This window comes from Listeria valentina (genome assembly GCF_011800755.1).
GTDB classification, from domain to species: Bacteria; Bacillota; Bacilli; order Lactobacillales; family Listeriaceae; genus Listeria; species Listeria valentina.
In genome coordinates this window covers 1-57671 of record NZ_JAATJW010000005.1, presented here as the reverse complement: position 1 = coordinate 57671, position 57671 = coordinate 1, and the positions used below count along the sequence as shown (strand labels likewise).

The 57671-nt window shown below is 40.0% G+C and carries 62 protein-coding genes, 1 pseudogene and 1 riboswitch (1 of these 64 running past the window's edge); of the genes and pseudogenes, 19 read left to right on the top strand and 44 right to left on the bottom strand.

Annotated elements, in window-relative coordinates:
* From yfmF to HCK02_RS02435, 8 genes are all read right to left on the bottom strand, one after another.
* Positions 1–819 carry the 5' portion of an EF-P 5-aminopentanol modification-associated protein YfmF gene (gene yfmF, locus HCK02_RS02470; RefSeq protein WP_167628564.1) on the bottom strand. 453 nt of this gene lie to the left of the window's left edge, so only the first 819 of its 1272 coding nucleotides appear in the window; the start codon lies at positions 817–819; the stop codon falls past the left edge of the window.
* Between the two features lie 128 nt (positions 820–947).
* Positions 948–1898 carry an ABC transporter permease gene (locus HCK02_RS02465; protein WP_115752729.1) on the bottom strand — a complete coding sequence of 317 codons (951 nt, stop codon included), beginning with the start codon at positions 1896–1898 and terminating at the stop codon, positions 948–950.
* Between the two features lie 2 nt (positions 1899–1900).
* Positions 1901–2962 carry an ABC transporter permease gene (locus HCK02_RS02460; protein WP_167628563.1) on the bottom strand — a complete coding sequence of 354 codons (1062 nt, stop codon included), beginning with the start codon at positions 2960–2962 and terminating at the stop codon, positions 1901–1903.
* Positions 2955–4496, bottom strand: a complete 1542-nt coding sequence (locus HCK02_RS02455; protein ID WP_167628562.1) for an ABC transporter ATP-binding protein — start codon at positions 4494–4496, stop codon at positions 2955–2957. Before HCK02_RS02455 ends, HCK02_RS02460 begins: the two co-directional genes overlap by 8 nt.
* Before the next feature lie 356 nt (positions 4497–4852).
* Positions 4853–5914, bottom strand: coding sequence for a BMP family lipoprotein (locus HCK02_RS02450; protein ID WP_167628561.1), 1062 nt, complete (start codon positions 5912–5914; stop codon positions 4853–4855).
* Positions 5915–6169: 255 nt separating this feature from the next.
* Positions 6170–8491 carry an FtsK/SpoIIIE family DNA translocase gene (locus tag HCK02_RS02445; protein ID WP_246215510.1) on the bottom strand — a complete coding sequence of 774 codons (2322 nt, stop codon included), beginning with the start codon at positions 8489–8491 and terminating at the stop codon, positions 6170–6172.
* 142 nt (positions 8492–8633) lie between these two features.
* Complete coding sequence (locus HCK02_RS02440; RefSeq protein WP_167628559.1) at positions 8634–9206, bottom strand: ATP-dependent Clp protease proteolytic subunit; 573 nt, start codon at positions 9204–9206, stop codon at positions 8634–8636.
* 76 nt (positions 9207–9282) lie between these two features.
* The gene (locus tag HCK02_RS02435; RefSeq protein ID WP_167628558.1) at positions 9283–10200 is read right to left on the bottom strand and encodes a YitT family protein; all 918 of its coding nucleotides are present in this window, start codon (positions 10198–10200) and stop codon (positions 9283–9285) included.
* A 253-nt stretch (positions 10201–10453) separates the two neighbouring features.
* On the opposite strand from HCK02_RS02435, the gene trhO reads away from it, so the two are divergent.
* Complete coding sequence (trhO, locus tag HCK02_RS02430; protein ID WP_167628557.1) at positions 10454–11422, top strand: oxygen-dependent tRNA uridine(34) hydroxylase TrhO; 969 nt, start codon at positions 10454–10456, stop codon at positions 11420–11422.
* Between the two features lie 17 nt (positions 11423–11439).
* Here the strand turns inward: trhO and fni are convergent, their stop codons facing one another.
* Both fni and HCK02_RS02420 read right to left on the bottom strand, forming a co-directional pair.
* Positions 11440–12531: a type 2 isopentenyl-diphosphate Delta-isomerase gene (gene fni / locus HCK02_RS02425; RefSeq protein WP_167628556.1), complete on the bottom strand. Its 1092-nt coding sequence runs from the start codon at positions 12529–12531 to the stop codon at positions 11440–11442.
* Between the two features lie 13 nt (positions 12532–12544).
* A complete protein-coding gene (locus tag HCK02_RS02420; RefSeq protein ID WP_167628555.1) occupies positions 12545–12907 on the bottom strand; it encodes a DUF1033 family protein in 363 nt (120 codons plus the stop codon).
* A 127-nt stretch (positions 12908–13034) separates the two neighbouring features.
* On the opposite strand from HCK02_RS02420, the gene HCK02_RS02415 reads away from it, so the two are divergent.
* The 3 genes from HCK02_RS02415 to yidC all read left to right on the top strand — a co-directional run bounded on the left by HCK02_RS02415 (position 13035) and on the right by yidC (position 14529).
* Positions 13035–13316, top strand: coding sequence for an acylphosphatase (locus tag HCK02_RS02415; RefSeq protein WP_167628554.1), 282 nt, complete (start codon positions 13035–13037; stop codon positions 13314–13316).
* An 86-nt stretch (positions 13317–13402) separates the two neighbouring features.
* The gene (locus HCK02_RS02410) at positions 13403–13684 is read left to right on the top strand and encodes a hypothetical protein (protein WP_246215513.1); all 282 of its coding nucleotides are present in this window, start codon (positions 13403–13405) and stop codon (positions 13682–13684) included.
* Between the two features lie 23 nt (positions 13685–13707).
* Entirely contained in the window at positions 13708–14529 is an 822-nt protein-coding gene (yidC, locus tag HCK02_RS02405) for a membrane protein insertase YidC (RefSeq protein ID WP_167628552.1), read from the top strand.
* A gap of 45 nt (positions 14530–14574) precedes the next feature.
* Here yidC and HCK02_RS02400 read toward each other — a convergent pair whose 3' ends face one another.
* From HCK02_RS02400 to HCK02_RS02385, 4 genes are all read right to left on the bottom strand, one after another.
* Positions 14575–16065, bottom strand: a complete 1491-nt coding sequence (locus tag HCK02_RS02400) for a HAMP domain-containing sensor histidine kinase (RefSeq protein WP_167628551.1) — start codon at positions 16063–16065, stop codon at positions 14575–14577.
* The gene (locus HCK02_RS02395) at positions 16062–16742 is read right to left on the bottom strand and encodes a response regulator transcription factor (RefSeq protein WP_167628550.1); all 681 of its coding nucleotides are present in this window, start codon (positions 16740–16742) and stop codon (positions 16062–16064) included. Before HCK02_RS02395 ends, HCK02_RS02400 begins: the two co-directional genes overlap by 4 nt.
* 209 nt (positions 16743–16951) lie before the next feature.
* Complete coding sequence (gene gndA / locus HCK02_RS02390) at positions 16952–18370, bottom strand: NADP-dependent phosphogluconate dehydrogenase (RefSeq protein WP_167628549.1); 1419 nt, start codon at positions 18368–18370, stop codon at positions 16952–16954.
* Positions 18371–18479: 109 nt separating this feature from the next.
* Positions 18480–19586 carry a M20/M25/M40 family metallo-hydrolase gene (locus tag HCK02_RS02385; protein WP_167628548.1) on the bottom strand — a complete coding sequence of 369 codons (1107 nt, stop codon included), beginning with the start codon at positions 19584–19586 and terminating at the stop codon, positions 18480–18482.
* Positions 19587–19710: 124 nt separating this feature from the next.
* Here HCK02_RS02385 and prli42 point away from each other — a divergent pair, with 124 nt between their 5' ends.
* Positions 19711–19806, top strand: a complete 96-nt coding sequence (gene prli42 / locus HCK02_RS02380; RefSeq protein WP_115752573.1) for a stressosome-associated protein Prli42 — start codon at positions 19711–19713, stop codon at positions 19804–19806.
* A 139-nt stretch (positions 19807–19945) separates the two neighbouring features.
* On the opposite strand, the gene HCK02_RS02375 is transcribed toward prli42, so the two are convergent.
* The 21 genes from HCK02_RS02375 to HCK02_RS02275 all read right to left on the bottom strand — a co-directional run bounded on the left by HCK02_RS02375 (position 19946) and on the right by HCK02_RS02275 (position 40613).
* On the bottom strand, positions 19946–21247 hold the full coding sequence (locus HCK02_RS02375; RefSeq protein ID WP_167628547.1) for a dihydrolipoamide acetyltransferase family protein: 1302 nt from the start codon (positions 21245–21247) through the stop codon (positions 19946–19948).
* Between the two features lie 17 nt (positions 21248–21264).
* A complete protein-coding gene (locus HCK02_RS02370) occupies positions 21265–22248 on the bottom strand; it encodes an alpha-ketoacid dehydrogenase subunit beta (RefSeq protein ID WP_167628546.1) in 984 nt (327 codons plus the stop codon).
* A gap of 3 nt (positions 22249–22251) precedes the next feature.
* Positions 22252–23250: a thiamine pyrophosphate-dependent dehydrogenase E1 component subunit alpha gene (locus tag HCK02_RS02365; protein WP_167628545.1), complete on the bottom strand. Its 999-nt coding sequence runs from the start codon at positions 23248–23250 to the stop codon at positions 22252–22254.
* A 33-nt stretch (positions 23251–23283) separates the two neighbouring features.
* Complete coding sequence (gene lpdA / locus HCK02_RS02360) at positions 23284–24711, bottom strand: dihydrolipoyl dehydrogenase (protein ID WP_167628544.1); 1428 nt, start codon at positions 24709–24711, stop codon at positions 23284–23286.
* Positions 24712–24725: 14 nt separating this feature from the next.
* A complete protein-coding gene (gene buk / locus HCK02_RS02355) occupies positions 24726–25793 on the bottom strand; it encodes a butyrate kinase (RefSeq protein ID WP_167628543.1) in 1068 nt (355 codons plus the stop codon).
* 168 nt (positions 25794–25961) lie between these two features.
* Positions 25962–26825, bottom strand: a complete 864-nt coding sequence (locus tag HCK02_RS02350; RefSeq protein WP_425482844.1) for a phosphate acyltransferase — start codon at positions 26823–26825, stop codon at positions 25962–25964.
* Between the two features lie 124 nt (positions 26826–26949).
* On the bottom strand, positions 26950–28641 hold the full coding sequence (gene recN, locus HCK02_RS02345; protein ID WP_167628541.1) for a DNA repair protein RecN: 1692 nt from the start codon (positions 28639–28641) through the stop codon (positions 26950–26952).
* A gap of 17 nt (positions 28642–28658) precedes the next feature.
* Complete coding sequence (gene ahrC / locus HCK02_RS02340; protein ID WP_167628540.1) at positions 28659–29108, bottom strand: transcriptional regulator AhrC/ArgR; 450 nt, start codon at positions 29106–29108, stop codon at positions 28659–28661.
* 217 nt (positions 29109–29325) lie between these two features.
* Positions 29326–30162 (bottom strand): TlyA family RNA methyltransferase, encoded by an 837-nt coding sequence (locus HCK02_RS02335; protein WP_167628539.1) that lies wholly within the window; start codon positions 30160–30162, stop codon positions 29326–29328.
* A gap of 4 nt (positions 30163–30166) precedes the next feature.
* Positions 30167–32062, bottom strand: a complete 1896-nt coding sequence (gene dxs / locus HCK02_RS02330; RefSeq protein WP_167628538.1) for a 1-deoxy-D-xylulose-5-phosphate synthase — start codon at positions 32060–32062, stop codon at positions 30167–30169.
* Positions 32063–32263: 201 nt separating this feature from the next.
* The gene (locus tag HCK02_RS02325) at positions 32264–32464 is read right to left on the bottom strand and encodes a cold-shock protein (RefSeq protein WP_122865574.1); all 201 of its coding nucleotides are present in this window, start codon (positions 32462–32464) and stop codon (positions 32264–32266) included.
* Between the two features lie 167 nt (positions 32465–32631).
* Positions 32632–33516, bottom strand: coding sequence for a polyprenyl synthetase family protein (locus HCK02_RS02320; RefSeq protein WP_208970430.1), 885 nt, complete (start codon positions 33514–33516; stop codon positions 32632–32634).
* On the bottom strand, positions 33513–33743 hold the full coding sequence (gene xseB / locus HCK02_RS02315) for an exodeoxyribonuclease VII small subunit (RefSeq protein ID WP_167628537.1): 231 nt from the start codon (positions 33741–33743) through the stop codon (positions 33513–33515). The genes HCK02_RS02320 and xseB overlap by 4 nt, the downstream gene beginning before the upstream one ends.
* Positions 33715–35085: an exodeoxyribonuclease VII large subunit gene (xseA, locus tag HCK02_RS02310; protein WP_246215511.1), complete on the bottom strand. Its 1371-nt coding sequence runs from the start codon at positions 35083–35085 to the stop codon at positions 33715–33717. The genes xseB and xseA overlap by 29 nt, the downstream gene beginning before the upstream one ends.
* A 15-nt stretch (positions 35086–35100) precedes the next feature.
* Positions 35101–35958 carry a bifunctional methylenetetrahydrofolate dehydrogenase/methenyltetrahydrofolate cyclohydrolase FolD gene (gene folD, locus HCK02_RS02305; protein ID WP_167628536.1) on the bottom strand — a complete coding sequence of 286 codons (858 nt, stop codon included), beginning with the start codon at positions 35956–35958 and terminating at the stop codon, positions 35101–35103.
* Positions 35959–36065: 107 nt separating this feature from the next.
* Positions 36066–36449 carry a transcription antitermination factor NusB gene (nusB, locus tag HCK02_RS02300; protein ID WP_122865576.1) on the bottom strand — a complete coding sequence of 128 codons (384 nt, stop codon included), beginning with the start codon at positions 36447–36449 and terminating at the stop codon, positions 36066–36068.
* Positions 36450–36480: 31 nt separating this feature from the next.
* Positions 36481–36888: an Asp23/Gls24 family envelope stress response protein gene (locus tag HCK02_RS02295; protein WP_167628535.1), complete on the bottom strand. Its 408-nt coding sequence runs from the start codon at positions 36886–36888 to the stop codon at positions 36481–36483.
* Between the two features lie 2 nt (positions 36889–36890).
* Positions 36891–38255, bottom strand: coding sequence for an acetyl-CoA carboxylase biotin carboxylase subunit (accC, locus tag HCK02_RS02290; protein WP_167628534.1), 1365 nt, complete (start codon positions 38253–38255; stop codon positions 36891–36893).
* Between the two features lie 13 nt (positions 38256–38268).
* A complete protein-coding gene (accB, locus tag HCK02_RS02285; RefSeq protein ID WP_167628533.1) occupies positions 38269–38754 on the bottom strand; it encodes an acetyl-CoA carboxylase biotin carboxyl carrier protein in 486 nt (161 codons plus the stop codon).
* A 137-nt stretch (positions 38755–38891) separates the two neighbouring features.
* Complete coding sequence (gene efp, locus HCK02_RS02280) at positions 38892–39449, bottom strand: elongation factor P (protein WP_167628532.1); 558 nt, start codon at positions 39447–39449, stop codon at positions 38892–38894.
* A 102-nt stretch (positions 39450–39551) separates the two neighbouring features.
* A complete protein-coding gene (locus HCK02_RS02275; RefSeq protein ID WP_167628531.1) occupies positions 39552–40613 on the bottom strand; it encodes a M24 family metallopeptidase in 1062 nt (353 codons plus the stop codon).
* A gap of 154 nt (positions 40614–40767) precedes the next feature.
* On the opposite strand from HCK02_RS02275, the gene HCK02_RS02270 reads away from it, so the two are divergent.
* From HCK02_RS02270 to HCK02_RS02255, 4 genes are all read left to right on the top strand, one after another.
* The gene (locus HCK02_RS02270) at positions 40768–41730 is read left to right on the top strand and encodes a DUF1385 domain-containing protein (RefSeq protein ID WP_167628530.1); all 963 of its coding nucleotides are present in this window, start codon (positions 40768–40770) and stop codon (positions 41728–41730) included.
* A gap of 7 nt (positions 41731–41737) precedes the next feature.
* Positions 41738–42016 (top strand): hypothetical protein, encoded by a 279-nt coding sequence (locus tag HCK02_RS02265; RefSeq protein ID WP_167628529.1) that lies wholly within the window; start codon positions 41738–41740, stop codon positions 42014–42016.
* 44 nt (positions 42017–42060) lie between these two features.
* Positions 42061–42441, top strand: coding sequence for a rhodanese-like domain-containing protein (locus HCK02_RS02260; RefSeq protein ID WP_167628528.1), 381 nt, complete (start codon positions 42061–42063; stop codon positions 42439–42441).
* A gap of 64 nt (positions 42442–42505) precedes the next feature.
* Positions 42506–43129 (top strand): pentapeptide repeat-containing protein, encoded by a 624-nt coding sequence (locus HCK02_RS02255; protein WP_167628527.1) that lies wholly within the window; start codon positions 42506–42508, stop codon positions 43127–43129.
* Between the two features lie 39 nt (positions 43130–43168).
* Here HCK02_RS02255 and gcvPB read toward each other — a convergent pair whose 3' ends face one another.
* Genes gcvPB through gcvT form a run of 3 tightly spaced genes read right to left on the bottom strand, consistent with a single transcriptional unit; the run spans position 43169 to position 47106 of the window.
* Positions 43169–44629, bottom strand: coding sequence for an aminomethyl-transferring glycine dehydrogenase subunit GcvPB (gcvPB, locus tag HCK02_RS02250; protein WP_167628526.1), 1461 nt, complete (start codon positions 44627–44629; stop codon positions 43169–43171).
* Positions 44626–45984, bottom strand: coding sequence for an aminomethyl-transferring glycine dehydrogenase subunit GcvPA (gene gcvPA, locus HCK02_RS02245; RefSeq protein ID WP_167628525.1), 1359 nt, complete (start codon positions 45982–45984; stop codon positions 44626–44628). Before gcvPA ends, gcvPB begins: the two co-directional genes overlap by 4 nt.
* A gap of 33 nt (positions 45985–46017) precedes the next feature.
* On the bottom strand, positions 46018–47106 hold the full coding sequence (gcvT, locus tag HCK02_RS02240) for a glycine cleavage system aminomethyltransferase GcvT (RefSeq protein WP_167628586.1): 1089 nt from the start codon (positions 47104–47106) through the stop codon (positions 46018–46020).
* Between the two features lie 82 nt (positions 47107–47188).
* Positions 47189–47279, bottom strand: a riboswitch (glycine riboswitch).
* 350 nt (positions 47280–47629) lie between these two features.
* Here gcvT and comGA point away from each other — a divergent pair.
* The 7 genes and pseudogenes from comGA (at position 47630) to HCK02_RS02205 (ending at position 51264) form a co-directional block, all read left to right on the top strand.
* A complete protein-coding gene (comGA, locus tag HCK02_RS02235) occupies positions 47630–48640 on the top strand; it encodes a competence type IV pilus ATPase ComGA (protein ID WP_167628524.1) in 1011 nt (336 codons plus the stop codon).
* Positions 48627–49659 (top strand): annotated as a pseudogene (gene comGB / locus HCK02_RS02230) (competence type IV pilus assembly protein ComGB). Before comGA ends, comGB begins: the two are co-directional and overlap by 14 nt.
* An 11-nt stretch (positions 49660–49670) precedes the next feature.
* On the top strand, positions 49671–49988 hold the full coding sequence (gene comGC / locus HCK02_RS02225) for a competence type IV pilus major pilin ComGC (protein WP_167628523.1): 318 nt from the start codon (positions 49671–49673) through the stop codon (positions 49986–49988).
* Complete coding sequence (gene comGD, locus HCK02_RS02220; RefSeq protein WP_208970429.1) at positions 49978–50403, top strand: competence type IV pilus minor pilin ComGD; 426 nt, start codon at positions 49978–49980, stop codon at positions 50401–50403. Before comGC ends, comGD begins: the two co-directional genes overlap by 11 nt.
* Positions 50390–50674, top strand: coding sequence for a type II secretion system protein (locus tag HCK02_RS02215; protein ID WP_167628521.1), 285 nt, complete (start codon positions 50390–50392; stop codon positions 50672–50674). The genes comGD and HCK02_RS02215 overlap by 14 nt, the downstream gene beginning before the upstream one ends.
* A complete protein-coding gene (comGF, locus tag HCK02_RS02210; protein WP_167628520.1) occupies positions 50637–51107 on the top strand; it encodes a competence type IV pilus minor pilin ComGF in 471 nt (156 codons plus the stop codon). The genes HCK02_RS02215 and comGF overlap by 38 nt, the downstream gene beginning before the upstream one ends.
* Entirely contained in the window at positions 51100–51264 is a 165-nt protein-coding gene (locus HCK02_RS02205) for a hypothetical protein (RefSeq protein ID WP_167628519.1), read from the top strand. The genes comGF and HCK02_RS02205 overlap by 8 nt, the downstream gene beginning before the upstream one ends.
* A gap of 36 nt (positions 51265–51300) precedes the next feature.
* On the opposite strand, the gene HCK02_RS02200 is transcribed toward HCK02_RS02205, so the two are convergent.
* The 6 genes from HCK02_RS02200 to rpmG form a co-directional block, all read right to left on the bottom strand.
* Entirely contained in the window at positions 51301–52413 is a 1113-nt protein-coding gene (locus HCK02_RS02200; protein ID WP_167628518.1) for a YqgU-like beta propeller domain-containing protein, read from the bottom strand.
* Between the two features lie 89 nt (positions 52414–52502).
* Entirely contained in the window at positions 52503–53483 is a 981-nt protein-coding gene (locus HCK02_RS02195; protein WP_167628517.1) for an ROK family glucokinase, read from the bottom strand.
* A gap of 24 nt (positions 53484–53507) precedes the next feature.
* A complete protein-coding gene (locus HCK02_RS02190) occupies positions 53508–53717 on the bottom strand; it encodes a YqgQ family protein (protein ID WP_167628516.1) in 210 nt (69 codons plus the stop codon).
* Complete coding sequence (locus tag HCK02_RS02185; protein WP_167628515.1) at positions 53714–55270, bottom strand: rhomboid family protein; 1557 nt, start codon at positions 55268–55270, stop codon at positions 53714–53716. The genes HCK02_RS02190 and HCK02_RS02185 overlap by 4 nt, the downstream gene beginning before the upstream one ends.
* 115 nt (positions 55271–55385) lie before the next feature.
* Complete coding sequence (locus HCK02_RS02180; protein ID WP_167628514.1) at positions 55386–55925, bottom strand: 5-formyltetrahydrofolate cyclo-ligase; 540 nt, start codon at positions 55923–55925, stop codon at positions 55386–55388.
* A 49-nt stretch (positions 55926–55974) separates the two neighbouring features.
* Complete coding sequence (rpmG, locus tag HCK02_RS02175; RefSeq protein ID WP_003719608.1) at positions 55975–56124, bottom strand: 50S ribosomal protein L33; 150 nt, start codon at positions 56122–56124, stop codon at positions 55975–55977.
* A 194-nt stretch (positions 56125–56318) separates the two neighbouring features.
* On the opposite strand from rpmG, the gene HCK02_RS02170 reads away from it, so the two are divergent.
* The 3 genes from HCK02_RS02170 to HCK02_RS02160 all read left to right on the top strand — a co-directional run.
* The gene (locus HCK02_RS02170) at positions 56319–56696 is read left to right on the top strand and encodes a hypothetical protein (RefSeq protein ID WP_167628513.1); all 378 of its coding nucleotides are present in this window, start codon (positions 56319–56321) and stop codon (positions 56694–56696) included.
* A gap of 46 nt (positions 56697–56742) precedes the next feature.
* Entirely contained in the window at positions 56743–57225 is a 483-nt protein-coding gene (locus tag HCK02_RS02165) for an endolytic transglycosylase MltG (protein ID WP_167628512.1), read from the top strand.
* Between the two features lie 120 nt (positions 57226–57345).
* Positions 57346–57671 (top strand): transposase (locus HCK02_RS02160; protein WP_167628511.1); only part of this gene is annotated, 326 nt, incomplete at its 3' end.

The window sequence follows — 57671 nt, the reverse complement described above, 5'->3', positions numbered from 1 at the left end:
CAAAGAAATAAAATTGGAATCTCCAAAATAAACGCCCGTATGGTAGCCAAGCGCCAATTTTCCTTGGTTAATCGGCTGAGTTTCAAAAACTTCATGCATTTTAGTTTGAGCAGTCCCACGTTCGTTCTTGCTTGCTGCTTCTTCTCTTTTCGAAAATGGCAAAGCTTCCACTTGCGGAATAAGCTCATCACGTGTGATATCTCCACAAACGAGCAAATCGATTTGGTCTTCCTTTAAGAAGCGTTGATAGTAGTGATAGAGTTCACCCGCACTGATCGCATCAATGTCTTCAAGCACACCAGAAGCAGGATATTTAAAAACATCATCTGCAAACATTTCTTCAATCAAGCGTTTATTTGCGTAACGAATTTTATCATCAAAGACGGATTCAAGGCGGCTTTTCAAATTGATTTTCTCACGCTCAAGTGTTGCTTCATCAAACGACGCATCTGTCGCATTAGGAAAGAAAAACACCTGTTGTATAAATTGAAAAGCTTCCTTCAAAAGCTTTTCTCCGTCTTTCACAAGTTTACCATTTACAAGGTCAAAAACTGCAGTAAGAATGTGCTCATTTCCTTTTTTCTCAACCGTTGTATAAAAATTGGCGCCATATAAATAAGCAAGACGTCGTCTAAATTCTGTTTGCGTTTTATACATTTCATTATTAGTTTCAAACAGCATCGAAAGAAGTGTGCGTTTCGTTATCGTTTCTCGCTCAAGCGGCGCACGAAATTTAAATACAATTTTGCTCGACTTAAACTTCTTGGTTTCAAGAAGCGTCAAGCGAACAGCTCCGACTTTTTCTTCATAAGTTTGCATCAATCAAGCTCCTCTCGTTTCCTTCATTCTATTGTAGCTTAATGCTGCTACAAGTACAATTATAACGCGCATGAGCTTGCTCAATAAAAAAGCCTTCCACCGAGTTTTCTCGGTGGAAGACCAAAATTTTATTTGCCTTTAATGTAATTGACACCGTCAGCTTTCGGCGCCTCAGATTTTCCGATGAAACCAACGAGTGCTAAGATCGTCAGCACATAAGGGGCAATCTGCAAGTAAATATCTGGAATTTCTTTAAAGAACGGAAGTGAACCGCCTGTAATAGCAAGACACTGTGCAAAGCCGAAGAAAATCGCAGCTCCCATTGCACCAAGTGGATTCCACTTCCCAAAGATCATCGCGGCAAGTGCCATATAACCTTGTCCAGAAATAGTTGCATGACCAAAATCTAGCGTAAAGGATTGTGCGTAAACGGCACCACCAAGCGCACCAAGAATTCCTGAAATGATCACACCTTGATAGCGCATGAATTTCACTTTGATCCCCATTGTGTCAGCTGCAAGTGGGTGCTCACCCACTGAACGAAGGCGCAATCCGAAGCGTGTTTTGTAAATAATAAACCAAGAAAGAATCGCAAAAGCAATGGCTACGTAGCTCATCACCGGAATGTTTCGGAAGAATATGTCACCAATGACTGGGATATCTTTCAAAACAGGAATATCTGGCTTACCGAAGTAATGAGAAATTTGATCGGTTTGTCCTTTATCATAAATAACTTTGACAAGGAAAAGTGCCAGTCCAGTGGCGAGAAAGTTAATCGCTACCCCAGAAATAACATGATCTGCCCGAAAATTAATAGTTGCAACGGCATGTACAAGCGAAAATAATCCGCCGACGATCATCGCAGCAATTAAAGAAATCCATGGCGTTAAAGCACCAAAAACATGATCGAAAGTTAAGTTGAAGACGATCGCAGAAAAGGCCCCCATCACCATCATACCTTCGAGACCAATGTTAACAATCCCACCTCGTTCGGAATAAACACCGCCGAGCGCAGTAAAGATAAGCGGACCGGCCATTAATAATGTACTAGAAACAAGTGTCGCAATGATTGCTGTCACTGTCATTCTGCCTTCGCTCCCTTCTTAAATTTCGACATCGCCCAGCGAATAATATAGCTCGAAGCTACGAAGAAAATAATCAAAGCGATAATCACATTTACAAGCTCATTTGGTACTCCAGCAACTGCTGGCATATTGAGTGCACCAATTTTCAAAGCGCCAAATAAAAGCGCAGAGAAGATGATTCCAATTGGCGAGCTTCCTCCGAGAAGCGCAACCGCAATCCCATCAAAACCGATTCCAGGTGAAGCACTTAATACGTAAGCATTACCGTATGTACCTAGCCCTTCCATTACCCCACCTAGACCAGATAATGCACCTGCAAGAACCATAGAAAGAACAATCGTTTTCTTAACACTCATTCCGGCATATTTTGAAGCATTTTCATTAAATCCAACCGCTTCAATTTCATAGCCAAATGTGGTTTTATTGAGTACAAGCCAGATGATAATGGCAAAGCCAAGTGCAATCAATATCCCCCAATGAAGGGTTGAATATTGTGTCATATTTTGTAAAAAGACAGATTGAAGTGAAGCACTTTCAGAAACCGTTTTTGTTTTATCCAATCCATCTGTTAGCATATTTTGTACAACGTAGTTAAAAATATAAAGCGCCGTGTAGTTGAGCATAATCGTGACAATAACTTCATTTACGCGCAGTGTTGCTTTTAAAATACCAGGGATAAATGCCCAAAATGCTCCAAAAGCCATTCCTACAAGAACAGCCAGTGGCAAATGAATCCACTTGGAAAGCCCGTCAAATTGAAGCGCCACAATAACAGAACCGAGCCACCCCATGAGTAGCTGCCCTTCAGCTCCGATATTAAATAGTCCTGCTTTAAAAGCAACCGCAACCGAAAGTCCGACTAGAATATAAGGTGTTGATTGGCGAATCGTTTCCCCAATGTAATAAGGCTGCCCGATCACACCATTAATAAGAGCCGAATAGCCAGCAATCGGATCATAACCGAAAACCAGCATGATCGCAGCACCACAAATGAGCCCTAAAAGTACAGCCGTAACCGGAATAACCAACGCATTCAAGATACTTTTTACTTTACTCATGCACCTTTTCCTCCGTTTCCGCCTGCTCTTTTCTCGATCCAGCCATCAAAAGCCCAAGCTCTTGCTCAGTAGTTTCTTCTGGTTTCACGATTGCGACAATTTTACCTTCATAAATCACGGCGATTCGGTCACTTACATTCATGATTTCATCAAGTTCAAACGACATCAGTAATACCGCTTTTCCCCGGTCACGTTGTTCAATCAAACGTCTATGAATAAATTCAATCGCCCCAACATCGAGGCCACGAGTAGGTTGAGCAGCAATTAAGAAATCCGGATCACGACTAACTTCTCGCGCAATAATAGCTTTTTGTTGGTTACCACCCGAAAGTGCCTTTGCAGGAACATACTCACTGCTTGTTCGAACGTCGAACTCCTCGATTAGTTCCCTCGCAAATTCATACATTGCCTTATGATTTAAAAAGCCTTTGCTCGAAATTGGTTTCTTATAGTAGGTTTGTAAGGCAATATTTTCACCCACAGTCATTTCAAGCACAAGCCCGTGTTTATGACGATCTTCGGGAATGTGTCCAAGACCAGCCTCTGTAATTTTACGAGGCTTTTTATTTTCAATGGATTCTCCGTTTAGACGAATCGTACCATTTGTGACTTTTGTGAGTCCGCTGATTGCTTGAATCAATTCACTTTGTCCATTTCCATCAACTCCAGCAATGCCAACAATTTCCCCAGCACGAACCGTTAAGTTTAATCCGCGAACACTTTCCACTCCGCGGCTTTCCTTCACGATTAAATCTTTTACTTCAAGGACATTTTTACCAGGATTTGCCGGTTTCTTTTCAGTTGTAAAAACGACTTCACGACCGACCATCATGTTTGCAAGTTCTTGTGGATTCGTTTCAGAAACATTGACTGTTCCCATTCCTTTGCCACGCCGAATAACCGTTACTCGGTCACAAACATCCATAATTTCTTTTAATTTGTGCGTAATCAAAATGATGGATTTACCTTCTTTAATAAGCGCCCGCATAATTTGAATTAATTCATTAATCTCTTGCGGCGTCAGAACTGCAGTAGGCTCATCAAAAATTAAGATATCCGCACCGCGATAAAGTGTTTTCAAAATTTCAACACGTTGTTGCATGCCGATCGAAATATCTCGTATCACTGCATTTGGATCAACTCGAAGCCCATAACGATCAGAAATCTCTTGAATTTCTTCGATCGCTTTTTTCTTTTCAATCACTCCAAGTTTATTGGGCTCTTTACCCAAGATGATATTTTCCGCAACCGTAAACTTGTCTACAAGCATAAAATGTTGATGCACCATGCCGATTCCAAGTTCATTTGCTTTGTTCGGGTTGTTGATCACTTCTTTTTGACCACGAACGCGGATTTCGCCACCATCGGGCTCGTAAAGACCAAAAAGAACATTCATCAGCGTCGACTTTCCAGCTCCGTTTTCACCTAGTAAAGCATGGATTTCTCCCTGCTTCAACTGTAAGGTAATGTTATCGTTAGCTACAAAACCAGAAAATTCTTTCCTGATCCCTAACATTTCAATAACATAATCCACATTCTCACTCCCTTTATCGCTTTTATTACAGAAAAACGGCTCGACATCATTTCTCACGAAAAATGTGGCCTCTCCAGATTTTTCCTCGAAGTGGGTAAACCTGTTTTTTATCTGTTAATAGGTTCGTTTGTAAGCAACAGTTTTAAAGCTCTTTAGAAATTTATTCTCTGCTTCTAAATTGCTAAAAAAGATGTCACTTTATTTTATTTCTATTTGCCGTTCATTGCAATCTTAATTTAGAAAAAAATAAAAAATAGCTAAAAAACTTCTTAGTAAAAGGGTTTACTTATCATAGTAAGCGGTTTCAACTTATTTTGAAAGAGAGCCGGCAAAAAGCCGGCTCAAAAACAGAATCATCAAGGTTTTTCTGGAACTTTAATGTCTCCGTCTACAATTTTTTGTTTATACTCATCAACTTTTTTAAGAACATCTTTTGAGATATTATCTTGATGTGAAGATAGCCCTACAGCATCTTTATCAAGACCATATTCGATTTTTTCTCCCCCAGGGAAGTCGCCTTTTTTAGCACGTTTAGAAAGATCATTTACCGCAACATCAACACGTTTAATTTCAGAAGTAAGCGTAACATTGTAATCTTTACCATCATTAGCTGTTACTTTTCCTTCATCCCACTGATCACGGTCAACACCGATTACCCAAACTGCACGGCTTGGATCTTTTTTCTTCAAGTTTTTCGCTTCCGCGAATACACCATTTCCAGTACCCCCAGCGGCATGGAAGATCACATCTACGCCACTTGAATACATAGTTGATGCAATTTGTTGTCCTTTATCAGCTTTTGCAAAATCATTGGCATATTGAACATCAATTTTGGCATCAGGATTTACAGCTTTAACGCCTTCAACAAATCCAGCTTCAAAGCGATCAATAACTGCGCCTTTTACGCCACCAACAAAGCCAACTTTATTCGTCTTTGTTGTGAGTCCAGCAACAACACCAACAAGGAATGAACCATCATTGTCTTTAAAGCCAATGCTTGCTACGTTTTTGCGATCATTAATCACATCATCTACGATAGCAAAGTGATTATCCGGGTTTTGCTTAGAAACCGTTTCTAGCGCTTCTTTTAACTTATAGCCAATCCCAAAAATCAAGTCATAGTTTGAACGAACAGCAGTGTTCAAATTAGTTTTGTAGTCTGCTTCAGAAGCTGATTGCAAATAATTGTAACCATCTTGCCCTTTTTTCATGTCGTTCGCTTTACCAAATTCCTTAAGTCCTTCCCAAGCTGATTGGTTAAACGAGCGGTCATCTACTCCGCCAGTATCAGTAACCATCGCTACTGTGAAGTCCTTGTCACTACCCTTACTTCCAGAGCCCTTCGAACCACATGCGCCAAGAACGACCGCAGAAGTAAGAATCAGTGTGAGTGCCAAAGCAAATGTACGCTTTTTCACTTGTAAACCCCTCCCAAGAGATAAATTGTGTGCTAGATTTAACGGTTTACCACGAACATTTTCTCCCAATGACAATATGTATATTCAGTTTGATATTGGAAGAAAACTTTCCCTGAAACCGTATTCTCCAACTCTCTTTAATATACCATGTTCTCTCCTAGAAATAAATTCATAATTTGGCTTTTCTCAATGCAAGTTAATTCAGAAAATTATTCACTTCAAAAAAATACGCCTCTCTAGGAAAGGCGTACTTTTTTAATCTTCCATGTCAGAATCTCCGAGTGATTCTACATTTACACGACGTGGTTTGCTCCCTTCGTGCGGGCCAACAACCCCGCGTTGCTCCATTTCATCAATCAAGCGCGCTGCTCGGTTGTAACCAATTCTAAATTTCCGTTGCAACATCGAAACAGAAGCTGTTTGCATTTCAACCACAAGAGCCACCGCCTCGTCATATAGCTCATCTTCCGCTTCCTCTGTGTGTTCAGGAATATCGTCAGGAATCATCTCTTCATCATATTGTGCTTTTTGCTGTGAAATTGTAAAATCAACAATATTTTCTACTTCCTCGTCAGACAGAAAAGCACCTTGCACACGGGTTGGTTTACTTGATCCGACCGGCAAGAATAGCATGTCTCCTCGGCCTAACAACTTTTCTGCTCCCCCCATATCTAAAATCGTCCGAGAATCGGTTGCACTTGAAACTGCAAAAGCAATTCTTGAAGGGATATTTGCTTTAATCACCCCAGTGATAACATCAACAGAAGGTCTTTGCGTTGCGATAATCAAATGGATACCCGCTGCCCGAGCCATTTGAGCAAGTCTTGTAATCGCATCTTCTACATCGTTTGATGCAACCATCATCAAGTCAGCCAGTTCATCCACAATGACAACAATGTAAGGAAGTTCTGCTTGTTTTTCTTCATTTTTTTCGTTATGTTTTCGCACCTGTTCATTATAGCCTTCCATGTTTCGTGTTCCAGTATGAGAAAACAAATCATAGCGACGTTCCATCTCTGCCACGATTTTTTGCAAGGCTTGTGCTGCTTTTTTAGGGTTCGTTACAACTGGTGCAAGTAAATGGGGAATCCCATTATACACGTTAAGTTCCACCATTTTCGGATCAATCATCATCATTTTTACTTCATGCGGTTTAGCGCGGAGTAAAATACTTGTAATAATGCCATTGATACAAACAGATTTTCCGCTTCCTGTCGACCCAGCAACAAGTAAATGTGGCATTTTATTTAAATGGGCTAAAACCGCATCTCCCGAAATATCACGACCAAGAGCAATTTGAAGTTTGTCTTCAGGATGATTTTGGCTATTGTTTTCTAACACTTCCCGAAGCGTAACCATTGCCACTTGTTGGTTCGCAACTTCAATCCCGATTGCTGATTTCCCAGGAATAGGCGCTTCAATCCGAATATCTTTTGCTGCAAGTGCAAGCGCAATATCATCGCTAAGAGAAACAATCCGACTTACTTTTACTCCCACTGCTGGTTGCACTTCATATTTCGTAACCGCAGGTCCTAAGTGTACTTGAGTTATTTTCGCTTTTACACCAAAACTATCAAAAGTTTCTTCCAGTTTCCGCGCATTTGCTTCAATTTGTTGATATTCTTTAGATTGATCTACTGATTTAGCTTCATTTAAAAGCGATAATGGTGGAAGTTGATAGATTTCATTTTCAAATGATTCCTGCTCAAAGCGCATTTCTTGAATGGCTTCTTCTTCCCCTTCAGCTTGTTGACTAGCATTTCTAGCTGTTTCTTTTGTAGTATTTTCTTCTTTTTTTGCGGCATTAAAATTCGAGATAATTGGTGGTTTATTCTCTTTCTCTTCTTTTACAACCTTTTCCACTGGCTCTTTGACATTATTATCTGATTCTACTTTTGCTTGTTCTTTTTCTTGTTTCTTTAATTCTTGCTTCGCTTTGCGTAATTCAGCTTTTTCTTTTGCAAGCCGCGCTTTTTCTCTCCAATTTGCATAAACGGCCCGTAACTTCTCCCAAACCACACTTAACGGGACTCCAGAAGCAAGCGATAAACCAAACACAACTAAAAACAGCGCAAAAATATTTGTGCCAACTGCCGAAATAAGAAAATAAGTGATTGCAGTAATAACAGCTCCAATCATCCCGCCACCGACAGAAGCAATTTGTTCAGGATGAAGAATGTTTTGAAAGGCTAGATGATTAGAAAATCCTAGAATCGTTTGATCTGCAGGAAGAGCTTTTAACATTAAGCTCATATGTAGTAAAACAGCGAGACCAATTGCAATTAAATAAATTCCTACAAGGCGTTTAGCAAAAAAGTGAGGAGCCGTTCTTTTGATTAGTAAATAGCCCCCGCAAATAATCATACCAAGCAGTAAAGCTAAACTAAGTGAACCAAGTATAAGCTCACCTACTGTATAGAAAAAAGTTCCAACAAAACCAAGCTGGAATAAACCGAGTAAGCCGATAACAATTAAAATGAATCCGCTAATCTCTTTTCCGTAGTGATTTTGTTTTTTCTTTGAACGTGTTCCCTTGCGTTTTCCTGCCGCATTGGTCTTTTTCTTTTGTGCAGCCAAAAAATCTCCTCCCAATCTAGTCAACATACTGGTCTTATTATAGCACATGAGATAAATGACAAACTCCACCAAAAGACCTATTTAGCAAACAAATGTACGTAAAAAACTGGACACTCTATCAAGAGAGTTGTCCAGTTTAGTGTTATTTCACTTCACTTTGATTTTGAATAATTTGATTAACGATTCCATAGTCAATCGCTTCGTTAGCCGAAAGCCAGAAATTGCGATCTGTATCTTCGACAACTTTTTCAAAATCTTGTCCAGTTGCTTCGCTAATTAAACGGTTAATTCTTTCACGCATCCGTACAATTTCGCGAGCTTCAATTTCGATTTCACTACTTTGACCTTGAACGCCACCGAGTGGTTGATGAATCATATAACGAGTATTTGGTAAGCTGTACCGATTTTCTTTTTTCGCAGCCAAATAGATGGTAATTCCTGCACTCGCCACCCAGCCAGTTCCAATAACTCGAACTTCTGGTTTAATATACTGGATCATATCATGAATAGTATCGCCTGATTCTACGTGACCACCTTGACTATTGATAAAAATCGTAATCGGTTCGTCACCTAAAGCTGCCAAAAGTAAAAGCTGTTTTGAAACTTCTTTTGCTAAATCTTGATTGATTTCTCCGTAAAGGAAGATAGTACGCGTATCAATCAATTTTTCAGTCAAAATCTGACTCATATCTTTTGATTTGTTTTCTTCTGCCATTTCGACACATCCTCTCTTTGCTCATGTACTCATTTTAACTGTTTGGTCAACAAAGGTCAAAAGAAAACTCCTCCCTTTAAAGATGAGGAGTTCGCTTTGTCATCATTTTCCCGCCTTTAACTTCGGACATGCTTCCACCGACGGCTAAGAAAGCATCCGGATCAATCTCATCCAAGATTGATTTCAATTTAACTTCTTCAAACCGCGAAATAATCACGAAAATCACTTTATTCATTTCACCTGAATATCCACCTGTTGCTTCAATATAAGTGACGCTTTTTCCGAGTTGTTCCATAATTTCAAGACCAATTTCTTCGTGATAACGGCTAATAATAAATGCACTTTTAGATTCATCCATTCCCTGAATAACAATATCAATCACTTTGTATGCTAAAAAATAAGTAATCAGCGAATACATCGCACGGTCCCAGTTAAAAGCAAAACCAGCTACTGAAAAAATTAAGATGTTAATGACCATAATAATTTGTCCTGTTGAAAAAGGGGTTTTCCCGTTCACAATGATCGAAACAATCTCTGTTCCATCAAGTGCTCCACCATTGCGAATAACGAGGCCAACACCAAGCCCGAGCGTCACCCCCCCGAAAACTGTAGCGAGCAAAAGATCATCTGTAACGGGATGTGCTGAATGAAGAAGGAGCGTCACAGTCGACATGACGGCAATCCCGTATAATGTGAAAAGAGCAAAGACTTTGCCAATCTTTCGGTAACCAATAATAAAAAAAGGAATATTTAAAACAAAGGTAAGTACGCCAAGGGGTAGCGGCGTAAGTTGAGAAACAATAATCGAGATGCCGACGATTCCACCATCTAGAATCTGATTATTTACGAGGAAAAGTTCAAGACCGATTCCCATGAGGATGGCACCGATCGTAATCATCAAAAAACGGTATGTAAACCATTTCCATTTCCTACGGCGATAAAGCTTTACTTCCTGCGCCGCTTTTTCTTCTAGCAATAAGCTGTCTGACTTCATAGTTCGTCACTTCCTGTCACTTTACAATTTGCTCATTTATCAGAAAACATTTTGCGTTTTATTAATTTTTTTACTCTTTTTAAGTATAGCATAAGCGGTCTATCCTTGTCTTTTCTCGTTATCATATGCAAGAATTTTTTCTTGCAGCCTGCTACTTATCTATAGTATAGTTATAGTTGCGCAATGTGCGGAGATGATTCATATGCTGCACTTTTCACAAGCAAAAACACAAAACTAAAGGTGGTAAAAAAATATGAGTGACTATCAAGTGTTGTTATACTACAAATACACGACAATTGATGATCCAGAAACCTTTGCGAAAGAGCATCTTGCTTTTTGTAAAGAAATTGGACTAAAAGGACGTATTCTTGTTGCTGAAGAAGGAATCAATGGAACCGTTTCGGGAACGACTGAGGCAACTGAAAAGTATAAAAATGCAATGCATGCTGATCCAAGATTTTCGGATATGGTCTTCAAAATTGACGAAGCTGATAAACATGCTTTCAAAAAAATGTTTGTTCGTCCACGTAAGGAAATTGTGTCCCTTCATTTGGAACAAGACCTTAGCCCGCTTGAAGTGACCGGAAAGTATCTTGAACCTGAAGAATTTCGTGAAGCGTTGCAAGACCCGGATACAGTCATTTTAGATGCAAGAAACGATTATGAATATGACCTTGGCCATTTTCGTGGAGCTATTCGTCCCGATATCAAAGCTTTTCGTGAACTACCAAATTGGGTCGAAGAAAATCGAGATCAATTTGATGGCAAAAAAGTGGTTACCTACTGCACCGGCGGCATTCGTTGTGAAAAATTCTCCGGTTGGTTAAAAACAGCTGGTTTTGATGACGTTGCTCAGCTTCATGGTGGTATTGCTACTTATGGAAAAGATGAAAAAACAAAAGGTGAATTCTGGGATGGCATGATGTATGTTTTTGATGAACGCATTTCCGTTCCAATCAACCGTGTAGATCACACAATCGTCGGGAAAGATCATTTCGACGGGACGCCTTGTGAACGTTACATTAATTGTGCTAATCCGCATTGCAATAAACAAATTCTTGCCTCTGAAGAAAACGATGAAAAATACTTGCACAGCTGTTCTCATGAATGCCGTGTGCATCCAGATAATCTTTATGTCAAAAAACATAATTTAACAGAAGAGCAACTTGAAGCCCGCTTAAACGCCATTGGTGAAAGTCTAGAAACATCTTCTGCGAAATAAATAATGGAAGAGCGATCTCAAAAGTTGAGATCGCTCTTTTTAGGGTTAGCCAAATTTTGATAGTCAATTTGACGTGCTTCACAAAAATCCTTTAATTCGCCTGAAACGATTAATGGAACTTGCTTTATCTCACTTAAATTTTTGGAATCTAATAGAACAAATAAAGCCGCTAAACTTTCCTTTAATTGTTCAATTTCCGAAATAGCCGCTTCCTTTCCGTCTTTTTTCAGCCGGTACAAAATTTTGCCAGCCATTCCTGCGCTTCTTGCTCCTAAACGATAAGCTTTTACCATATCAAGTGCTGATTTGATTCCGCCAGAAGCCAAAAATTCCACATTCGTCAATTCCGCATTCTGCAAATCAAGTAAACTTTCAGCAGTCGTTAGTCCCCAATCTGTCAAGAAATCGAAAGCATGGTCCCGGCGCCGATCATTTTCAATTTGAGCGAAATTAGTGCCCCCTTTTCCGCCCAGATCCACCGTACGAATCCCTAACTCACCAAGCTTTGCAACGGTTTCTTTCCGCATGCCGAATCCAACTTCTTTCACAACAATTGGAATTTTGATTTCTTCCACATAGCGCTTCAAGCTTTCTATCCAGTGACCAAATTCACGGTCTCCTTCTTTCATCACCAGTTCTTGAGCCGGATTAATATGAATTTGTAATAAGTCCGCTTCAAGCATTTCGATTGCTCTTTTAGCTTGTTCCACGGGCACTTCTGGACTCACATTGGCAAATAATTGTCCCGACGGATTGACTTCCCGAGCGATGCGAAAAGTTGATTCAAGCGCTTGATTTTTTAGAGCGGCGGACTGCGAGCCAACAGCCATTGCTATTTCCGTTTCTCGAGCAATCTCCGCCAACTCTTGATTGATTTTCTTTGTGTGAGCACTTCCACCTGTCATGGCATTAATATAAAACGGCCACTTAAAACGAAGGCCCGCAAAGCTTGTCGTAAGATCTACTTCGCTAACGCCAATTCGAGGGAGCGAAGTCCCCAAGATTTTTAAATCGTTGAAGCTAGTCCCTTGTTTCTTGTAGCTATTGTATGCAAGTGTCACGTGCTCGTCTTTTCTACGTTCTCGCAAAAGATCTTCCTTGTTTTCCAAAGTTTTCCCATCCTTAATCTATAGGCTTTGTTTCAAAAGCTGCTACTTCGCTAAACCACGTATTGACTTCTTCAGATTTCGGCACATATACTTTCCCGTCTTCCATAAGAATCAGTCCATGAAAAGTTTGAATGTCATCCTCACAGTCTTCGCAGTACTCGATTTCTTCTTCGTTCCAAGCAGCGAATAGCACTTGTTTTTTTAGCGCATGGTGCGGGTAATTTTGAATCATTTCCTCCGCAACTATTTTATATTTCTTAAAAGCTTCTTCCTTTTCATTAAAACGGAAACGATCAAGAATCGTCTCTTCCCAGTCTTCAAAAAACCACCAAGGTTCATATTCGCCCTTCGTTTTAATGATTGTCCACTCTGTCAAAGCGACCATCTCCTAGTTTATTCACTATCCCGATTATAGCAAGCTCAAACAGGAATGTAAATTTTTGAAACTCAAACTAAAAAAAGCTACACTAGTGTTAAATGATAGAAGAAAGAAGGGGTTTGTTATGGCTACTGAAACAGCAATCATTCGTGTGACTGGCCTTGTTCAAGGTGTCGGTTTTCGCTACACAACTAAGCATTTAGCTTATAAGTTTGATGTAAGCGGCACTGTGAAAAACTTAGATGATGGTTCGGTTGAAATTGGCGCTCGTGCAAATAGCGATAATTTGGAAAAATTTATTGATGCTATTAAACAAGGGCCATCTCCTGCCGCACGCATAAATGAAGTATTTATTTACAAAGGTGCACCGGTCCCCGAACGAAAAACTTTTGATATTGTCTACTAAAATAAGCCTTGAATTCCCACTTTATTTGGCTTATAGTTAAGGAATGACATGTTCCACGGAAAGGAGCTGATCGTACCGTGGGGATAATGGCGCAAATGTTTTCAGAGCCTGAATTCATTTCCATTTCCGTCACTTTCCTGTTAACGCTTGCCATCTTTCGATTTTGGCCAGCGATTCACTTTTTAAAACCCGCGATGACGACTCACGTTCGAACGATTCAAATTTTTCATCTTCCAACTGGAAAAGTGAAAATAAATGCTTTGCAGCCACTTAGTTTCGTTGTAAATTGGATCGTTGTTGCCCTTAAAAAAACACAGCCTAGTGATGATGAAACTCATTGTTCTTCCCTTTCCAGCTATGCAAATTGAAATTTTAGGAGGAAATAAGAACAGTGAAAAAGAAACATATACTTTTAATTAGTCTGCTTCTCATTGGACTCGTAGTCCTTTCTGGATGCAGCATGGATCCATCGCAAAATCAAGATGGGTTCTTCTATAAATATTTAATTTGGCCGCTTACTTGGTTTATCCAATTTGTTGCATCCTTCTTTGGAAACAATTATGGAATTGCAATCATTATTACCACTTTAATCATTCGTGCAGCAATCATGCCTCTAAACTTGCGGACTGCAAAAGCACAAATGGAGATGCAATCGAAGATGGCGGTCGCAAAACCTGAAATTGATGATATCCAAGCTCGGTTGAAACGTGCCGCAACGAAAGAAGAACAAACGAAGATTCAACAAGAAATGATGGTCGTTTACCAAAAGTACAACATCAATCCGATGCAATTGGGTTGTTTACCGTTGCTCATTCAAATGCCTATTTTGATGGCCTTTTATTATGCTATTCGTGGATCTGATGCGATTGCTTCGCATACGTTCTTATGGTTTAACCTCGGGTCACCGGATACGATTCTTGCTGTGATTGCTGGTCTTGTATACTTGGGTCAATATTACGTTTCAATGATTGGTTACACGCCGGAACAGAAAAAACAAATGCGGATCATGGGATTACTTTCTCCTGCTATGATCCTATTCATTTCCTTCTCTGCTCCATCTGCCCTTGCACTTTACTGGGCTGTCGGTGGGATCTTCCTAGCTGGTCAAACGTTACTTACGAAAAAACTTTATATGAACAAACATCCAGAGATTAAAGAAATGGAAGCAAGCGAAAAGGAATTTGAAGAAACTGTGGAAAAACAAAAGAAATAATTTAAAAAGCACGAAGTGAGATCGCTCACTTCGTGCTTTTTTCTGCTAGTCTTTTTTCGTTTCTGTTTTTTTATTAGTAGGCTCTTTTTCGATGAGTGGGAGTGTAATTGTGATAGCTGTTCCGCTTCCTTCGACACTCTCAGCGCCAATCGTCCCTAAATAGCCTTCAACTAATTGTTTCGCAATCGCAAGTCCTAGGCCGTTTCCGCCACGCTCCCTGCTTCTTGCCTTATCTACTCGGTAAAAACGATTGAAGACTTTCTCAATTTCATCTTCAGAAATCCCAACCCCGTGGTCACGAATCACAATTTGCACTTGCTCTTTATTTTTTAACAACTGCATATTGACTTCTTTTGAGTCCCCAGAATATTTAACCGCGTTATCCATCACGATGATCAACAACTGCTCGAGGTGATTGTGTTGGATGAGTGCAAATAAATTCTTTTCGGGTTCTTCAAGCGTGAAACGAAAATCTTCATACATGATTTCAAAATTGCGTCGCACTTGCTCAACCGTATCATTAATGCTCGTAATTTGCAGCTCTTTCGTCTGTGAAACTTGCTCAGCTCTTGAAAGATCTAACATTTCTTGAACGAGCCGTTTCATTCGATCAAGTTCTGTAAGTGAAGCCTTAAGCGATTCATCGAGTACCTCGGGGTCATTTTTCCCCCAACGGTCAAGAAGTTTAAGATGTCCTTCCATAATTTGCACAGGCGTTCGAAGTTCATGGGAAGCGTCTTCCACAAATTGTTTTTGCTGCTCAAAACTGTTTTCAATCCGGGTCATCATATCGTTAAAAATCACCGTTAATTCTGTAATTTCATCCCGCGATTTTGAAGTCGTTTCAATCCGTTTTTGGAAACCATTATTGCGGACATCGTTCATCCCTTTAGCAAGTTTCGTTAACGGACGTAAGAAGTTTTGTGCAAGCAAATAACCAAGCATGCCACTAATGAAAAGCGCTACCGCACCAAGTAAAAACATCGTCAGTAAAAGGCGATCCATAATGCGGTTATAACTTGTTAGCGGATTGATAATTTGCACGTACCCAATTACCGTCGAATTATCTTCTACCGACGTAATCGGACCTTGTGAAATCAGCATTTTATCGCCGCTAATGGTTGGTTTACTCGTCACTTTATCACTAATATCCGTATGAAAATACTTTGTAAAATCATTATTAGCTGTCTTTTGGCTAGAGGTAAGGAAATACTTGTCGAGTTGATTTCCCTTGTCATCATAAATAGCGATGACTTGGTCTTGAATTTTGCGACTAATACTTGGGCTTTTATCAAAGACTTCTTTTAGCAAATCAGCATTGTCCAAGTTGCCCGATTTGAGGACTTGATTAGAAGTAGTTTCCGCTAGAAGTGAATTTACTTTCTCCTCTTCTTCATTTAAGAGCATCTGACCAATCCCTTGATAAATCGCATACGAAAATAAAAAGAAAGTCAAAAAAATCGCAGCAGATGCTCCAAAAGTCCATTTGAATTTTAAAGAACGACTCTTTAGTGAAAAATTGCTAACGCCTGTCATGTACGCATCACATATCCAGTACCGCGAACGGTTTGAATATAACTTTCCTCATCATCATGATCAATTTTATTCCGCAAATATCGAACATAAACATCCACGACATTCGTTTCGACTTCTGTTTCATAGCCCCAAACCTTGTTTAATAGTACTTCACGTGTAAGCACAATATTGACATTTTCCATCAAAGTTAAAAGAAGCTCATATTCACGTTTTGTTAAATCGATCACTTCTTCCCCGCGTCTCACAATCCGACTTTCTTTTTCCACTACCAAATCACGGTATTCAAGAGTCGTTTGTTTCGCCGACTGTTCCGCTGTTTCAACGCGTCGTAAAAGGGAACGAAGTCGTGCGAGCAATTCTTCAATCGCAAAAGGTTTCACGATATAATCATCTGCTCCATGATCAAGACCCGAAACGCGGTCAATCACAGAATCACGTGCTGTAATCATAATAATCGGGGTTTGTTTCACTTGACGAATTCTGCGGCAAACTTCCATTCCATTTAAGTGCGGCAGCATCAAATCAAGCAAAATCGCATCCCATTCTTCATTAAGTGCAAGTTCCAGTCCAGCGCGACCATCATTTGCAACTATCGTTTCATAATTTTCATGTTGAAGCTCAAGTTCAATAAAGCGAGCTAAATTTTTTTCATCTTCAACTATCAGGATTTTGCTCATCCAAAAAACCTCTCTTTCGAGTCATGACTATACATCTATTACTATTGTAACGAACTTTAAAGATAAAACAACTCTTAACCGCTTGATCCAGCTATTTTTTAGTAAATTATTATTTAAATCGGTTATATTCTCATGTATTTTTCAGAAAACAAATCAAAAAAGCGACGCATTCTTTCAAGAAGAAAAAATGCGTCGCTTTTTATAAAGTCTTATTCATCTACTTCTGGCCATTCCGTATGGAACGTTCCAGGTTTGTCGACACGTTCGTACGTGTGCGCACCGAAGTAGTCTCGTTGCGCTTGAATCAAGTTTGCAGGAAGCACACTTGAGCGATAGCTATCATAGTAGCTAATAGCTGCTGAGAATGTTGGAACAGGAATTCCTGCTTTAACAGCTTCTGCAACTACTTCACGAAGTGCACCTTGATAATTGTCTGCGATGTCTTTGAAATAAGGATCAAGTAACAAATTGTCTAAGTTCTTATCTTTATTATACGCATCTGTAATTTTTTGCAAGAAGCGAGCACGGATGATACAACCCGCACGGAAAATCTTAGCAATTTCTCCGTATTGTAGATCCCAATTATATTCATCACTTGCTGCTTTCATTTGTGCAAAGCCTTGTGCGTAAGAAGCAATTTTACTGAAATATAGCGCCCGACGAACCGATTCGATAAACGCTTTTTTATCACCACTAAATTGATAACTTGAAGGTCCTGTCAGTACAGAACTTGCATGAACACGTTCTTCTTTTAACGCTGAAATATAGCGCGCAAAAACAGATTCAGTAATTAAAGAAAGTGGCACACCAAGATCTAACGCACTTTGACTCGTCCATTTCCCAGTTCCTTTTTGTCCTGCTTTATCCAAAATCACATCGACAATCGGTTTACCAGTCACATCATCACGAACCGTCAAGATGTTTTTAGTAATTTCGATTAAGTAGCTATCTAATTCGCCTTCATTCCATTCAGCGAACACTTCAGCAAGTTCATCATGACTTAAGCCAACGATATCTTTTAAAATCGTATAAGCTTCTGCAATTAGTTGCATGTCGCCATATTCGATTCCGTTATGCACCATTTTTACATAGTGCCCTGCCCCGTCTGGACCAATGTATGTTACACAGGGTTCTCCGTCAGCAACCGCAGCAATTTCACGCAAGATTGGTGCTACTAAATCATAAGCTTTACGCTGACCACCAGGCATGATAGAAGGACCTTTAAGCGCCCCTTCTTCTCCGCCGGAAACACCAGTTCCGATGAAATTGAAGCCTTCTTCGCTCAGCTCTTTGTTACGACGAATAGTATCTTTGAAAAAGGCATTTCCTCCATCAATTAAAATATCGCCTTCTGTAAGGAAAGGTTTCACAGCTTCGATCATCATATCAGTTGCTTCGCCAGCTTTAACCATGATGAGAACGCGGCGTGGAACTTCAAGTGATTCGACAAACTCCTCTAAGCTATATGTCGGAACCAATTTTTTATCGGGATGTTCTTCCATCACCGTTTTCGTTTTTTCAGACGAACGGTTAAAAATGGAAACAGTATGACCACGACTTTCAATGTTCAAAGCGAGGTTACGTCCCATAACACCCATTCCGATTACTCCAATTTCTTGTTTTGCCATTTGAAATATTCTTCCCTTCCTGCTTTTATTCCAGACAGAAAACCTGTCCTACTTTCTTTCAACCCTTTAACTATACCAAAATAGAACGTTGCGAGCAAATGAATCTTCTTCACTCACGCGTTTTCGGAAAGGCAGTCACGACTTCCATACCCCGACTTTGAGTTAAGATATCTAAAACAACTTGGGTTAAAACGAGGAGCGAGTCTTGGGTAATTTGTTCATTTTCCGAATGCGCCTTTTCATAACCGACAGAAAGGAGTAGCGTTTCAAATCCGCGGTCATTTAAGATATTCGCATCCGAACCACCGATAAATCGCACTTCTTTACTGTCTAGCGCTTGCTGTTTAAGCGCCCTTTTAGCGAGTATTACACTTGGATGAGCTTCTTTTATTTCAAAGCCCGGATAAATGATATGCACATCCGATCCGACTTTTACGCCGTATTTTTGTTCTGCCTGCGTGAAAGCAAGCTTCACATTTTCTACTTCAAGAAGCAGTTCTTCTAATAAAAAATAGCCAGATAAGTCCAGTTCCACTTGAACCGCCTCATCTCCCTCTTCGCTCCGTTCTCCTTCAAACCGAGTCATTTCGAGATTAAACTTAGGCGGAAGTCTGAGCTGTTTGATATGATGCAAAATGGCTCGTGCCACATTAATTCCCGAAACATCACTTGTTGAAAAGCGTTGCAATACGCGGAAATTCATCTTTGCTTGTGTATCAGAGATCCGCTGGTAAGATCCCACTTCACCAGGCGCATCAAGACAAAAGCCATATCTTGCTGAAAGGCGACTTAATTCAAGCATTTTCACACCTTGCAGACCACTTTCTTCCTTCGTTGTAAAAATAAACTCAATCGTCCCGTGTGGCATCCTCGTTTCCTTCAAGGTAGAAATAACTGCAAGAAGTGCTGCAACACCTGCTTTGTCATCCGCTCCAAGAAACCCAGCTGACGCTTTATAAGTCTTCTTTTCAAGAATCACTTCTGGTTTTGTTCCATTTGATGCCGTATCTAGATGGGCAACAAAAAAGAGCGCCGGATACTCTTCATTTGTCGCGGGAATCCGAGCAATTAGCCCGCCGGCACCATTATAGATCACAGAAACCGCTTGACGATCGAACTCTGCTTCAAGATACCGAATCAGTTCATCTTCTTCACCAGAAGGAGAATAAATACGTGTGATGGTTTCAAAATAGGAATGCACATCCGAAATTGCCATGGTAAGCCTTCTTTCTTCATTCAGTCTTCGCTAAAAGTTAGTTTCACCTTGAAGAACCGAACAAAAATTGTTAAAATCGTACTAAATAAAAAAGTTTTCCAGAGAGAGGAGCTCTATAAGTTCTATGTCAAATAAAAAAGTTGTCCGCTTTGTTGTCATCTTGATGCTGATTGCGATCGTGCTATCAAGTGTTTTAACTGGTGTGCTTATGGTTCTTTAAAAGTCGAATAACTTCGGCTTTTTTATTATAAAAAAAGAGTAGCACCCAATGAGCACTACCCAAAAACATCTAGGGAGTTTAGGGGTATAAATTCTAGATGTAAATTTCAGTACCCCCAAACTCAGCGTTTCAAACATTGTTAGTAAATTGGTGTATTGTCTTTCGAAATTTCTTCGACTTTTTTCTTGATCGCTTGTAAGAAGCGGCCAGCCATAAGACCATCCAAAATCCGGTGGTCAATCGATAAGCACAAGTTAACCATATCACGAATCGCAATCATCTCGTCAATCACAACTGGTCGTTTGACAATGGATTCAACTTGTAAGATTGCCGCTTGTGGATGATTGATAATCCCCATAGACTGAACAGAGCCGAATGAGCCTGTGCTATTCACAGTGAAAGTTCCACCTGACATGTCATCTTGCGTTAATTTATTGTTTCTTGCTTTCGCTGCAAGCTCGCTAATTTCACGCGCGATTCCTTTGATGGATTTTTCATCTGCATTTTTAATGACCGGCACATAAAGCAAATCATTGGCCGCAATGGCAATCGAGATATTCACGTCTTTATGCTCAATAATTTTATCGCCTGCCCAAGTGCTGTTTAACGTAGGGAATTCTTTCAGCGTTTGCGCAACTGCTTTGATAAAGAAAGCAAAATACGTTAAGCTAAACCCTTCCTCTTGCTTAAATTTATCTTTTAAGCTGTTTCTGTAGCGCACAAGGTTTGTTGCATCTGCTTCTGTCATCATCCAAGCGTGTGGAATTTCGTGTTTACTTTCCACCATGTGTTTCGCGATCGCTTTACGAACTCCACTAACTGGAATTTCACGGTCGCCGTTTGCTGCTTTCGGAAGTTCACTAGCGGCTTTTTCTTGCTTAGGCCTAGCAGTTGTTGCAACTGGTTCTGCGGGTTGACTCACTTGTTTTTGCGAGCTTGCCCCACCATTTTGAACGAACTGTAAAATATCTTTCCGTGTGATTCGACCGCCTTTTCCGCTTCCTGCAACTTCATTTAAATCCACACCGTGTTCAGCTGAAAGACGTAACACTGCGGGAGAAAGGCGAGCACCAGACGGCGCATTTGCTTTCGCTTGCTGAATATTTCCTCCACCACTTTGGGGAGCATCTTCAGGTTCAGGTTCTGCTTCCTTTTCAGGCGCTTTTTCTTCTACACTAGTTTCATCCACATCTTGCGCTTCATCTGTTTCAATCGTACAAATCACAGCTCCAACTTCAAGCGTTTCATCTTCCTTTGCAATCAGTTCTTTGATCGTTCCTGCATAAGAAGAAGGAACCTCCGCTGTAACTTTATCCGTTAAAACCTCTGCAATTGCATCATATTTTTCAACTTTTTGACCCGGTTCGACTAACCAAGAACTAATCGTTCCTTCCGTTACACTCTCACCGAGCTTTGGCATCGTGATTTCCTTAATTGCCACATTCGTTCACTCCTTCATTAGAATTCAGCTAGCTCACGCATTTTTTCCAGTACTTTATCCGGATTAATCATGAAAAATTTCTCCATCGTCGGTGAAAACGGCATCGCAGGAGAATCCGGGCCTGCTAAGCGCATAATAGGCGCATCGAGATCGAACAAGCAGTTTTCTGCAATAATCGCAGAAACTTCTCCGATGATGCTTCCTTGTAAGTTATCTTCTGTAACGAGGAGTACTTTCCCAGTTTTTTGAGCCGCTTCGATAATAGCTTCTTGATCGAGTGGGTAAATTGTCCGCAAATCAAGGATGTGCGCTTCGTAGCCATCGCTTGCAAGTCGTTCTGCCGCTTGTTGAGCAAACTCGACCGCAAGGCCATAAGTAATTACCGTGATATCGCTACCTTCACGTACCACATTAGCCTTTCCGATTGGTACCGTATAATCCGTTTCCGGGACTTCCCCTTTTAGCAACCGATAAGCTCTTTTATGTTCAAAAAATAAAACCGGATCGTTATCGCGAATTGCCGCTTTTAACAAGCCTTTCGCATCATACGGGTTCGATGGGATCACGATTTTAAGTCCAGGTTGCCCGAAAAAGACTTTTTCAACAGACTGTGAGTGATAAAGTGCGCCGTGAACGCCGCCGCCAAATGGAGCACGGATTACCATCGGAACACTCCAATCATTATTCGAACGGTAACGAATTCGAGCTGCTTCTGAAATGATTTGGTTGACAGCTGGCATGATAAAATCGGCAAACTGCATTTCTGCAACTGGACGATAGCCGTACATGGCTGCTCCGATTCCAACACCCGCGATAGCTGATTCAGCAAGTGGTGTATCAATCACTCGCTTTTCACCAAATTGATCGTACAATCCAGTAGTTGCTTTAAATACGCCACCTTTTTTTCCGACATCTTCTCCTAAAATGAACACTTTTTCATCGCGTTCCATTTCTTCACGAAGTGCCATCGTAATGGCATCAATATATGAAATGACTGGCATCCTTTATTCCTCCCCCGTATGTTCTTCATACACAAAGCGAAGTGCTGATTCTGGCTCCGAGTAAGGCGCATTTTCCGCATACTCAGTCGCTTCATTCACTTCTTTTGTGATTTCTTTTTCAAGTGTTTCCACATCCGCTTCCGTTAAAAAGCCTTCTTCAAGCAGCTCGTTTTTGAAAATCGTTAACGGATCATTTGCTTTGGCACTTTCCACTTCTTCACGAGTTCGGTAAGAGCGGTCATCATCATCTGAGGAGTGCGGCGTAAACCGGTAAGAAACCGTCTCAATTAGCGTTGGCCCTTCTCCCTTTCTTGCACGGTCCGCTGCTTCTTTAAAAGCAAGATAGACTTCCGACATGTTGTTCCCGTCTACGCGCACGCCAGGAATTCCGTAACCTAGCGCCCTGTCTGACAATTTTTCTGCAGCGTATTGTTTTTCGGCAGGGACACTAATCGCATATTTGTTATTGTGGATCACGTACACAACAGGCAATTTATGAACACTTGCAAAGTTAATTCCTTCATGGAAATCTCCTTGGTTAGAAGAACCTTCCCCCGTCGATGTATAAGCTACAATATCATCGCCTGCCATCTGAGCGGCTAGTCCAATTCCGGCAGCATGCGGGAACTGAGTTGTAACCGGTGAACTTTGTGTCACAATTCGATTTTTCTTTTGTCCAAAGTGAGAAGGCATTTGTCTACCACCCGAGTTTGGATCTTCAGCTTTCGCAAATGCGGAAAGCATGATATCTTGTGCCGTCATTCCAAAAGCAAGCACAACTGCCAAATCACGATAATAAGGTAGACAATAATCCTTATCCAAATCAAACGCGTAAGCTGCACCAATTTGCGCAATTTCTTGCCCTTGTCCAGAAATCGTGAACGGGATTTTCCCCGAACGATTTAAAAGCCAAATTCGTTCATCCAGTCTTCTTGCGAGTAAAGTCGTTCGAAACATTTCATATAATTTTTCTTTTGACAAACCCGTATCTTTTAAAGCCATTATCGTTCCTCCTATACTTTCCAAGTTCATTTTTTAGCCATGAATTTGATTGCCATCGACAGCAAGTGCTGCTTCACCAAATGCTTCCGAAAGCGTTGGGTGCGGGTGAATCGTTTCCCCGATTTCCCATGGTGTAGCGTTTAACACCTGAGCAAGTGCTGCTTCACTAATCATGTCAGTTACATGCGGGCCAATCATGGAAACGCCGAGTAAGTCATCCGTTTTTTTATCAGCAATCACTTTAATAAAGCCGTCGGATTCGCCAAATACAAGTGCCTTTCCGATTCCACGGAAGAAGAATTTTCCTTTTTTCACTTCATAGCCGCGTTCTTTTGCCGTTTCCTCACTAATCCCAACACTAGCAATTTCAGGGGAAGTGTAAATACAGCGCGGTACAAGGTCATAATCTAGCTCTTCAACCGCTTCTCCAGCAATATAGCTTGCTGCAATAATGCCTTCGTGCATCGCAACATGCGCTAGTTGCATAGTTGGAATGCAGTCTCCAATTGCAAAAATATGACTTTCTTTTGTTTGGAATCGTTCATTGACTTGAATGAAGCCACGTTCAACAACGATATCTGTATTTTCTAATCCGATATTTTCCACATTAGCAGCTCGACCTACTGAAACAAGCATCTTCTCAGCCGTAAAGCTTTGCGTCTCACCTTTCACAATAGCTTCAATCGTAACGGAACCATCTTGTTTAACAAGCGAATCCGGTTGAACCTCAGCACTTGTTACCATCTTGATTTTCTTTTTCTTAAAGAGACGTGTAAGCTCTTTTGAAATTTCTTGATCTTCAGTTGGAACAATTCGATCCGCATATTCAAGAACCGTTACATCTACGCCAAAGTCATGTAACATCGATGCCCATTCCATACCGATTACGCCGCCACCAACAATCAAAATCGACTTAGGCAATTCTTCCATTTGTAAGGCTCCGTCAGAAGAAAAGACATCTTTTTCGTCTAGCTCTAGTCCTTTTAAAGAACGTGGTCTTGAACCCGTTGCAATAATCAAGTTTTTAGGTATAATCATTTCGTTTTCAGAGCCATCATTAAATTCAATCGAAATCGTCCCCGCAGTTGGCGAAAAAATGGAAGGTCCAAGAATAGTTCCAGTTCCTTCATAAAGATCAATTTTTCCTTTTTTAAACAACTGATGAATCCCATTCGTTAACTGATCGACAATTTGATTTTTGCGTTCAATCGCTTTGAGGAAATTAACAGATGCATTTCCTTCGACTGCGACACCAAACTCTTCTGCTCTTTTTACCGTTTGAAAAACTTCAGCAGAGCGAAGTAACGCTTTACTTGGGATACAACCACGGTGTAAACAAGTACCGCCTAGACGGTCCTTCTCAACAACAGCTACACTAAGACCTTTTTTAGCTGCTTCAATTGCTGCTACATATCCTCCTGTTCCGCCACCTAAAACGACCACATCATATTCTTTTGCCATTCTTGTTCCTCCTTTTAATAGACTTTCGCTGTTTCTTCTTTCGCAAGAACCCGCTGAGTGCCTTCATTTAACGCGAGTAATTCATCTTCTCCTGGTGAGATGATCACCTTACCGATCCAAGAAACGAGTTCTGAGACTTGCTGCGTAAATCTCGTACTTTTCGCAAGCCCACCCGTTAAAATAATCGCATCCAGATCCCCTTTGAAATGGATAGAGACCGCTGCTATTTCTTTTGCAACTTGATAGGCCATGGCTTTAAAAATAAGTTCCGCTTCTTCATCCTGCGCTTCAATTCGCTCTTCAATCGCAAGCATGTTATTGGTTCCAAAATAAGAAACCATACCGCCTTCCCCAATCAATTGTTTTTCCAACTTTTCTTTCGTCATGCCTTCTTGAAAACACGATTCAAGAAAAGTAGATAAAGGAAGTGTGCCGGAGCGTTCTGGGCTAAAAGGTCCTTCACCACCAAGGGCATTATTCACATCAATCGCTTCTCCGTTCATGTGAGCTGCAACAGAAATGCCTCCGCCCAAGTGAGCGATGACAAAGCGACTCTCTTCATAAGTCGTCGAAAGCTCGCGTGCGACTTTACGAGCCGTTGCTTTATGGTTGAGCGCATGAAAAATGCTAATGCGTTCATAGTCTTTATGTCCAGAAATTCGGGATACTGGAATCAATTCATCTACGACAACAGGATCAACAATATAAGCTTTTTTACCAAGTGAATCGCTTAATTCTTTCGCTATTAATCCACCTAAATTACTAGCATGCTGACCCGAAATACCAATCTGTAAATCCTTCACCATTTGATCGCTTACTTCATAAGTACCTCCCTTTAACGGTCTAAGTAAACCACCTCGACCGACAACGGCATCTAACTCATTAAGATCAAAATCTCGCGCATTTAGCCTGTCAAGAATCTTACTTTTACGAAACTCCAATTGACTTAGGATACTTTCAAACTGTTTCAGTTTTTCATAGGAGTGACGCATTTCCTCTTCAAAGCGAAGTTCTTCTCCATCATAAACCGCAATCTTAGTCGAAGTAGAACCAGGATTGATAGCTAAAACTGTGTGGCTCATGTTATACCCCCTTCGTTTTTTAGGTGAGTCCTCAGAATCAATCGAATTTGTGAAATTTGATTGATGTTGTCAGTCTATTCAGCACTATTGTAACATGGGGATTTGGAAGAAAAAAAGGCTTTGCTTCAAAAATAAAGAAAACGCTTTATTCACATTTGTTTATCATATTCAGACCATTCTGCCAGTTAACAAAAACGAAAGCAATTTGTTTTCAGCGGAATCACTTCGTGAAGAAATCACTACGGGCGCTTTAGCACCAATAACAGAACTTGCAACATGAGCATTCCCAAAATAAACAAGCGCCTTATAAAGAGCATTTCCAGTTTCGATGTTGGGCACAACGATTAAGTCAGCATCTCCTGCTGCAGCATTTTCGATGCCTTTATGTAAAGCGGCTTCCTTCGAAATCGCGGCATCAAATGCAAGCGGCCCTGCCACTTCGAGTTCCGGATAAGTTTGGTTTACAAAGTCAACTAGTGACGCAGCATCAACGGTTGAAGGCATCTTTTCGGTCACTTGTTCAACCGCACTTAAAAAAACGACTTTAGGTTCAGAAACGCCAAATTTACGAACTGCATCAATTGCATTTAGTGTAATTTGTTTCTTTTCTTCTAGTGTTGGGGCAATATTCATCGCGCAGTCTGTGATAAAAAGTGGTTTCGAATAACTCGGCAGTTCAAACATGGCGATTTGAGATAACAATTTATCTGTTCGTAAACCCGTTTCTCTTTGAAGAACAGCACGAAGTACGGTTGCAGTCGGCACAAAGCCTTTTACAAGCACATCGGCTTCTCCAGCTCTAACTGCTTGAACAGCCAGTTTAGCTGCTTCTTCATCTGAACTAGCTGGAATAACTTTTACTTTTTGCTCGTCATAGATAAGCTCTCCAGGTCCAAATAAAAGGAATTCTCCTAAATCGTTTTGCAGAGCTAAGTCAACCGTTTGCTTAATTACAGGATCGCTTGCTCCTGCTACTGCATAAATTCGTTTTTTGGCGAAACTCGTTTTTAAAACCGACTCTTTTTCCAAAATCTTTCCCCCTTTGATTTTACACAAAAAGGGCTTGCTAGGAATTAGCATCTGTTTTTATGACCTGGTGTTAAAAACTACCTTTTCATTTTAAACAAAAACTCTTCCACATGCAAGCCGTTTTATTTTATTCACTGATTTTCTTGATAGCATTTGCTTGCTCAATCATTTCTTCCGCATGCTGCTTAGCAAGTTCAGTAATTTCTGTTCCCGCAATCATTCGACCAATTTCAAGCACTTTTTCTTTACCAGTGATTTTTTCTACGTGTGTGATAGTCCGATTGTTTTGAACTTGTTTCGTAATATAAAAATGGTGATCTGCCATGGCAGCTACTTGTGGCAAATGAGAAATACAAAGAACCTGTGATCCTACAGAAACTGCATAGATTTTTTCCGCAATCGCTTGTGCTACGCGTCCACTTACGCCAGTGTCCACTTCATCAAAAATAATCGATGTGATGCCTTGATGCCTTGAAAAAATCGTCTTAAGCGCTAGCATCATTCGAGAAAGTTCACCGCCCGATGCTACTTTGGACAGCGGTTTTGCCGGTTCACCTGGATTGGTTGAAATGTAAAATACCACTTCATCCTGTCCTGTTTCCTGAAACTCTCTAGACTTTGTAAAATGTACTTCAAAAACGGCCTTTTCCATATACAACTGATTGAGTTCTTGCTTAATTTGTTTTTCTAGTTTTCCAGCTGCTTTATGGCGAATTTTCGTTAAGGATTCCGCTTGTTCTTTTGTTTTTGCTTTCCATTGTTCCACTTTTTCTTCCAGTTTTCCAACGCTTTGTTCACTATTTTCAAGTTGATCAATTTCCGCTGTAATTTCTTCATAATATTGAATGATATCGTCTATCGTCTTCCCGTATTTTCGTTTTAACTGACTCAGTTCAGCCAATCGATTTTCAATTTCATTCAGTTCATCTGGCTGGAATTCTAACTGATCCAGTGCTTGACGAATTTCTGAAACAGCATCTTCCAGTTGATAATAACTAGAAGCAACGTTTTCTTCAAGCGTACGATAATCACTTGTAACTGAGCTTGCCGCTTCTAGTTCACGCATGGCTTCACCTGTAAAGGTCAATCCCCCTGGTTCTCCCGTTAAAGCATTGTAAGCAGCACTCAAACTTTCAGAAAGCTTTTCAAAGTTGACTAACCGATTTTTTTGCTCAGCTAGTCTTTCCTCCTCACCACTTTCCAGATTGGCTGCAGCAATCTCTTGCTCTTGGAATCGCAACATATCAAGGCGTTGTGCGAGTTCACGTTCGTTTTGTGTAAAATGGTGGAATTCCTTTTCAGCTTGTTTGTATTTCGCAAAGGTTATTTGATATGCCTGAACTGATTTTGCTAGCGTTTGACCAGCAAACCGGTCAAGTAAACTTAAGTGAAACTCATCTTGCATAAGTTCTTGATGCTCGTGTTGCGTATGAATATCTAATAATTTTGCGCCGACATCACGTAATAAACCCGTTGTAACCAGTTTCCCATTAACGCGACAGATGTTCTTACCAGATTTAAAAACCGTTCGTTCAAGCACTACCATGCCATCAGAAAAATCAATGCCACTTTCGGAAAGCAACGATTCAAGCGCTTGATTTTCATTGGAAAGCTGAAATAAGCCTTCAAGCGAAAGTTTATCTTCGCCATGGCGAATCAACTGGCTAGATCCTCTTCCGCCAACTAAAAGACCAAGCGCATCAATAATGATCGACTTTCCTGCACCTGTTTCCCCAGTTAAAACGGTCATCCCTTCCTCAAAAGAAAGGGAGAGGGACTCGATGATCGCAAAATTATGAATGGTTAACTCTTGTAACATCCCTTCCTCACCTTCCATTAAAGCATTTCAACTAATCGTTCTGCCACTCTCTTGGCTTCAGTATCCGAGCGACAAATAATTAGACACGTATCGTCTCCGCAAAGTGTACCAGCTTTTTCTGGCCAGTTTAAATTATCAAGCAGAGCACCGATCGCATTTCCGTTTCCCGGCATCACTTTTAAGATCAAGATAAATTGCACAGTATCTACGCTAATAAAGCAATCTACTAAAGCACGTTTAAGCTTTTGCTGCGGATTGAATTTGTTATCTGCAGGCAAACTGTATTTGTAAGTTCCATTTTGCGTTGGGACTTTGACCAAATGAAGTTCTTTAATATCACGCGAAATCGTAGCTTGTGTAACTTTTACTCCACGTTCTTGAAGTAAATCAACGAGTTCTTCTTGCGTGTCGATCTCATTCGAAGTAACGAGCTCACGAATAATAATATGACGATGCCCTTTATTCATAATTTTTTCACCTCACGAAATTTTTTCTAACTCCATCTTATCGAAAAAAACGCATAAAGTCACGAATTTAACGCTAATTAGTTTTTTAAAATGCAAAGATATTTTATTCATGTTGATACATGAAAATCAAAAATAGCTTCTAAAATTTATAGAATCCACTTACTTTCCCAAATTCCACTAAAAAATGGAGACACACTCAACGAGTGGTCTCCATTTTTTACTTCTTCTTATCAAGTTCAAGGTGAGCTTTTTGCACAACTTGTTCAACTGCATTCGAAACAAGCAAGCTTTCTCCCGGTTCATTTTCATTTCCCGTCCAAGTTAAATGAGCAATAAATTCAATATTTCCTTCTCCGCCCGTAATTGGCGAATAATCCAAACCGCGAATCGTATAGCCAATACCTTGAGCAAACGTTAAAATTTCATTCACAACTGCCTCATGAATTTTCGGATCACGAATAATTCCTTTTTTACCCACCTGTTCTTTTCCAGCTTCAAATTGTGGTTTAATTAATGTCATAACGTCTCCGCTTGGCACAAGAACAGTTCGAAGCACTGGCAAAATCAATTTCAAGGAAATAAAAGAAACATCAATCGTTGCAAATTCTGCAAGCCCTTCATTGAAATCTGCTGGTGTAACATGGCGGAAATTTGTCCGCTCCATCACGGTTACTCGGTCATCGCTCCGAAGTTTCCACGCGAGCTGATTGTAGCCAACATCTAGCGCGTAAGAATGTTTGGCTCCATTTTGAAGCGCGCAATCTGTAAAACCACCCGTTGACGCTCCAATATCAAGCATCAATTTATCTTTAACTTTAAAATCAAAAACCTTCAGTGCTTTTTCAAGTTTTAATCCACCACGGCTCACATAAGGAAGCGTTTCGCCTTTAATCCGTAGCTCGCTATCCACAGGGATCTTCTCCCCTGGCTTATCAACACGCGTATCTGTGCGATAAACAATGCCAGCCATGATCGCCCGCTTTGCTTTTTCTCGTGTTTCAAATAGCCCTTGTTCAACAAGCAGCACATCCGCACGTTCTTTTTTCACATTCATTTTCTTAGTTCGCCTCTAGCTTTCCGAAATACCCGAGCATTTCTTCCAATTTCCGTTCAATCGCTTCTCGCGAAATCCCGTTTTCTTTCAATAGCAAGTCAACAGAACCATGGCTGATAAATTCGTCTGGCAAGCCGATCCGGTGAATGAGCGCGTCTAAAGCACCTTGTTCCTCCGCAAACTCAAGCACACTGCTACCAAAACCTCCTGCAAGAACGGCCTCTTCAACCGTTAAAATGGCAAGCTTCCGTTCTAAGAAAGTTTGAAGTAGTTTTTCGTCCAGCGGTTTTATAAAGCGTGCGTTCACAACCCCTACGCCAAGACCTCGTTTATTTAATGTTTCTGCCGCTGAAAGCGCCATATCAATTGTGGTTCCAAACGTTAAAATAACAGCATTGACTGGTTCAATTAACGTTTCCCAACTACCAATCGGAAGAGTTGCCTTATCCTTCTCGATTACAACACCAGCTCCCGAACCACGCGGGTAACGCAAAGCAAAGGGACCAGAAAACGCATGCGCAGTTTGAATCAAGTGATACGCTTCATTTTCATCTTTTGGCATCGCAATCACCATATTGGGAATGCTGCGCAAGAATGCAATGTCAAAAACGCCTTGATGCGTTTCCCCGTCCCCGCCAACAAGCCCAGCTCGATCAATCCCAATCAAAACACTTAAATTTTGACGTGCGACATCATGAACGACTTGATCGTAGCCACGTTGTAAGAAAGTAGAATAAATTGCTAAAAATGGTTTAAGCCCGTCTGCGGCAATTCCAGCAGCAAGCGTCACAGCATGTTGTTCCGCGATTCCAACGTCAAAAAAGCGATCCGGAAATGTTTCTGCAAATTTTTCAAGCTTAGAACCAACCGGCATTGCTGGCGTAATCGCAACAATTCGCTCATCTTCTTTCGCAAGCTCTAAAATGGTGTCACTGATCACTTCGCTCCAAGGAGCAGCTGCAAGAACAGGTTTAATAAAATCACCTGTTTCAATTTTATAAGGGCCTGTTCCGTGCCAAGCTCCACTTTTATCTGTCTCAGCAGGCGCGTAACCTTTCCCCTTTTTCGTCACAACATGAATCAACGTAGGTCCTTTTACCTTCTTCGAAAACTCAAAGTTCGTGATCAAATCTTGATAATCATGACCATTCACAGGTCCAAGATAAGTAAAGCCCATTTCTTCGAAAAAAGTTCCTTGAACAAGTAAATATTTGATACTATCTTTAATTCGCTCCGCCGCATTAGCAATTCGGTCCCCAGCTTGCGGAATTCGTTTCATAGCCCGTTCCACATCTTTTTTGGCGCGCTTAAACTTGCCTGAAGTTCGCAATTTTCCAAGCATATTGTGCATCGCCCCAACATTTGGTGCAATCGACATATTATTATCATTTAAAATTACAATGACTTCTTTTCCCATGTCTCCAATATGGTTAAGCGCTTCAAGAGCCATTCCACCCGTTAAAGCACCGTCTCCGATAATTGGAAGGACATGATAATCTTCATGTTTAATATCACGTGCAATCGCCATCCCAGCCGCCGCTGAAAGCGAAGTCGAACTGTGCCCTGTTTCAAAGACATCATGTTCGGATTCTTTTCTTTTTGGAAATCCATCTAATCCGCCGTGCTGGCGAAGTGTATCAAAACGGTCTGCCCTACCTGTCAGTATTTTATGAACATATGACTGATGCCCAACGTCAAAAATAAATTTATCTCGCGGGCTTGAAAAAGAATGATGCAAAGCAATCGTTAGTTCAACGACTCCAAGATTCGGTCCGATATGACCACCTGTAACAGAAGTTGATTCTATTAAAAATTTACGTATTTCTGCCGAAAGTTCTTCCATCTCTGGAATCGTCATCTTCTTCAAAAAGGCAGGATCCTTAATTTTTAAAAGATCCAATCCAAACCACTCACTTTCGCTCCAAATTCATCATCGTAAGAAAAAATGCCCCAAAATAGGGCTTTCTCGCTCTTTCTTCAATTACTCCCATCATTATATCATTTCTAAAGCTTTTCCACCAAGAAAATCCAAAAATTCTTTACAAACAAAAAAGGCAACCCTGCTTTAAACAGGATTGCCTTTCAAATTGTACGATTAAGCTTACGCTTTGTTAACGTTCGCTGCTTGTGGTCCACGCGAACCTTCTTCGATATCGAAAGTCACTGTTTGACCTTCTTCAAGAGTTTTGAATCCGTCGCCTTGAATAGCAGTGAAATGTACGAATACATCGTCTCCACCTTCACGTTCGATAAATCCAAATCCTTTTTCTGCGTTAAACCATTTAACTGTACCTTGTTCCATCTTTATTTTCCTCCTCGTGCTCAGTGCACACTTTATTTGTACTATTCTTGCTTAAGGCACGAGACGGAAAAGTTGTTTCAACTATCGTATCTTTACCCACAAAAATAATGCCATTTAAGAATAACATGCTTTATTCAGAAAAGCAAATGACTTGACCAAATTAAACGTCAATAGTTACGCTTTACAATCCAATTTGCGATATCAAGCAACCTAGTTTTCCGAGAATCAAAATCCGAAAGAGCTTGAACAGCTGCCAAATACCGTTCTTCTAGCGCTTCTTTTGCGCCTTCAAGCGTAAGTAAACTGGGATAGGTGCTTTTTTCTAACAATGCATCTGCGCCAGCTTCTTTTCCGAGCAACTCAGAATCACCTGTTACATCCAATATGTCATCACAAATTTGGAAAGCAATTCCGATATTTTCTGCAAACACTCGTAATTTCATGCGTTCGTTTTCTGTAGCTTCACCGATGATGCTTCCTGCGTAGATTGCCGAGGAAAGAAGAGCACCCGTCTTCCTACGGTGAATCGACTCTAACTCTTCAAGGGAAAGTTTTTGTTTCTCGCCTAAAATGTCTGCTTGTTGTCCTCCGACCATGCCAAGTGCGCCTGCTTGCTCGGCTAAATCCTTAACAAGTTTCAGACGCTTCGTTTCATCCAGCTCAGGCGCCTCCGCGATTTCCGAAAAAGCTAGCGTCAAAAGAGCATCTCCTGCGAGAATAGCCGTGGCCTCCCCAAAAACCTTGTGATTAGTTGGTTTCCCGCGCCGCAAATCATCATTATCCATCGCTGGTAAATCGTCGTGAATCAAGCTATAGGTATGCACCATTTCCAGTGCGCTAGCAGCAGGAAGCGCAAGGTGGGCGTCTTTTCCAAGTGCCTCAACTGTCGCAAAAATCAAAAGTGGACGAATTCGTTTTCCTCCAGCCATCAGTGAATAGTGCATCGCTTCTTTCAAGTGAGGTTCGATTCGCTCATCGACAGCATCTTCTAAACGCTTTTCAGTCAGTCTCTTGTAATACTTTCGAAATTCCTGAAACTCCAACTGATTCATTCCCCTTCCACATCTAAAGGCGCTTCGTTTCCATCCTCATCGACTACTTTAGCCATTTTTTCTTCTGCTGTTTTTAGTTTTGTTTCACAAAGCTTTGTTAGTTCAATGCCACGCTGGTAGATATTCAGTGACTCTTCGAGCGTCGCCGTTCCACTTTCGAGCGCTGCAACAATTTCTTCCAATTCTTTTAGTGCTTCCTCAAATGTCTGCTCCTTTTTCGTTGCCAATTTCCATTTCCTCCTTCGCTGTTACATTCGCTTGAAACTTTCCACCATACATGCGTACCGAAACTTCATCTCCTGGCTCAATTTGATCGATACTTTTCACAAGCTCATCTTGTTTATAAGTTAGTCCAAATCCTCGCTTAAGTAAAGCCAAAGGATTTAAGTATTCAAGGGCTTCTATTTGTCTTACAAAATTATGACGCTCATCTTTAACTTTTACATAAGCAGCTCTTTGCAACCGTCTTTTGAGATCACTTAGCGTTTGCTCATTTTTTCTCAGCTCATTAGCAGGTGAATGACCTTGTAATCTTCCAGCTAGGCGCTCAAACTGAAACTGCTTTCGTTCAAGTTGTTGTTTCATCGCTTGGTTTAACTTTAAAACGTCGAAATCAAGACGCTCCATTTGTTTTTCAAGCAAACGTTTAGGTCCATAAAATTGCAGTTTATTTTTCGCCCCGAGTAGGTCAGCTTGTTTTCGCTCAAACACTAAATTTAAAGAATGTGTCAACCGATATTTTCGCTCACTTAGCCTTTCAAGTAAATCTGCTGCGTGCGGAACAGCAAGTTCCGCAGCTGCGGTTGGTGTTGCTGCTCTCACATCTGCTGCAAAATCAGAAAGAGAAAAATCAGTTTCATGTCCAACAGCCGAAATAACGGGAACATCTGAATCATAGACGGAGCGAACCACGACTTCTTCATTGAACGCCCACAGTTCTTCAAGCGAACCGCCTCCACGACCAATGATCATTAAATCAATATCATTCCGTTGATTAATTCGCGCAATGTTTTCTGCTACTTTTCGTGCAGAGCCCTCTCCTTGAACAAGTGTCGGATAAACAAGTACCTCAACGCTTGGCATTCGCCTGTGAATGGTGGTTAGAATATCTCGAACTGCCGCCCCTGTTCGACTCGTGACAACAGCGATCTTAGAAGGGAAAGAAGGAAGCACTTTTTTATGCTCCGCATCAAAAAGTCCTTCCTTTTCCAATTTTGCTTTTAACTGTTCAAACTGCACATAAAGAGCACCAATTCCGTCTGGCTCCATCCCTTCAGCATAAAATTGATAGCGTCCAGCTTTTGTAAAAACAGAAATTCGTCCGGTTAAAAGAATATTCATCCCATCTTCGGGCTTAAAATTTAATTTTTGGACAGATTTTGCAAACATCACGACACGAATCATCGCCGCTTCATCTTTTAACGTGAAATAAAGATGACCACTTGCTGGCATTTTTAAATTTGAAATTTCACCTTTCACAAAAACTTGCTTTAAATAAGGATCCGCTTCAAACTTACGCTCAATATATTTAGTCAATGCCTCAACTGTTAAGTACTTTTCTTGCAAAATCATCACTTCCGTCATTTAGCCTTGTTTGGCAAATAAATTTTTTGCAGCGGTTAATGTGTTTTTAAGAAGCATTGTAATCGTCATCGGACCAACGCCACCAGGAACCGGTGTGATAAATCCTGCTTGTTCAAATACATCTTCGTAATCAACATCCCCGCAAAGTTTGTTATTTTCATCGCGATCCATGCCAACATCAATGACAATCGCTCCTGGTTTTACAAAGTTCTTTTTGACAAATTTCGCCCGTCCAGTTGCAACGACTAAAATATCAGCTTCACTTGCAACCGCCGGCAAATCTTTTGTCCGACTATGCGCAATGGTCACGGTTGCATTTTCCTGAAGCAGTAACTGAGCCACTGGTTTTCCAACGATGTTACTTCTTCCAATCACAACCGCACGTTTTCCTTCAATCTTTTCGCCAGTTGATTTAATTAATTCAATGATACCCGCTGGCGTACAAGGAACAAGGGTTTCTTTCCCAATAAATAAGTTTCCAACATTCAAAGGATGAAAACCATCCACATCTTTTTCTTGGCTAATCGCATCAATAACTTTATCTTCTGAAATATGTTTTGGGAGCGGTAATTGCACGAGAATTCCATGAATGGAATGGTCGTTGTTTAAATCTTCTACCGTTTGAAGTAGTTCAGCTTCACTTACTTCTTCTGGTAATTCGATTAAAACAGATTTCATACCCGCCTCTTCCGTCCGCTTTTGCTTATTTCTAACATATGTACGGGATGCTTGATTATCACCGACAAGCACAACCGCAAGACCTGGTTGCTCTCCTTTTGCCACTAGTTCGCTTACTTCTCTCGTTACGCTTTCTTGAATCTCTTTTGCTAATTTTTTTCCGTCAATTACTTGTGCCATTTCAAATTGCCCCCTTAAAAACTTATGATGAAGTAAGACGAAGAAATCCGAAAGAAAAAAGATTATTTTCTTTAAGATCTTTCGGTTTCTCGCTTACAGTCAAACCACTAATCGTTTTTCGCAATATTTGCCAGTACACCATTAATAAACTTGCTAGCTTTTTCGTCGCTATATACTTTAGCAATTTCAATTGATTCATTCAAACTCACGCGATCAGGGACATCGTCTAAAAATAACATTTCAAATGTACCCACTCGCAAAATCGATAAATCGACTTTGTTCAAGCGATCTAACTTCCAATTATCCAAATGTGCCGTAATTTTTTCATCGAGCTCTTGTTTATGCTCGGTCACTCCAAAAACTAACTTCTCGACATAAGCCTCTTCTTCCCCGTCCATGATGTTTTCAATGGCTTGTTCAGCAGTCATTTCATTTAGCTCCATCTGAAACAAAGCTTGAAGTGCGCGCTCGCGTGCTTCTCTTCTTTTCATTTTCGTACTCCTTTTCTCTTTCAAAACTTGCTTAGAAGGTTAAATCATCGAGAGAAAACGGTTCCGTCTTTTCAAACTGAACGCCTACAACATGAACATTAACTTCAAGAACGTGAAGCCCAGTCATATTAAAGATAGCGCTACGAACAGCATCTTGAACTTTTTCAGCTACAAGCGGAATACTTGCACCAAACAAAACCGTACAATAGAGATCAACCAAAATACCATCGTCTACTAGATCAATTTTTACGCCCTTTCGGTAATTCACAGCACCACCAAAGCGCTCACGCATTTCAGTAGCAAATCCGCCTTGCATGGAAGCCACTTGTTCTACTTCACTAGCAGCAAGTCCGGCAATCACACCGATCACTTCAGGAGCAATTTCAATTTTCCCAAGGGGTTCATCTTGCCCTTTTCTAAGATCTCTTGTATAGGCCATGATTAGTCCTCCTCGCTTTTATTCATAACGTCATTTTGCTCAAGAAACTTCGTATTGAAATCTCCCGAACGAAATGCTTCCGTTTCTAAAACATTCAAATGGAACGGAATCGTTGACGGAATACCATCAATTGCAAATTCACTTAAAGCACGTTCCATTTTAGCAACCACTTCTTCCCGTGTATCCGCATGACAAATCAGTTTAGCAATCATGGAATCATAGAAAGGTGGGATTTTGTAGTTGGGATAAGCTGCTGAATCAATGCGGACGCCATTCCCACCTGGTGGTAAATAAAAAGTAATTTCACCTGGTGCTGGCATAAAATTCCGTGCTGGATTTTCAGCATTGATCCGACACTCCATTGCCCAACCGTTCATTTTAATGTCTTGTTGCTTCACGGAAAGCTCTTTTCCAGAAGCTACAAGAAATTGCTCTTTCACAAGGTCCACACCCGTAACAAGTTCCGTCACCGGATGTTCCACTTGAATCCGCGTGTTCATTTCCATAAAGTAAAACGATTTTTGCTTCGGCTCGTAGATAAATTCAATCGTTCCAGCTCCAGAATAATTTACAGCTTTCGCCGCTTTGACTGCCGCTTTCCCCATTTTCTGACGCATTTTCTCGTCAAGAGCAGGAGAAGGGCTTTCTTCAATTAATTTCTGCAAGCGCCGCTGAATCGTACAGTCTCGCTCACCTAAATGGATAACATTCCCATGATTATCGGCCATCACTTGGATTTCAACATGGCGAAAATCTTCAATGTACTTTTCAATATAAACGCCGGGATCTCCAAATGCTGCTTCTGCTTCTTGTTGCGTTGTTTGAATACCGCTTATTAATTTCTCTTCATCTTCGGCAATTCGAATACCTTTTCCGCCGCCGCCTGCTGTTGCTTTAATAATAACAGGGTAACCAATTTTGGCTGCAATTTTCATTCCTTCTTCAGCGCCAGAAACAATCCCGTGGGAACCAGGGACAACAGGAACACCTGCTTTACGCATCGTTTCACGCGCCACATCTTTTGTCCCCATCTGAGAAATTGCTTCTGCACTTGGACCGATAAAAGTAATATTACAATCCGAACAAAGATCAGCAAAATCCGCATTTTCAGCTAAGAAACCATAGCCAGGATGAATCGCATCACAGTTTGTCAAAACAGCAACACTGATAATATTCGACATATTTAAGTAACTATCTTTGGACGCTGCAGGCCCAACGCAGTAAGCTTCATCCGCAAGCTGACTATGTAAAGCATCGCGATCCGGCTCTGAATAAATCGCTACCGTTTCGATTCCGAGTTCTTTTGCCGCACGAATAATCCGAACAGCGATTTCACCCCGATTTGCTACTAAAACTTTTTTAATCATATCGAAGGACCCCTTACTGTTTTCTTACTTTAAAGAGCGGTTGACCATATTCAACTAGCTCCCCATTTGAAACAAGAATTTCTGCAATTTCTCCGTTTACATCTGCTGTAATATCATTGAACAGCTTCATCGCTTCGACAACGCAAACCACTGTGCTCGCTGAAACTTTAGAACCCACTTGTACGTAAGGTGCATCATCTGGGCTACCAGCCGCATAAAAAGTCCCGACCATCGGAGATGTAATCACTTCAAGACCAGCTTCACTTGTGCTTTCTGCTTCACTTGTTTGAGCAGGAGCAGCTGCAGCAGTTTCCGTTACTTGGCTTGCTGCTTCTACTGCTGGCACCGCAACTGAGCTTTGTTTTTGCGGAATAACTGTGACAGCTCCGCTATTTTTTTGTAAATGAATTTTTGTATCGTCAACTTCTAGTTTTAGTTCATCCAAATTGGACTCATCAATCAGCTGAATTAGCTGTTTAATTTCATCAAAAGATAGCATTTCATTCTACACTCCTTAATCCTCTATATAGATTATATATACCATCAACATTGTATCATATTTCATGTTGAAAAAGTATTACTCCGCCTAAATTTCATCAAAAAAGCACTCGCAAAAAGCAAGTGCTCAGGGAAAAGTTAAGCGCGAGAAACGTAAGTAGCTTCTGTTGTGTTGATCACAAGTGTATCGCCTTCATTTACGAAAAACGGCACTTGTACAACAAGACCAGTTTCAAGCGTTGCAGGCTTCGAACCACCAGAAGAAGTATCTCCTTTAATGCCAGGTTCTGTTTCAGCAACTTTTAACTCTACCGTATTTGGAAGATCTACGCCGATCGTTTCACCTTGATACATAATCACGTTGATTTCCATATTTTCTTTCAAAAATTTAAGTTCATATTCAATTTGCGAACTTGGTAATTCAATTTGCTCATAATTTTCATTATCCATGAAAACATGATTATCGCCATCTGCGTATAAATATTGCATTTTGCGGTTATCGATTTGAGCTTTTCCAACTTTCTCGCCACCACGAAATGTTTTTTCTTGAATTGCTCCAGTACGAAGATTGCGGAGTTTCGAGCGAACAAATGCAGCGCCCTTACCCGGTTTTACGTGTTGGAAATCCATAACGCGCCAAATGCCGCCATCGACTTCGATCGTAAGCCCCGTTTTAAAATCATTTACTGAAATCATCTTTTTTCCTCCTGTTAATAAGCCAAGATCTTGGAATCCAAGTTTCGTAAACTATATCCTATTTTATTTAACCATAAAACCGCCAAACTTACAAAGAAAATTTTATAAGATTATCAGTTCTTTTGGCGAATGAATCAAGACTTCATTCCCTGTTTCTGTGATCAAAAGATCGTCTTCAATTCGAACTCCACCAATTTCAGGTAAATAAATGCCAGGTTCATCCGTCACAACGTTTCCAGGAACAAGTGCCTTTTTACTTTTCATTGAAAGATTAGGTCCTTCATGAATTTCAAGGCCAATCCCGTGTCCGAGCGAGTGTCCAAATGCTTCTCCGTAGCCAAACGAAGCAATATGATCTCGCGCGATTTTATCTGCTTCAATCCCTGTTATGCCAGGTTTTAAAGCCTCAATCACTTTTAACTGCGCATCCAGCGTGATTTGATAAATTTCTTTAAGCTTAGGATCCGGTTCGCCCATCGCAACCGTACGAGTCATATCGGAGCAGTATCCGTTATAGTAACAACCATAATCCATCGTGACAAAGTCCCCTGATTCAATGACCTTTTGGGAGGCAACACCATGAGGGAGAGCCGAACGAAGTCCACTTGCAACAATCGTATCGAAAGAAGAAGACGTCGCACCGTTTCGTCTCATGAAAAACTCTAATTCATTCGAAACTTCAATTTCTTTCATGCCAACTTTCATAAATTTAATAATATGGCTAAAAGCAGCATCTGCAATTTCGCAAGCCGTTCTAATTTCCTTCAATTCAGCTTCCGTTTTCACTTCGCGCATCGTTTCAAAAAAGCCTTGAATCGGCGCAAGCTCAGCTTCAAAAGTTTGTTGCATCAATTTAAATTCAGCAACCGTTACATAGCTTTCTTCAAAGTGAAGCGTTCTTACTCCATTTTGTTTGAGGAGTTCATTTACAGTTTCAAAAATCGGTCCAGTATGTTTCACAATTTCATACCCAATCGCTTGCTTAGCAGCTTGCTCCGTATATCTAAAATCCGTTATAAAGTAAGCCTTATCAGGTAAAAGGAGCGCGACTCCACTTGTTCCCGTAAAACCGGAAACATAACGACGATTGTATTCACTCGTTACAAGAACCGCTTGATAGTTTGCCTTTTGTAACGAATCTTGAATTTTCGATAATTTGTTCATGTTCTTTCCTCCCTAGCTTTTTCATTCTTCTGCTATTGTAGCATAAAATCGTGCCTCGTAATATGATTTCGCGCTCAAACCCGCTCCGTTTCTAGCTTGTCCAATTAGAAAGTGCTATAATGATACTCTAGAAATCAAGAAGGTCGGTGAATATATGAAACAAAATCCAAAACCAACTTATGGCGGTCAAGCTGTTGTTGAAGGCGTTATGTTTGGTGGCAAAAAGCAAACTGTCACTGCCATAAGACGAATAGATGGTACATTTGATTATTTTTATCTTGAAAAAAACAGCCCTGTTTGGGTCGCAAAACTAAAACGAATTCCTTTTCTCCGCGGCATTGTTGCTTTAATCGAATCCAGTGCGATCGGATCCAAACATTTAACATTTGCTACCGACCGATATGAAGAAGATCCAAATGATCCGGTAGAAGAGCAGCACGTGGAAAAGAAAGAATCCAAACTTGCCATGTGGCTAGGTGTTGCCGTTATCGGCATTCTTTCTTTTATTTTTGCTAAATTTGTCATGACGCTCATCCCTGTGTTTCTTGCTCAGTTTTTCCGATTCCTTGTCCCTAGCGACACTGGACAAATCTTGTTAGAAAGCTTTTTCAAACTACTTTTATTGCTAGGTTATATCTTCGCCGTCTCGCAAACTCCTATTATCAAACGAGTTTTCCAGTATCACGGCTCTGAACATAAAGTTATCAATTGCTTTGAAAATGGGCTTCCATTAACCGTTGCAAACGTCCAAAAAGAGTCACGCCTGCATTATCGTTGCGGAAGCAGTTTTATTCTATTCACCGTCGTCGTTGGGATGTTTATTTATTTCTTAGTTCCAACTGACCCACTCTGGTTACGGATTTTAGACCGGATTTTACTAATTCCAGTTGTTCTCGGCGTATCTTTTGAAGTTTTACAACTCACTAACAAATGCCGAAACATTCCTGTTTTACGTTTTCTTGGCTATCCTGGGCTTTGGCTCCAACTTCTCACGACAAAAGAACCTACAGACGATCAAGTGGAAGTTGCCATCGCTTCATTCAACGAATTACTTCGCGTTGAAAAAGAAGGCGTACCGGTTCAAAATGACATTTCCGACTTGGAAGTAGCGGAGTAAGACGAAGATGAAAAAAAGTTCACTTCTGATTCTTGCCGTTATTTTACTTTTGTGTTTGGTTGGCCTTTTTACTGGAAAATGGACGATTTTGTTTTGGCTAGTACTTTCCGCGAGTATTTTCACCGCCCTCTTTTACTTTATAAACCGGGCAGCAGGGCGAAAAGAAACCGATTCCGCTTACAAGCGTGCCGTAAAACAATCAAAAGAGCTTCGGAAAGCAAAAGTAAAGCCTGCTAAAAAAAAGAAAAAATCTTCCTTTAAAGTCATTGATGGAGGAAAAAAATAAGGTATAATAGTTATAATGCTTTTTTTAGGAAAGGAGTTTAGAATTTGGGTAGTTGGATTTTAGCAATCGCGATTTTGCTGATTTTATTCATTTATGAAGTTTATCAATTTGTTATGCGTAAAAAAGCGCGTACTGTACTAACAGAAGAAGAATTTAAAGAGGGCTACCGCAAAGCGCAATTGATCGACGTTCGTGAACCAAATGAATTTGATGGTGGCCATATTTTAGGCGCGCGGAATATTCCGGTTACGCAGCTTAAACAACGCACATCAGAAATCCGCAAAGATCAACCAATATATTTATACTGCCAATCTGCTCAACGCAGCAATCGTGCAGCAATCATGCTCTATAAACGTGGCTACAGAGATATTTACCAGTTAAAACGTGGTTATAGCAAATGGACTGGGAAAACGAAAGCCAAATAATTTCTTAATAAGTCGTACCCCTCAAAAAAGGTACGACTTATTTATTTCTAGGAGGAAATCTACCATGAAAATTACAGCTCCAAAAATTCCAGATGCATTAACTGATCAGTCTGCTCTCACATATGACGATCCGTTTTTCAGTCAAATTGCTTTCTCTGGAGCCTTCCCACTTGCGGAAGAAGAACATTACATGATCGACCATTCTCGTTTTCAAAATAGTTACTTTGAAAATCGTTTTTATCCAAGAATTGAACTGAGCGATGTTTCTTTCGATAAAAGTGACTTATCCAATCTGACTCTTTATGCTAGTTCCATTCATCGCGTTACTTTTGCAGACTGTAAATTAACTGGAATCGACTTTTCCGAAACACTGTTCCAAAATGTTACCTTTCAAAACTGTCGTTTAAACTTGGCTGGTTTTAATTTTAGTCGCTTCAAATCAGCCGCTTTTATTGATTGCGATTTAAGCGGAGCTGAATTTGATGGGACGGAATTCAAGCAATTTACGTTCACGCGATGCAATCTTGATGAATGCTTATTCGCCAATACTTCATTGCTTGGACTCGATTTCACCGATTCGACCTTCAATAGGCTTACAGCAACCGTCCCTGCCTTAAAGGGATTAAAAGTAAATCGCGAGCAAGCGCTCAGCTTGTCAACCATCCTTGGAATTATCATAGAAGACTAAAAAATCCCCGAAAGCAGACTTTGCTTTCGGGGATTTTTGTTAACTTTCTTTTTGATATCGCAAGACAGGTTTCCGAGCAGCCTGTGTTTCATCCAGTCGCTTCACATACGTATTATGTGGAGCTTCTTGAACGATTTCAGGATCCTCTTCCGCTTCTCTTGCAATTTCAAGCATCGTATCGATGAAACTATCTAGCGTTTCTTTTGATTCCGTTTCTGTTGGTTCAATCATCATTGCCTCATCCACAATAAGCGGGAAATAAACCGTTGGCGGATGGAAATTATGATCGAGCAGACGTTTCGCGATATCCGTTGTTCTTACACCGAGTTTCTTTTGTCTACTACCGCTTAAAACAAATTCATGCTTACAGATTTGGCTATAAGGAAGATCAAACGCTTTTTCCAAACAACGCATCATATAATTGGCGTTCAGCACCGCATATTCGGTTACTTTTTTCAAACCTTCTGCGCCCATCGTCCGAATATAAGTATATGCACGAACGTTAATGCCGAAGTTGCCATAAAATGGTTTTACTCGTCCGATTGATTCAGGGTAATTATAATCAAAAACATAGCGATCATCTTGTTTGGTCAAAACAGGTGTTGGCAAATAAGGAATCAGATCTTTTTTGATCCCAATTGGTCCAGAACCTGGGCCACCGCCGCCATGCGGACCCGTAAACGTCTTGTGCAAGTTTAAATGCACAACATCAAAGCCCATATCCCCAGGGCGTGCTTTCGACATAACCGCATTTAAATTGGCACCATCATAGTAAAGCTTGCCTCCAGCTTCATGGATGATTTCAGCAATTTCCACAATATCTTTTTCGAATAAACCAAGCGTATTCGGATTCGTAAGCATCAAAGCTGCCGTATCTTCTCCAACAACGCTCCGTAAATCTTCGATATCAACAAGTCCCTTGTCATTCGATTTTACCGTCACAACTTCAAAGCCAGCTACTGTTGCAGATGCCGGGTTTGTTCCGTGTGCAGAATCCGGGATAATCACTTTGGTCCGTTTAGTATCTTGATTTGCTTCATGGAATGCGCGGATCAACATTAAGCCAGTCCACTCCCCTTGTGCACCTGCAGCAGGTTGAAGTGTCACTTCATCCATTCCAGTGATTTCCACTAAACTTTCCTGTAAATCATACATCAATTCCATTGCACCTTGCACGGAGCTTTCAGGTTGATAAGGATGAATATTTGCAAAGCCTGGGAATCGAGCTACTTTTTCATTTATTTTTGGATTATATTTCATCGTACAAGAGCCAAGCGGATAGAAGCCAGAGTCTACTCCAAAATTGTGGTTCGATAGCTCTGTATAGTGACGCATAATTTCAAGTTCACTGAGTTCTGGTAAAACCGCTTTTTTCGAGCGAATCGTTTTAGCATCGAAAATTTGACTTAGATCTGTTTCTGGCACATCTTGTTCTGGTAAGCTAAATCCAATTCTACCAGGAATAGAGCGTTCAAAAACTAATGGCATTGTTTCACTCATTTGACTCCCTCCAGACTGTTAACCAATGTTTCAACAAATTGATCGATTTCTTCTTTGCTTCGCATTTCGGTAACGGCTACTAGCATATGATTTTGATACTGTGGATAGTATTTCGACAGGTCATAGCCACCAATAATACCATGTTCCAAAAGCGCTTCGTTCACTTCTGAAACCGAGTGATCAAGTTTTATGACAAACTCGTTAAAAAACGCTTCGCTAAACTTCATGTCAAAGCCTGCATCGGCAAATCGTTTTCTTGCATAATGTGCTTTATCGACATTTTGTTTCGCCATTTCTGGTAAACCTTCTTGCCCAAGCGCTACCATCGCAACAGAAGAAGCGAGCGCGTTTAACGCTTGATTCGAGCAGATGTTTGAAGTCGCTTTATCACGTCTAATATGTTGCTCCCGTGCTTGAAGAGTTAGCACGAAACCGCGTTTTCCATTTTCATCTACGGTTTCCCCAACGAGACGCCCTGGAACTTTACGCATCAATTTCGTGGTCACTGCGAAATAGCCACAGTGAGGTCCCCCAAACGATTCGGAAATCCCGAAAACTTGTGTATCCCCAGCAACGATATCTGCTCCAAATTCACCCGGCGGTGTTAAAATTCCAAGCGCAAGTGGGTTACTGGAAACAATGAATAAACCTTTATGTTCATGAACAATTGGTTCGATCGCACCAAGGTCTTCTACTTGACCGAAAAAGTTTGGATACTGAACGACAACACCTGCTACTTCATCATTCATTTCTGTTTGAAGCGCTTCTAAATCCGTTACCCCATCTTTTTCCGGAATGAGTACCACTTCAACATGATGTCCTTTTGCATACGTTTTTAATACATTAATCGATTCGGGATGAACTGCTTCAGAAACTAAAATTTTCTTGCGTCTCGTGTGCCCAGCCGCAAGCATAGCTCCTTCTGCAAGCGATGTTGCCCCATCATACATCGAAGAGTTAGCAAGATCCATACCCGTTAATTCAGCAATCAATGTTTGAAACTCAAAAATCGCTTGAAGTTCCCCCTGTGAAATTTCTGGTTGATACGGCGTATAGGCTGTATAAAACTCTGAACGAGAAATAACATGATCCACAATCGTCGGAATATAGTGCGAGTATGTGCCTGCCCCTAAGAAAGAAGCCGCATCCTGCGTATTTACATTTTTAGCAGCTAACCGACTTAACTCCTTTAATAAATTGGGTTCAGATAGTGGTGGCTTAAGATCATATTCTCTTTTAAACCGTACTTTTTCCGGAATATCCGCAAACAAATCTTCAATTGACTCTGCACCAATAGCCTGAAGCATTTCTTTTTCATCTTGCTCCGTCATTGGCAAATAACGAAATTTCGCCATTTTTCTTCCTCCTTTTCATTGCGTAACTGCTCCCTAGTTTTCACGTTTGTAAAATGGTGTTTCGACAACTTTTGCTTGAAGCTTTTTATTTCTAACCTCGACTTCAATGACTTGACCAACATTTGCAAAATCTGTTTTCACAAGTACAAGCCCCAGGTTTTTACCAAGAGTAGGTGACTGCGTCCCCGATGTAACTTCCCCAATTTCATTTCCATCTACAAAAACTTTATAGCCGGTGCGCGGAATGCCCCGGTCGATCATTTCAATTCCAACCGCTTTACGTGGAACGCCCGCTTCTTTTTGCTTAATTAACGCTTCTTTCCCAATAAAGTCAGCCTCTTTTTTCAACTTCACTGCAAAATTAAGCCCAGCTTCTAGCGGTGTGATATCTTTCGACAACTCTTGACCATAAAGCGCAAAGTTCGCTTCAAAACGAAGTGTATCCCGCGCGCCAAGCCCAATAGGCTTTACTCCCGCTTGGAGAAGCGCTTCAAATACTTCAGCCGTATCTTCTGCTTTCGTATAAATTTCAAAGCCATCTTCCCCGGTATAACCAGTGCGTGAGATGAGTGCCTTCTTCCCAGCTACTTTCACATCTTCTTCAAAGCCAAAAAATGGAATAGCTGACAAATCTGTATCCGTAAGCGTACCTAATATTTTTTCAGCTTCTGGTCCTTGAACCGCTAACTGTCCGTATTCACTAGACACATTAGAGACTTTCACGTCTTCTGTCACATGTTCTTTTAGCCAGTTGAAATCTTTCTCAGTGTTTGCAGCATTGACAACGAGCAAATACTTTTCATCCGAAAATTTATAAGCTACTAAGTCATCAACTGCTCCGCCTGTTTCATAGCAGACAATATTATACTGAGCACGTCCCACTTTCAATTTAGAAACATTGTTTGAGAGGACCTTATCAAGATACTCAGTGCTTTCTTTTCCTTCTACTAAGATTTCCCCCATGTGTGAAACATCAAAAACGCCTACATGTGTTCGAACTGCTTCATGCTCCTCTTTAATTCCTGAAAACTGAACGGGCAAATCCCATCCTCCAAAATCAATTGTTTTTGCTCCGTATTTCGCGTAGAGCGGATGAAGCGGTGTTTTTAAAAGCTCTGTCAACATGAAAACCTCCTCTTGAATTTGTGCATAGGAAAAAGGCTTATAAGCAATAAGCCCTGTCGCAAATTCCACTCCAGAGTTGCGTCCTGTAAACATCCTTTTGCCTGAGAGTTTCACATAGTTCATGCTTTCCCCGTCGGCGCTGTCAAAACAGTCTCTCCGTTTACATTCAACCGCTTTTTTCTATGTACCCTTTCCTTTTCTCTAGCTTACCATGGCACAGATTGTTCGGCAAATAATAAGTTTTTACGGATATATTACGATTTATCGCTCTTAACGTTCGTAATGTAAAGGCTTAACTTTATTTTTTTTTACAAAACGTCCGTATTGTTTATTTTTTCACAATCTTTTTCACGAACAAAAAAATTTTTTTGCTGGTTTTTCTTGATTTATTTCGCCAAATAAACGAGAAAAATTTTGAATTCGCCTAAAGAAAGACCTTTTAGCCGATTTTTCTTGATTCTATCGAAAAAGGAGTTTCATGATATTTGGCGAAGAAAGAAACAAGGAGGTGCCTCTAACTTTGCCCAAACAACTTTTAGCAAGTCTGCTCAAACAAGCGCTTCACTACGACACGAGTGATATTCATATCCACCCCTTTAAAAGCGGAGCTCTTATTCGAATGCGCATTGCCGGAAAACTGTATCCCTTCAAGACTTTAAGCAAAGAAGAAACCGAGAAGTTGATCCTATTTTTAAAATTTCAATCAGGACTTGATATTGGTGAAAAACGATTGCCACAGTCTGGAAGTTTCGAAGACCAAATCCATCATGAAAAAATCGCTCTGCGTGTCTCTACTCTTCCTAATGTCAGCTCAAGCGAAAGCTTAGTCCTTCGCTTGTTTCGTTTTAACCAATTTATCTCTTTTCAGAAATCCTCGATTTTCCCCATCGAATCAAACAGCATTTTAAAATGTTGTCACAATCATACGGGACTCTTTTTGTTTTCTGGAAGCACCGGAAGTGGAAAATCTTCATCGATGTATGGATTAGCCGAATTATTTTTATCTCAAAAACTTCAAAGCATAGTAACTATCGAAGATCCCGTTGAACATTTGAATGAAACATTCCTGCAAATTGCGGTCAATGAAAAAGCCGGACTTACTTACAGTAAACTAATTCGTGCTGTTTTACGCCATGATCCTGACATTCTCATCGTAGGTGAAATCCGCGACCAAGAAACGGCCGAAATCGTCATCCGAGCCGCTTTAACTGGTCATCTCGTTTTGAGTACAGTCCATGCAGATAGCTTATCTGGTGTGCTAACGCGACTGCTTGAATTTGGTTTACCAAAAAATCATCTCACTCAAGCTCTACTTGGGATCAGCCATCAAGTTCTGAAGCAGTTATACTGTCCTTTTTGCGGGAAAGATTGCTCTTTATTTTGCACACATCTCTCGGAAAAACAAACTGTCCTTTATGAACATGCTACTCAAAACGAAACACTTCTTTCACTTTTTTCGGGAGAAAATTGCACAGATGGATTAAGTATCGAAAAACAAATTCAGAAAGGAAAATGTTATGGCTTTTTTTAACCAGCGCCAACTTGAACAAGATGGAGATTTTTTAACACGGCTTGCTACTTTACTCAAGCAAGGTTTTTCAATTGAGACAGCTATTTCATATCTTGCTATCGCAAACCCCAAACACGCCAAACGTTATTTAATGATGCTGAACCTCTTACAAGAGGGCTATTCATTTCAAGAAGCACTGCAACAAGCTGCATTTCCAGAATTTATATTCGCTCCTATTTACTATGCGGCAGAACACGGCTTTTTCACAAAAACCCTTGCAGAATGTGGAGAGCTCTTAAAAAAAAAGAGCCGAACAAGAAAAGACGCTTAAAAAGACTTTTCAATACCCTTTAATTCTCTTTGCAACGGTCATTGTGGTTTTTTTCTTGTTACGCGTTTTTTTGTTACCCAAATTTGATTTATTATTCAGCCAAATTAGCGATCATAAAAAACTTTCCACTACTTTTATATTCTTTTTGCTCAAGCAACTTCCGCTTATTTTATTTTTCCTTGTTGCTGCGATTTTCTTGTTCATTCTTTTTATCATGAGAAAAAGCAAGCGACAAAATGCGTTCGACCGAGCGAAAGCTTTCGTTCGCATCCCCATTTTTTCAAGTTTTATACGAATCCACTATTCACAACTATTCGCAAGAGAATGCGGTTATTTACTTAAAAGCGGTTTATCCGTTCAAAAAATGCTGATTCTGTTTTCAAGCCCCAGTTCTCCAGCTTTTTTTCAAGAAATTGGAAAACGACTCGCTAAAAATATTGAAAAGGGACATCCTTTCGCCACTTCCGTTTCTCAGTTAAAACTCTTTGAAACTGAACTGGTTTCGATAATCCAGCATGGTGAGCAAAACGCTACGATTGCTGATGAAATGCTGTTTTATTATGAACTTTGTTATCAAAAATCAATGGCTAAGACGGAAAAGTTATTCGGCTATATTCAACCACTCGCTTTTCTAGTTATTGGCATTTTGATTATTTCAATTTACTTATCCATTCTCTTTCCCATGTTTAGTATGGTCGATCAAATCTAATAAGGAGTGTAATGATAATGAAAATAAATTGGCGTGATGAACGTGGTTTTACTTTGGTCGAAATGCTTGTGGTTTTGCTTGTCGTGAGTGTTTTACTTCTCCTTATCATCCCGAACCTTACAAAGCAAAGCAAATCTATCAATGATAAAGGCTGTAGTGCTTTTGTTTCGATGGTAGAAACTCAAGTTCAAGCTTACGAACTGGAATATCACAACGTCCCTTCTTTTAATGACCTTTTAGATAAAGGTTTCCTATCAAATAAACAAAAGAAATGTCCGAATGGCAATTCTGTTACTATTGATGGCAGCGGAAATGTTCATGAAAAATAGTGCAAATGGCTTCACCCTTGCAGAAATGCTTTTAGTCCTTGCTATCTTTCTATTGCTGATCAGTTGTTCAGTTCCTCCCGCATTTCGCTCACTTAGAAAAATAGAAGAAAAACAGTTCTTTCAAATTTTAAAGGCAGATATTTATCTTGCTCAGTCCGAAGCACTACTTCAACAAAGCGAGCCTGTTGAACTTCGATTCAAACGAGATCAACTCATTATCCAAAGGAGCGATAAACCAGATTTAATCGAAAAATACCCAAATAGCATGCGGATTAAAAAAGAAGAAAACTTTAAATTTCTTCCCCAAACTGGGCACATTAATCGATTTCGAACCGTGAAGTGGCAAGGTGAGACGCGAAACTATCAACTTAAATTTCAAATTGGGAAAGGACGATTTAATATTGAAGAAAATTAATGGCTTTTCACTCATCGAAAGTATTCTTTCCTTAAGCACGCTACTCATCATTTGTACTGTCCTCTTTCCATTTTTATGGAACTTGATCAACCGGTTGGATAACGAACGCGAACAAACGATGCTCTATCAGAAAATGTATGATGAAGTAAAACTTTTTTCTGGTCACCCTATAAAAATCTATTCCAGAAACGAAGAAATTGAAATAAAAGCTTCTAAAGGAGGTTGGGTTATTTGTGGAAAAAGAAAGCAACAAGTCTGCCTCTCTTTTTAATCAAGCCAGAAAAAATGGCTTCACTTTAATTGAAGCTCTTTTATCTCTTTTAGCTGTCACGTCTATTTTTTCTCTTCTCCCGCTCGCCCTTCAAGTGGAACATAAAATCATTCAAGCAAGTGAAGTAGCCACTTCGGCTGAATGGCACTTATTTTTAAAGCAATTACAAGAAGAAAAAGGCGATCACGCTATTTCAACGATCCGTCCAGATGGATTCTGTTTTGTTAAAGATGAAAAAGAAGTTTGCTATTCCAAATACCACTCACTAATCCGAAAGCAAGTTGACGGGCGAGGACACGAACCCATTTTAACCAATATCCAGTCTTTTCAAACTAAAACTTCGACCAATGATTTAGAAATAATAGTAGAGTCCAAAGCGAAGCACTTATTGCAGACCAAAATCCCTCTTCATGGAGATGTCAAAAATGAATAAAAATGGTTTTACTTTGCTAGTTACTTTATTTTTACTATCTTTAACTTTGATGACTGTTACAACTGTAACTCTTCTTTTTGAAAGACAAATCATGTTCGAAAAAAGTTGGCAAGACTATTATAAAACCCAAATAAAAAAAGACAGCTCATCCGAATAGAGTCTTGCAACAAACTCCTATCAAACAAGATATCTTTTAATAAGTATCGTCTTCTTTTTCTATAAAATCGTCTACTTCTTTCTTTGATAAATCAATCATTTTTTCATATTGATATCCATATAACAGGTAGTTTCCATTAGGTGAGCTAAGCAGTGGCTGATTATCTACCAGTTCTAAGATGGTTCGCTTTTTCCCTGTCTCTGGGTCAATCTGAACTAATTTATATTCACCCTGTACAGGGCCAATTTCACGGCTTTCATAAGGCTCGAAACTCGTAAATTGTTTTCTAGAGAAATTCAAATCGAAATAAGGAATAAAGGTGCCTAGTTTGTCATATTCACGTGGCATATCATATTTCGAAAGTGATTCGAAGCCACTTGAGCGAAAATTATAAGTAACTTTATCCTCAGAATTTGCTTCTTCAATGGTCAGTAGTAAGTTCCGATTGGTCGCAAATTCAAAAATATTAGCTGCAACTAAATCCTTCTCAGAATCTGAATGGATATTCTGCAGATATAAATTTCCAAGTTCGCTTTGACTGTTCTTTTGATTTGCTAAATATAAATTATCTCCATACCAAGAAATTAACGAAGAAGGAAGTGAAACAGCTTTATAATCATTTTTTGAAAAGTCATAAACATAAGCTGAGTAAGAAAAGTTCTGTTCATAAACAATAACCATCAGTTTCTCCGGAGAATCTGGATTCCAATAAAAATTGGCAGCCAAAGGTTGCATCGCGTGACTCTCAATCTTTTCGCCAGAACTACTGTCATATATAGTTAATGCAACCTTATTCTCTTTTGAAACGCCATAAATGAAAAAGTATTGATAATCTGGGCTAATTTTGATTTCTGAAATAATATCTGTTGTTTCGAGTAGCTCATCACTTTTTCCAGAAAAAAGATGGTATTTAATCAAACGTGTCTTTTCAGCAGTTTGCTTTTGAATTAAAACTGTATCATTAGAAAGCCAACCTACGGCACGAATAAAGTCATTCTTTTCCGCGTTGATCGGCTTTATGGTCTTCGCTTCCGGTTTACTATTTTCCCCCTCTTCAGCTGAACGATTATCGTCCTGCTTACATCCAAAAAAGATGAAAAGAATACTCACTAGCAAAACGAGCAATGGCCAAAATGATTTCTTTTTCATCTTTTTCCTCCATTCTGAATGTATTCATTTCTACCAATTACCCTTTTTGAAATGAATCAAACCTGATAGAATGAAGGCTTTACAGAAGTTTAAATATTGTTTTCTTCTTCTTTTGGAAGCGCAAGCCATGCAGCACCAATCACACCTGCATCATTTCCACGTGTTGCAATGGAAAGTTTTGTAGATTCTAAGACCGTTGGAAATACCATGGTTTCAAAATACGCTTTAACAGGTTTTAGTAACGCATCTCCAGCAGCGGATACCCCACCACCAATAATGATTTTTTCAGGATTTAACATATTTCCAATATGACTAAGCGCTAGAGCTAAATAAAATGAAATTCGATCCACTACTTTCTTCGCGAACGGATCCCCATCTTTCTCAAAATCAAAAATCAATTTTGAACTAATTTTAGAGCCATTTTGAATCAAGTTTGCAAGCTTTGAGTAGCCTTTATATTCTTTGGCAAGATCTTTCGCTACACGTACAATTCCAGTAGCAGAAGCAACCGTTTCTAAGCACCCTGTCTTCCCACACGTACACTGATAGCCATTTTCTGGAACAACCGTCACATGCCCAATTTCGCCAGCCGCCCCTCTCACGCCGTGAAGAATTTTTCCTTCTGCAAAAATCCCGCCGCCTACTCCTGTTCCAAGCGTGACAAAGACAACGTTGGCTCCGCCTTCTCCAGCACCTTTCCAGCGTTCACCAAGCGCTGCAACATTCGCATCATTATCCAGTTGAATCGATAGCCCTGTGAGTCGCTCTAACTCCTCTGAAACATTTTGCTCTTCCACCCAATTTAAATTATAAGCTCCTTTTACCGTTCCAGTTTCGTAATTCACTGTTCCTGGAGTTCCGACACCAATGCCGTAGAATTCGCTGTTGTCCATTTGGAGTTCCGTTAACTTTTGATTGACACTATCACCAATCTCACGAACGATATGAGAACCCTTATCCTCCGTGTTTGTACGGATACTCCACTTCTCTTCAATTTCACCATCTTTTGTTAAAACCGCAATTTTTGCTGTTGTTCCACCAAGATCAACGCCAATCAATTTCTTTTCCATTCGCGACTTGCTCCTTTTTACTGCTCAAAGGCAGCTGTTTTTCTTTTGTTCTTTGATCAACTCTTGCTTTAAAATACTCCTGGCTCTTGCATATATTTCCCTATCTAATAGTTGATGTTTAAAAAGCCCTGTTAGTTCATGCTCCATCATTTCAATATCATATTCACGCTTCCCTAAATAGACAAAAACCCCATATTTTTTAAGTAACTGTTGGACATCGTATACTGAATTCATAGCGACCCCTCTGGTTTCTTTAGATTATTTTGTTGAAGCTGATGAAATAAATCTTGATAAACTTTATCAGGTGAAAGATTTTTTGCCATTTCCGCATGCTTCAGTGCTTCCTTATCATTTCCGTCTTGTAAATAACAAATCGCAAGTATATAATGCGGTTGCGGCAATTGGTTATTAAGTCGAATAGCTTCATTTGCTTTATCTTTTGCTACACGAAACTCTTTCTTCGTAAGCGCCTGACTAGCCATTAACGTATAACTATACTCATCAGCACTCCGACTCTTTTCTAAATAGCTGAAAAGCTTATTCGCTTCTTTTTGGTTATTTTCTCTCAAGTAATATTGTGCAACTCCATTGGCTGTTGCAGGATCAACTGGTTCATTCGTTCGTTCAAAGCCCATGTATAAGAAAAGTCCTGCTAAAATCAGTACCGCCACGCCGTACAGGATTCGGCGGAGATTAAAGTATTGGTGTGGAATAGAAAGAGCACCTGCCAAGAAGAAACCACCTACAAGTCCTCCTACATGTCCCGCCAAATCAACACTAGGCATGAACAAATCAAGCACTAGATTAATAGCTACAAGAACAGCGATATTTACGCCTATTGTCTTTGCATATAAATGTGGCTTTAAAACTACTAGATAAAGTAAGCAGCCAAACAGTGCAAAAACAGCTGTACTTGATCCAACAGCAACACTACTATTTAAGGCAAAGCTCGCGATGTTCCCTGCAATTCCTCCTAAAATAAGAATTAATGCGTAACGAGAACGCCCGTAAAGTCTTTCTGCCCAAGGTCCAACAATATAGATCATTAAACAGTTAGCCGCAATATGCATAAGACCTGCATGGAGAAATATTGGCGAAACAAAACGCCACCATTCTCCTTCATAAATAAGCGGATTGAATTTTGCTCCCCATTCTACAAGCGTATAAGTATTCAGCGAACTGTCTTTCAAAAACACCCATATAAAGTACAAAGCTTGTAGTAAAATGAAGCCATAAGTGATATACGGCTTTGACTTTCTTGCTTTTTGCTCTTCGTCATTAACTTTTTTCGTAATATACGTAATAACATTCTGGCGTTCATTGACAACTTGTTCTTCTGTTAGATTCGACTCAGCCTGAAATGTCCCTGCTGGAATTGCAAGCTGCTTTTCAAGGGTATGAAAATCTGCTTGAAGACGCTCAGACGAAACAAGCAAATTTTGAATGTTAATTTTTCCATTTTGATTTTTAGTTTGTTCATTAAACAACGTTTCCTCCCCTACTGGAGCAAACGGAGTGATATAAATATTAGCAACTTGAAGAAACGGAGCACCAATTTGCTTCCGTAAATTTTCAGCCACATTAAAAGTATGGTTCATATCCCTTTCAACGACACTCGTCCATCCCATTTCACGAATTTGAATGCGTATTACCGGGCGTTTTTTTTGACTGGGATTTTCTAACCACAATTCATGCTTTTCTTCATGTAAATGAATCAAGCGATAGTTTTCTTGCTCTAAAAAGTAATTAGTCAATCGCCAGAAAATATAATTTTCTTGGAGACTCAAACAATTCCCTGCTTTCTATCTAAATTGCCTATTATACATACTACTATACGCAAAAAAACAGGCATTGTAAACAACAGGACCTGTTTTTATGAAAATTTATCACAAACTCTATTTATCAAATTACCAAAACTTTTTGAACCGGAATATCGTGATCTTCAGTAACTAGTTCTTCATTAACTTGTTCTGAAAAAGCTAAAGAAATCGTATCACCAGGGAAATCCATCAAATATCTGTCATAAAATCCGCCACCAAAGCCTATTCTGTAGCCTGCGGAATTAAAGACAACTCCTGGAACGACGAGTAAGGATAGCTCGCTTTTTGGAACTAGCTTTGCCTTTTCACTCGGTTCCATCAAATCAAACTTTTTTTTAATCAGCTGATCGCCGTTTTCATATTCTCGAAATTGCATTCTATGACCTGGATAGAGTGTCTCAGGAATAGCTATTTTCTTTCCCGTTTCCCATGCCCTACGAATAATTGCTTCTGTCCCAATTTCAGGGTGACGCGATAACGTGATACCCACAAAATGAGCACGCTTCCATTCTTCAGTTTCAAAAAGAAGTTCAGCTAACTTAAGTGACTTCTCGTTATGCTCTGTTTTATCAAGTGATGTCAGTAACTTTAATGTTTCCGTTCTAAGCTTGCCCTTCTCCATTTTTTCTGAAACCTCCTTAAAAAGAAAAAGCAACAGGAAAGTCTGCTGCTTATTTCGTTTCGCGGTGCAAAGTCACACGACGCAATCTTGGACAATATTTTTTTAGTTCAATACGTTCAGGATTTTCACGTTTATTTTTAGTTGTAATGTAGTTGCGATCGCCACATTCGGTACATTCTAAAGTAATGTTTACGCGCATTGTTTTCCCTCCAAATCTTTGCGAAAGAGTATTTTATAACCTGTATAATGATACCATCTTTCCTCTATTTCCGCAAGGTTCGAAAGCTGCTTTCTTTTTATTTTCTTTACAAATTGGAATATCCATAGCCAAGAATAGAGTTTTTATGGTATAAATGTATGTATAGGAACAGGGAAAAGAGGTGTTACTCCATAATGACAGTCGTGATCATAATCCTTCTGATTGCTGCCATCGCATTGTTTGTTCTTTCGTTTATGCAAAAAGATGAAAGCAAACAAATTGAAACAGAATTAGAAGAAGTCGCTTCACAGTTGATGCATGAAAATTACGAGCTCAAAAAGCGGGTTTCATTGCTTGAAAAAGCTATGAACATAACGAAAGAACCAGCCGAACAAGCTGATGAAGATGCTGAAACAGAGGCAGAAAGTGTAAGTCCAAAAATGAAATCTTTACTGAAAAAACAAGTAATTACCCTTTATACGAGTGGGATTTCTGTGGATGAAATTGTTGAACAAGTTACTCTTCCAAAAGAAGAGATTGAACAAACTATTGAAGAATATTTGGAACATTAAAATCCATTTTGAATAGAGAAACTAATACAGAAAGGAGTATTCCCTTTTGAAAAACAATCTGCGTATGATTGCACTTGGATTGCTCATTTCAGCAGTGGTTCTCTTCGTTTTCAATCAGTTCTTTTCTGTAGATTCGAATGCAGCAAAAGAAAGTAAAAAAACAACAACGGTAAATAAAAATAGCGAAGAAAACAGTGCAACTTGGAAAGCTAAGTATGAAAAACTGCTTGCTAAGCAAGAACTAGAAAAAAATAATCAAGACGAAGCTAAGCGCCTTGAAGCTCAGAAAAAAGCAGACGAAGAAAAGAAGAAAAATGAAGTTAAAAATTATAAACTTGTAATTGCAAAAGGTGATCCTTCTTCAAAAGCAAGTGAAGATCTTGAGAAAAACGGAATTGTCAAAAGTGCTTCTGATTTTGAAAAGTTTTTAAAACAAAATGATTATGAAAAATATGTTCGTGATGGCTCGTATGACTTGAACAGCAAGATGAGTTACGAAGAAATTGCTAAAAAATTAGCTCACCAATAAAAAAGATTGTCCCAAAAGTTGGGACAATCCAGACTGTAGACAAAGTAGTGAAAAACTTTGTTTACAGTCTTTTTTTAGATATACTTGTGATAGAACATACATAAAACTGGAGGGATAGACATGTTATCAAAACATCAAGATGAGATCCGCCATCAAATGGTGGCTATTTCGATGGACGATTTAGTGCCAGAAGATCATTTGGTTCGTAAAGTAGATGCTGTGATTGACTTTGATTTTATTTATCCGCTAGTGGAACACACCTATTCACACACAGGAAGACCGAGTGTAGATCCTGTTGTTTTAATTAAGCTCGTGCTGATTCAATATCTATTTGGCATTCGTTCCATGCGACAAACGATTAAGGAAGTCGAAACCAATACAGCTTATCGCTGGTTTTTAGGCTATGATTTCAATAGTAAAATCCCGCATTTTTCAACTTTTGGGAA

Excerpts from the sequence above, each read along its gene's own strand:
- HCK02_RS02460 (WP_167628563.1), bottom strand. The coding sequence starts at position 2,962 with ATGAGTAAAGTAAAAAGTATCTTGAATGCGTTGGTTATTCCGGTTACG.
- HCK02_RS02440 (WP_167628559.1), bottom strand. The coding sequence starts at position 9,206 with ATGGCAGAAGAAAACAAATCAAAAGATATGAGTCAGATTTTGACTGAA.
- HCK02_RS02435 (WP_167628558.1), bottom strand. The coding sequence starts at position 10,200 with ATGAAGTCAGACAGCTTATTGCTAGAAGAAAAAGCGGCGCAGGAAGTA.
- trhO (WP_167628557.1), top strand. The coding sequence starts at position 10,454 with ATGAGTGACTATCAAGTGTTGTTATACTACAAATACACGACAATTGAT.
- HCK02_RS02415 (WP_167628554.1), top strand. The coding sequence starts at position 13,035 with ATGGCTACTGAAACAGCAATCATTCGTGTGACTGGCCTTGTTCAAGGT.
- HCK02_RS02410 (WP_246215513.1), top strand. The coding sequence starts at position 13,403 with ATGGCGCAAATGTTTTCAGAGCCTGAATTCATTTCCATTTCCGTCACT.
- HCK02_RS02400 (WP_167628551.1), bottom strand. The coding sequence starts at position 16,065 with ATGACAGGCGTTAGCAATTTTTCACTAAAGAGTCGTTCTTTAAAATTC.
- HCK02_RS02395 (WP_167628550.1), bottom strand. The coding sequence starts at position 16,742 with ATGAGCAAAATCCTGATAGTTGAAGATGAAAAAAATTTAGCTCGCTTT.
- gndA (WP_167628549.1), bottom strand. The coding sequence starts at position 18,370 with ATGGCAAAACAAGAAATTGGAGTAATCGGAATGGGTGTTATGGGACGT.
- HCK02_RS02385 (WP_167628548.1), bottom strand. The coding sequence starts at position 19,586 with ATGGCAATTTCGGATGTGCATTCCTATTTTGAAACCATCACACGTATT.
- prli42 (WP_115752573.1), top strand. The coding sequence starts at position 19,711 with ATGTCAAATAAAAAAGTTGTCCGCTTTGTTGTCATCTTGATGCTGATT.
- HCK02_RS02370 (WP_167628546.1), bottom strand. The coding sequence starts at position 22,248 with ATGCCAGTCATTTCATATATTGATGCCATTACGATGGCACTTCGTGAA.
- HCK02_RS02365 (WP_167628545.1), bottom strand. The coding sequence starts at position 23,250 with ATGGCTTTAAAAGATACGGGTTTGTCAAAAGAAAAATTATATGAAATG.
- lpdA (WP_167628544.1), bottom strand. The coding sequence starts at position 24,711 with ATGGCAAAAGAATATGATGTGGTCGTTTTAGGTGGCGGAACAGGAGGA.
- buk (WP_167628543.1), bottom strand. The coding sequence starts at position 25,793 with ATGAGCCACACAGTTTTAGCTATCAATCCTGGTTCTACTTCGACTAAG.
- recN (WP_167628541.1), bottom strand. The coding sequence starts at position 28,641 with ATGTTACAAGAGTTAACCATTCATAATTTTGCGATCATCGAGTCCCTC.
- ahrC (WP_167628540.1), bottom strand. The coding sequence starts at position 29,108 with ATGAATAAAGGGCATCGTCATATTATTATTCGTGAGCTCGTTACTTCG.
- HCK02_RS02335 (WP_167628539.1), bottom strand. The coding sequence starts at position 30,162 with ATGAATGTGAAAAAAGAACGTGCGGATGTGCTGCTTGTTGAACAAGGG.
- HCK02_RS02325 (WP_122865574.1), bottom strand. The coding sequence starts at position 32,464 with ATGGAACAAGGTACAGTTAAATGGTTTAACGCAGAAAAAGGATTTGGA.
- HCK02_RS02320 (WP_208970430.1), bottom strand. The coding sequence starts at position 33,516 with ATGAATCAGTTGGAGTTTCAGGAATTTCGAAAGTATTACAAGAGACTG.
- folD (WP_167628536.1), bottom strand. The coding sequence starts at position 35,958 with ATGGCACAAGTAATTGACGGAAAAAAATTAGCAAAAGAGATTCAAGAA.
- nusB (WP_122865576.1), bottom strand. The coding sequence starts at position 36,449 with ATGAAAAGAAGAGAAGCACGCGAGCGCGCACTTCAAGCTTTGTTTCAG.
- HCK02_RS02295 (WP_167628535.1), bottom strand. The coding sequence starts at position 36,888 with ATGGCCTATACAAGAGATCTTAGAAAAGGGCAAGATGAACCCCTTGGG.
- accC (WP_167628534.1), bottom strand. The coding sequence starts at position 38,255 with ATGATTAAAAAAGTTTTAGTAGCAAATCGGGGTGAAATCGCTGTTCGG.
- accB (WP_167628533.1), bottom strand. The coding sequence starts at position 38,754 with ATGCTATCTTTTGATGAAATTAAACAGCTAATTCAGCTGATTGATGAG.
- efp (WP_167628532.1), bottom strand. The coding sequence starts at position 39,449 with ATGATTTCAGTAAATGATTTTAAAACGGGGCTTACGATCGAAGTCGAT.
- HCK02_RS02275 (WP_167628531.1), bottom strand. The coding sequence starts at position 40,613 with ATGAACAAATTATCGAAAATTCAAGATTCGTTACAAAAGGCAAACTAT.
- HCK02_RS02270 (WP_167628530.1), top strand. The coding sequence starts at position 40,768 with ATGAAACAAAATCCAAAACCAACTTATGGCGGTCAAGCTGTTGTTGAA.
- HCK02_RS02265 (WP_167628529.1), top strand. The coding sequence starts at position 41,738 with ATGAAAAAAAGTTCACTTCTGATTCTTGCCGTTATTTTACTTTTGTGT.
- HCK02_RS02255 (WP_167628527.1), top strand. The coding sequence starts at position 42,506 with ATGAAAATTACAGCTCCAAAAATTCCAGATGCATTAACTGATCAGTCT.
- gcvPB (WP_167628526.1), bottom strand. The coding sequence starts at position 44,629 with ATGAGTGAAACAATGCCATTAGTTTTTGAACGCTCTATTCCTGGTAGA.
- gcvPA (WP_167628525.1), bottom strand. The coding sequence starts at position 45,984 with ATGGCGAAATTTCGTTATTTGCCAATGACGGAGCAAGATGAAAAAGAA.
- comGC (WP_167628523.1), top strand. The coding sequence starts at position 49,671 with ATGATAATGAAAATAAATTGGCGTGATGAACGTGGTTTTACTTTGGTC.
- comGD (WP_208970429.1), top strand. The coding sequence starts at position 49,978 with ATGAAAAATAGTGCAAATGGCTTCACCCTTGCAGAAATGCTTTTAGTC.
- HCK02_RS02205 (WP_167628519.1), top strand. The coding sequence starts at position 51,100 with ATGAATAAAAATGGTTTTACTTTGCTAGTTACTTTATTTTTACTATCT.
- HCK02_RS02200 (WP_167628518.1), bottom strand. The coding sequence starts at position 52,413 with ATGAAAAAGAAATCATTTTGGCCATTGCTCGTTTTGCTAGTGAGTATT.
- HCK02_RS02195 (WP_167628517.1), bottom strand. The coding sequence starts at position 53,483 with ATGGAAAAGAAATTGATTGGCGTTGATCTTGGTGGAACAACAGCAAAA.
- HCK02_RS02190 (WP_167628516.1), bottom strand. The coding sequence starts at position 53,717 with ATGAATTCAGTATACGATGTCCAACAGTTACTTAAAAAATATGGGGTT.
- HCK02_RS02180 (WP_167628514.1), bottom strand. The coding sequence starts at position 55,925 with ATGGAGAAGGGCAAGCTTAGAACGGAAACATTAAAGTTACTGACATCA.
- rpmG (WP_003719608.1), bottom strand. The coding sequence starts at position 56,124 with ATGCGCGTAAACATTACTTTAGAATGTACCGAATGTGGCGATCGCAAC.
- HCK02_RS02170 (WP_167628513.1), top strand. The coding sequence starts at position 56,319 with ATGACAGTCGTGATCATAATCCTTCTGATTGCTGCCATCGCATTGTTT.